Genomic DNA, 56170 nt, shown 5'->3' on the forward strand with positions numbered 1-56170 from the left:
GATGAAGACCTTCTTCTGCGACCCCCACGCGCCGTGGCAAAAGGGCGGCATCGAGAACGCCATCGGCCGCTTGCGCCGCTTCATCCCCCGAAAGACCGACCTCGAAAAGCTCCCAACCAAGCGCTTCCGCCAGTCCGTTGCCACCTACAACAACACCCCGCGCAAATGCCTTGACTTCAGAACCCCGGCAGAGGCCTTCTCCTCTCAACTGTTGCACTTCGAGTGTGAATCCACCTCCTGGCTTTCGCCAGGACGACATGGGGAAACATTGCGCCCAACACCGTCATGACGGCGGCGCATCACCTCAACCCCTCATCACCTCGTCGCTCATCACTTCGAACTTCTTCAATTCCATCCGGCCAAAGCTCGTCGAGAGCGCGACATCGGCGGCGTCGCGGCCTGTCGCCATCAGGATGCGGCCGATGCGGGGGACGTTGTGGCGGGCGTCGAAGGTGAACCATTTGCCGGAGAGCCAGACCTGAAACCAGCCGGAAAAATCCATCGGGGACGGATCCGGCGGAATGCCGATGTCGCCCATATAGCCGGTGCAGTAGCGGGCCGGGATGCCCATGCAGCGGCAGAGCGCGACGGCCAGATGGGCGAAGTCGCGGCAGACGCCGGCCTTCTGCTCGTAGACGTCGTGCGCCGACTTCATGTGATGGGCGTGTTCGTAGCCGAAGGTGACGTGCTTGTGCACGAATTCGGTGATGGCAGCGACGCGATCCCAACCAGGTTTCGTCTTGGCGAACAGCGACCAGGCGATGTCGGTGAGCTTGTCGGTCTCGCAATAGCGGCTCGGCATCAGGTAGAGCATCAGCTCGTTCGGCAGTTGCTCGATCGGGATCTGCTGCGCGTCCGGCATCACCTCGTCGGGCAGGCCGGTGTCGCGCACCAGCGCACGGCCCTTCAGCGTCACGCCGCCGGCGGGCGCGACGAGGCGGCCGCACACATTGCCAAAACTGTCGTGATAGAAGCGGATCGGAACATCGGGCTCCGCGACCACCGCCTCCGTGCCGATGATGTCGGCCTGCCGCGAGGGGTGGATGTTGAGCATGACCACCATCGGTGTCGGCTGTGCTGCCGCGTAGGCGATGTCGAAGCCGACCCTGATGTCCATCTATTAAGACCTCCGCTATAAGACCTCTGCCTCCAGCTCCTGATCGTTGTCCTGGTCGTCCGAGACCACCTTGATGTTCACGTCCATGGCGTCGAAGGCGTCCCCGGAGCCGATATAGACGCCGTGCAGCGGGATCGCCTGGCGCGGATCGCGGGCAACCGCGACCCGGATCAGGTCACGGGTGCCGACGATGCCGTTGGTCGGATCGAACTCGATCCAGCCCGCGCTCGGCAAATAGACCTGCACCCAGGCGTGGGTCGAGCCGCCGCCGACGTGCCGCTGCTCGATATCCTCCGGCACGAAGATGTAGCCGGAGACGAACCGCGCGGCGATGCCGAGCTGGCGCAGCGCCTCGATCATGAACAGCGCATAGTCCCGACAAGTTCCCGAGCCCGACTGCAAAGTGTCGAGCGGATGCTGCGTACCCAACTCGTGGCGCTTGCGGTATTTGAACTGCTTGCGGATGCCGTGCGTCATGCCGCTCAGGATCTTGAAGGTCGGCGTCGGCGCGTCCTCGTCGAGGAAGCCGCGCGCCCACTCCGCGATCTCGCCGTCGGGATCGGTGTATTGCGGCGTGATGTACTGGACGAGATCGGGGAACTCCTCGTCGTCGTAGACGAAGGGATAGAAATAGGCCGGATCGTCCGGCGTCAGCGCGAACTCCTCCACCGGATTGTGCTCGACGGTGACATGCCAATCGAAGATCAGTGTGTCCGCGCGCTCGTCGAAATTGGCGATCGCGACCGAATTGCCGAACACGTCGTGGATCCAGTGCAGCGACATCGGCTCCGGCGAGATTTCGAGCCTGGAATCGAGCACGCGCAGATCGTGCCCGTCGCGCGGACGGAGCATGATCCGGTGTTCGCCGAACGCCACGGGGCGGTTATAGCGATATTCGGTCTTGTGATGAATCGTGAGCAGCGGCATCGTGAGGCGATCATGGTGACTTTGGGCGGATCAATCTATAGCGATTGTGCCCGATTCTTGGGGTGACTGCATTTTCCATAGGCAATCAGGATGGCTTTAGACACAGCCGACGCGGCCGATCAACTGCTCGGCGAGGGTGACATTCCGCCAGTGCATGAGGTGAATGCGGCAGGGGCATCGCCCTTCCTGCTCACCGCGGATCATTACGGGCGGGTGCTGCCGCGCGCGCTCGGCGATCTCGGCGTCGCCGAGAACGAGCTGACGCGGCACATCGCCTGGGACATTGGCATTGCCGGCGTCGCCGAGCGGCTGGCAGAAATGCTCGACGCCCACCTGATCGCGCAGCGTTATTCGCGGCTCGTGATCGACTGCAACCGCCCGCCGGGCGCCGTGAGCTCGATTCCCGTGATGTCCGAGGCAACGGCGATCCCGGGCAATGAGGCAATCTCCACGGGCGAGCACGCGGCAAGGCGGCGCGAGATTTTCGAGCCCTACCATCATCGCATCGATGCCACGATCGGCCGCCGCCTGCACGACAAGCGGCCGACGGTGCTGGTGTCGCTGCACAGCTTCACGCCGGTCTATGCCGGTGTCGAGCGGCCCTGGCATATCGGCGCACTCTACAACCGCGACACCGTGCTGCCGCAGCTCCTGCTGAAGCATCTCCACGCCGAGAGCGATCTCGTCGTCGGCGACAACGAGCCCTATGCGGTCAACGACCTCACCGACTACACCATCCCCGTGCATGGCGAAGCCCGCGGCCTCGTCAGCACCGGCATCGAGATCCGCCAGGATCTGATCGCGGACCAGTCCGGCCAGCGGCAATGGGCCGAGCGGTTGGCAAGGATCTTTGCGGAGATCGAGCTGGAGCTGCGGGCGGAGAGGTTGGTCGATTAGCCGCCACGCGTTGCCACGAACACCGCGAGCGCGGCAAAGATCGCGGCGATGCTCCACAGCACGTAGGCGATGCGGCCGTCGCCGCGCGCGTCGAGCGTCGCCTCGGCCGGGTTGTCGGGGTTGACGCGAACCTCGACGGTCGCGCCGTCCTGATAGCGCGACATCAGCTTTCGCAGCATCTCGTCGGAAGCCGACGGCGTTCCTGCCGCGACGCGCGCGCATTCATTGGTGTAGCTGACGTTCTGGTAGAGGTAGGTGTAGGTCACGCGCTTGCCGAACATCTCGGTGCCGCGGCGCTCGCCCGGCTCGCTGGCCTGGTGATATTCCTCGATTCCCGACAGCTTGATCGTGCCCGGCACGGTCGGCCACCGCGTCGCCATCGAGGCCTGCCGCTGCACGGCCCACGCCATCAGCGCGATGACGAGGCCGAACGCGCCGAAGGCAACGACCAGGCCCGCGAGATTGGGCCGCGCGACGTGATGGGCGAGATATTGGTAACTCTGGTTGAGACCGAACGCCGAGCCGAACACGATGGCGAGCACGATCACCGTGCCGATGCCGAGACAGCCCCACAGGCCCTTGGGCAGATCGCGCTCCAGCACGGCCTGATCGGGATGACGCGGATTGTAGTAGACGGTCACGATGCTGCCGGCGGGATATTTCGCGAGCTTCTCGGCGACCTGGAAATTGCCGAGGTCTTCGCCGATCGAGATGCGGTTGTTGCGCAGCTTGCGGCCGCCGACCGAATATTCGTAGGTCACGTTCGCGAAGTTGCGGTTCTCCGTCCGATAGCCGTCCTCGCGCTCGTCGTCGGACACCCTGACCTCGCGCACCTCGGCAACCGATGTGACCACCTTGCCGGCGGCCTGCGGCCAGCTCCGCGCCTCGCGCGCCTGCCAGGTCTTCACGACGGCGGCAATCAGGATCAGCGCGAGCGGCGCAAGCAGCATCGCGTAAACGAGCGGGGGCAGATCAGGCACGGCAAAATCCTTCGTCAGCGGCAATGCCCGATTGGACGCATTGCCGCCGCGAAGGGTTCAAACCAAACCCCGTCAGGAGGTTATTTCGCCCGCGTCAGCGCCAGCCAGATACCGCCGCCGATCATGAAGCCGCCGGAGATACGCGACATCATTCGCGTGCGGCGGGCCGAGAAGAATTTTCGGGCGCGCCCGGCTGCAATCGCATAGAGCGCGTCTGTCATCGCCGCGGTGACCATGAAAGTTGCGCCCAGCAGCGCGACTTGCGGGAAGTGGTCGCGGTTCATGTCCATGAACTGCGGGATGAAGGCGCCGAAGAACACCAGCACCTTCGGGTTCGACAGCAGCACCAGGAAACCTTGCAGGAAGAAGCCGCCGCGCGGCGGCGGAGGCGGCTGGTCGACATTGACGCCTTCGACCGGTGCCCAGATCAGCCTGATGCCGAGCCAGACCAGATAGGCGGCGCCGGCAAAGCGCACCCAGTCGAACCAGTAGCCCATGGTCGCCATCAGCGAGGTCAGGCCGACCGCGACGATGCCGATGACGATGGCAAGGCCGGCCTGCGCGCCAAGGACATTGGTGAGCGCCGCACGCGTGCCGTGGCGCAGGCCGTTGGCGATGACGAGGGTGACGATCGGACCCGGCAGCAGCGCCAGCGCAATGCAGGCGGCGACGAAGGCGAGATAGGCTTGCATGGACATCATGGGAGGAACTCGCTGAGGGCGGCGGTTGGGACATTAATGCATGGCGGAGGCGGGAACGGAAGACAGATGAGCGCGGTGTGCCCGCCCAACCACCGGTGTCATACCCCGCGGATGCGGGGTATCCAGTACGCCGCGGCTTCTCCGTATCCCACGAGCGCCTCGGAATACTGGATCACCCGCTTTCGCGGGTGATGACAGCGGAGAACGTGGCGCGGTTCACGCCCCCCTCACCGCCCATCCAGCGCGGCGGCGATCCATTCCTTCATCTCCTGTGTTTCCAGAAACACGAGCGCCGCGCGCTGCACGGCGTTCGCCTCGCCCGCGCCTTGCGCCACCGCGACGAGCAGGTCGCAGCGGCGCGACAACGCGAGGCCGGCGGCGGCATGGCGCGCACCGTCGGGCATGTCGAGATCGTAATGCCTGATGCGGCCCCGCATGGCGGCGATGCTCACGGCCTCGCCCGCCGCGACGGGCGTGAAGCGCGGACTGATCAGGTCGATATCGGCGACGCGGTCGACCTCGTCGTCATCGGCAACGCCGGTGTCGCAATTGCAGAAGCCGCGCTTGGCGCGGACATAGAGCTCGGCACCGTCGCAGCCGCCCGCGGTACAACGGAACGCGCGGCCGGCCGGCCAGCCGTCGCGGGGAAACGGCCAGCTCATCTCCTGCCAATGCCCGGTACGTTCCGTCGCATGGGTAAGCACGCCGGACAGCGCGCCGAGAGCGATCATGGCCATCAGCATCCTCGCCCCGCGCCGCATCGTCAGCTCTTCGGCAAGCCGGCGACGGCGCGCGCGGGACCGGTCAGCTCGAGGATATGCAGGCCGGTATTGGCGCGGTCGACGATGTAGATGTAGCCGCGATCGTCCGTCTCCACATTGTTGGTCTGGATCGCGACCTTGCAGCGCTCGCCGCCCTCGATCGGGATACAGCGCTTGTCGGTCGCGCTCGTGATCGACGGAATGAAATAGCCGACCTCCTTCGGGTGATAGGGGTCGCGGATGTCGAGCGCGCGCACGCCGGCATTGAAGAAGGCGATGAAGGCCAGCTTCTTGTAGTAGACCGGCGCCATGCTCTCGTTCGAGGAGTGCGAGCCGAAGCGGCCGCCGCGCTGGCAGAACTGTCCGCTCGCCTCCGGCACGGTGTAGCTCGAGATCATCATCGGCCGCGTCTCGGTGGTGACGTCGGCGAACCACACCATCTGCCGCGCCTCGCCGCATTCGTTGAGGATCGCCTCATCCACGATCATCACGATGTCGCGGGTCCTGCCGTCCTTGTCCTCGGCAAATTCCGCAACGGGCATGTCGAGCATCGGGAACGTCGTGTGCGCGCCGTTGAAGGCGGACATCGGCATCCGCGCAATCTCGGGATAGCGCAGATTGTCCGGCGTCGGCTCCTTCGGCCCGTTCAACAGCTTGTCGCGATCGACGATCTGGAGGATGCCGCCCTTGTTGGTGCCGTACCCGAAATAGACGCGATTGCCTTCGGGCCCGGTCGAGATCGGCCCGTGCAGTTCGGTCGGCACCGTGCCGGTGGCGCCGGGCTCCTGGCCCGGCAGGCCGAAGTCACGGATCTTCTGCGGATGCGCGGGATCGGAGAGATCATAGACCTGCGTCATGCGCCGCGTGCGCCAGTCCGGCGCGCCCGAGACGAGAAAGGCGATACCGGTGTCGCATTCCCACCAGCTCTTGTGCGTGTCCTTCAAGCCGCCAATGCGCGCGATCAGGACGGGGCTGGCGGGATCGGTGACGTTCCATATCTCATGCGCCTCGCTGCCGAAGGTGCGCAGCATGTAGACCGCATTCGGATCGCCCTTCGGCAACGACTTGCCGTCGCAGACCCGCACCATCTGCGCACCGCCGGATTCGTATTTGCCTTCCTGCCCCGGCAGGTGACGCAGATATTTGGGATGCGCGGGATCGGTGACGTCGACGATCGAGGTTCCGTTCGGCTCCGCCTTCCCCGTCATCGGATTGACGGGAGCGGGCACGTCATCGGTGCCGCCATGATGGCCGATATAGGCGATCCAGCGATCGCCCTGATGATGGATGGTCGGCTGATACGCGCTGCGCGCCTGGAGGTCGTTGGTCCCGACCAGCTTCATGTTGGAGGCTTCCGGCGGCGCGCCGACAGTCTGCTTCTGCGCATGTACCGTGGTGCCGCAAGCGAAAAGGACGAGGCTTGCAGCAGTCAAGACGCAACGGAACATGAATGTCCTCCCGGAACCAATCTGCGTTGGCTGAACGTCGAGGCTAGCACAGCCGTTTGCGGGCGACCAAAACACGATTTCGCGGCTGGTCATTCCGGGGCGCACAAAGTGCGAACCCGGAATCTCGAGATTCCGGATAACCGCTGCGCGGTTTCCGAATGACGGCGGGCTTGACATGCAACCATTTGGTTGCCTATTATCCTAACCATGGATGAGGTCTTCAAAGCGCTCGCCGACGCGTCACGACGATCGCTGCTCGACAGGCTCCACGCCAGGAACGGCCAGACGCTGAACGAACTCTGCGAAGGCCTTTCGATGACGCGGCAGGCTGTGACCAAGCACCTTGTGATTCTGGAAGAGGCCAACCTGGTCACGGCCATCAGGCATGGCCGCGAGAAGCTGCATTACCTCAATCCGGTGCCGATCCATCAGATCGGCGAACGCTGGATCAGGAAATTCGAGCGCGGCAAACTCGCCGCGCTCGGCGAGTTGAAACGCCAGTTGGAGAAGCGCGATGAGTAAGCCGCAATTCGTCTATGTGAGCTATATCGAGACCTCGCCGGAAAAGCTGTGGGAGGCGCTGACGTCGAGCGAGTTCACCAGGCAATACTGGTTCGGCGCAGAGATCCGTTCCGACTGGAAGGCCGGCTCGCCCTTCGCGCTCCTGCTGGACGGCGAAATCACCGATTCCGGCGAGATCCTCGAGGCCGATCCGCCGCGGCGCCTGTCCTACAGCTTCAAGCACCAGAAATACGAAGAGCTCCGCGGCGAGCCGATCTCGCGCGTCGTCTTCACCATCGAACCGTTCGGCTCGCTCGTGCGTTTGACCGTGCTGCATGACGGCTTCGTCGAGGGCGGCAAATATCTCGGCGCCGTCTCCAATGGCTGGCCGGCGATCCTGTCCGGGCTCAAGAGCCTGTTGGAGCGAGGCAAGGTGCTCGCCATCCCCCGCGCAGCCCTCAACAAGGGATTCGACGCGAAATGAACCTCGATCAATTCAAGCCGCTCACCGTCTACACCATCTACATCGCCTCCACACCGGAGAAGGTGTGGGAGGCGCTGACCTCGGCGGAGTTCAGCCGGCAGTATTTCTTCGGCAATGCCGTGGAGGTCGAGCCGCGGCTCGGCGGTGCGTTCGTCGTGCGCACGCCCGACGGCGCCCTGCACATCAGCGGCGAGGTCCTCGCTTACGATCCGCCGCGAAAGCTCGCGGTCACCTTCAACGTCAACTGGCCCGATCTGATCGAGAAGCTCGGCCCGACCCTCGTCACCTACGAGATCGAAGAGGTCGGCGACGCAGTCCGTCTCACCATGAGCGAAGGCCATGACCGGCCGCTCAGCGACGACATCCTCTCCGGCGGACGGCAGGGCTGGCCCGCGATTCTCTCCGGCCTCAAGAGCGTGCTCGAGACCGGCAAGCCGCTGGTGGTGAAGATGGGCCCGCCGCAGCGGATGCTGGATGCCCTGAAGGCGATGGGGATCAAGACGCCGTAGCGGTCGGAATCTGCGCCCTCATCGCTTCTTCTTCACCGGCGGCGGATGAATCTCGTCGATCTTGCGACGGCATTCCCCTTCCGAATCGTGCGGGCCCGAGACAAAGGTCCCACTGACCTTGATCGCGTACCAGCCCGACTCCACGCCGAGCCGGAGTGCTTCGTCTGTCTTGACGTGTCGTGGGGAGAGAATTTGCATCAGGTGCTTTCGGTTGGCGTTCGATCTCATATCGAACCGCGATCGCCTTTACGACGGCGTGATGAGTCGGCTCCGCCGGTGCGAGGAATGCGCCGTTTCACGTCGCGCGCATAGTCACGGCGCCGCGTGTGCGCAGGACGACCGGACTTTCCGACATTGGCGCGCACCGTGCGCGCAATCCCTGCAATTAGCTATCGTTTTCTCGCCCGCGCCGCGCCTTTGAAGCGCCAAATGCCGTTCTCGACCGAATAAGGCCGCCGAAGCCTCGTTTTCGACCGCTTGGAGTGCGTCGGGCTCCCCTCTCACGGCACCGGCGCCACCAGACGCCGATACAGATGCCATGTCGCATGACCGAGCACCGGCAGCGTCACGATCAGCCCGAGAAAGTAAGGCAGCGCCGAGACGATCAGCAGCATCACGATCACGGCCGCCCAGCCGATCATCGGCAGCGGGCTGGTCACGACCGCACGTACGCTCGTCACCATGGCCGTGACGAAATCGACCTCGCGATCGAGCAGCAGCGGAAACGACACCACGGTGAGCGAGAACAGGATCAGCGACAGCACGGCACCGACCGCGTTGCCGATGGCGAGGAACAGCAGGCCCTCATTGGTCGTCAGCACCACCGTCATGAACTCCTGAAGGCTCGAGAACGAGGCGTGCAGGCCGAGCAGCAGCGCGATCAGGAGCCGAACCTGGTACATCCAGATCACGAACATGAACAGCGTGACGAACGCCATCCAGCCGATCTCGCTGCGCGAGCGTATCGTCGACCAGATCGCGCCGAAGGAGACGGGCTCGCCGCGCTCGCGGCGGCGGCTGACCTCGTAGAGACCGATCGCGACGAACGGGCCGATCAGCGCGAAACCGGCGGCCAGGGGATAGACCAGATAGACCATGCCGAAGGCGGTGAGGCAGAGCATGATGGCGATGCCGCCGGCGGCATAGAGCGCGCCGAAGCAAAGCCCGTAGAGCGGCAGCGCCTGGAAATCGCGGAGCCCCTCGACCAGCGCCTCGGCAATGTCGGTCGCCATAATGGGACGCACCACCGGATCGACCTTGCCCGAGATGGACATCGGCTTCCTCCTCATCTGCCGGTGCGATCTTCGTCGCACGGATCAACCGCGATATTAGCGCCGTCGGGCGCCGCGCGCACGCGCAGTTTGGTTCCGGATGACGGTATCCTGGGAGCCCGGCAGCGCTGCGTCGGCGCCCCCTGTCGGGGGCTCACCCGTGCTGCGCGCGACTTCAGAATCTTTCCCCCATCGAGGGCTTTTGGGCACGATGCCTATGGACGGAACGGACGGTGGTGCCGCAAATTGCACCTTCGAACCAGCACACGCGATGACCAGAGCGGACCACTTGAACCGATGAGCTTGCGTACCCGGCTACTGATACTCGTCATCGCGGCCATGCTGGTGCCGGCGAGCCTCGTCGGGCTGCGTTTCATGCAGAATCGAAGCAGCGACATCAACGCGGCGCTGGCCAATCTGGCTGCGACGGCCGGCGAGATTGCCAGCGATCTGGACGAGAAGATTCAGGGCACCGCCCAGCTTCACTATGGTCTTGCCCGTGCGCGCGATCTCGACACGCGCGACAAGGCGGCGTGCTCGGCGTTTCTGTCGGAAGTGCGCGAGGAATACCCACAGTTCACCGGGATATTGACCATCGATCCGGACGGCAGCCTGTTCTGCGACTCGCTGCGGACCAACCGCACCCTCGACCTCCGGGATCGCGCCTATTTCAAGCAGGCCCTGGTCTCGCGCGGCGTCGTGATCGAGCCCGTCTTCGGCCGGTTGACCGGACTGTCGGTGCTCCAGATCGCATATCCGGTGCGATCGGAAGCGGGCGCGCTGAAGCTGATCCTGCTCGCTTCGTTCAACCTACGCAAATTCGCGGAGTTTCACCACAAGCGGTTGCTCGCCGAGAAGGATATCCTGCTCGTCGACGCCAAGGGCACGGTTCTGGTCGCTCCCTCCGGCGGAGGCTGGACCGAGCCCGTCGGCGGATCGATCGCGGGATCCGAACTGTTCCGCTTCGCGGCAACGGCCGACCGGGAGTCCTTTCACGAGGTCACCGATCGGGAGGGCCGCGCCCATGTCTGGAGTGTCGCCGCCCGCTCGCCGTCGACCCGCGATGCCGGTCTCTACATCCTGGTCGGACGGTCCAAGGACGGGCTGGTCGCGGCAGCGAACCGCCGGCTCTACGAGGACATAGCGATCCTGGCCGTGGCCTCGCTGCTGCTGCTGGCGGCGGTCTTGATCCTCGCGACCGTGAGCGTCGGGCGCCAGGTCGGACGGCTCGCCGCGATGGCGAAGAAGCTCGGGCGCGGCGACCTCGGCGCGCGCATTCCACCGCCCCATCCGGGCGGCGAGCTCGGCGGACTGATGAGCCTGCTCAACGACACCGCCGAGTCGCTCCAGCAGCAACGCGCCGCCATCGCGGACCTCAACCAGAAGCTCAGCCAGTCCCAGAAGATGGAGGCCATGGGCCAGCTCACCGGCGGCGTGGCGCACGATTTCAACAATCTGCTGACCGTCATTCTCGGCAATGCGGAGCATCTTGCCGACAGTCTGGTGGGAAACAAGGAATTGCACCGGATCGCCGGCGACATCGCGACCGCCGCCGAGCGCGGCTCCGACCTGACGCAGAGCCTGCTCGCCTTCGCGCGCAAGCAGCCCTTGAGGCCGCGAGAGATCGACATCGCTGGCAAGGTTCGCGACATGGAGCCGTTGCTGCGCCGGACCCTGGGCGGGCACATCGAGTGCGCTTTCGCACTCGAGGCGAACGCGTGGTTGACCAGCGTCGATCCCGGCCAACTGACGACTGCGCTGCTCAACCTCGTGCTCAACGCGCGCGATGCCTTGCCTGACGGCGGCAAGCTGACGGTCGAGGTGCGCAACGCTTCGCTCGGAGAAACCGACATCGATGTCAACGGCGAGCCGCGCCCCGGCGACTACGTCATGGTCGCGGTGACGGACACCGGCAGCGGCATGACCGCCGAGGTGGCGAGCCGCGCGTTCGAGCCGTTCTTCACCACCAAGGAGGTCGGCAAGGGAACCGGGCTTGGCCTCAGCATGGTCTACGGATTTGTGCGGCAGTCCGGCGGCCTGGTGCAGATGCAGTCCGAACCGGGACACGGCAGTGTCGTCAGGCTGTTCTTTCCCCGCCTCGCAACGCCGCCGACCGAGGATCCATCACCGCGGGAGCGGATCGCCGCACCCGACGGCAGCGAGACCATTCTCTTCGTCGAGGACGACGACATGGTGCGGGCCTATGTCGTGAACGAGTTGAAGACGCTCGGCTACCGCGTCATCGAGGCGCCGAACGGTCCCGCGGCGCTCGACCTGTTGCGCCAGCCGGGGGACATCCACCTGCTGTTCACCGACGTCGTGATGCCCGGCGGCATGTTCGGGCCGGAACTTGCCAGACAGGCTACCCAGCTGCGGCCCGGGCTCAAGGTGCTCTTCACCTCCGGCTTCACCCAAAATCCCGTCAAGGCGCCCGACGGGCTCGGCGATGCCCGCATTCTGACAAAACCGTTCCGGCGGCACGACCTCGCCGCGATGCTGCGGTCCGCGCTGTCGGCGCCGCCACGATGACGTCAGGACGACGACGCGAGCAGAACCGCGACACCAAGATTGGCCGCGAACAGGGCCGCGTCGATGACGAAGATCCTGAGCATCGGGCCCTTCAACACCGGCCAGTAGGCGACCCCGACGCGCCCGCCGCGCATCAGGACCGGCAGGTTATAGGCGAACTGGCTGAAGTGGCAGCCGGCAAAGAACAGGAACAGCGCAAGCTGCGCTTCGATCGGCTGGAAGAAGAACGGACGCGCCACCAGAAGATAGAACGACAGCAGCCCGATCGGCAGATTGATCCCGCCCAGGAACGCCACGCTGGCCGCCAGGGTCGGCGCGATCGGATTGCCGCGCTCTTCCCGCGGCAGCAATATCTTCAGCGTGTTGCGCTGGGCGACGCTGAACTGGATGAATGCGCCGACGAACCAGAGCGCATTGAGAAGCAGAACAAAATCCGAAAGGCGCATGTCTATTTTCCGTAAAAGGCTTCGCTGCGCACCACGCGGCCGGCAGCGTCGAAATCCATGAACTCGCTGGCGCGCGTGTCGCCGAGCTGCCACCACACCGTCAGCCGCGCGATCGTGTCGTCCCAGCTCCAGTTCAGGATCTTCAGGTCGGCGCTTTCGATGTGGCCATAGGCTTTCCGCCAGTAGGCGCGGATGTTCTCGGCCCCGGTGACGACGGGGGAACCGGTCAGCGTCAATGCCAGAGGACTGCGCATCTGCGCATTGTCGGCAAAATGCGCGACGACCGCGTCGATATCGACCCTGCACCAGTTCGCGCACCATGCCGCGACGAAGCGTTCGGCGGCTGCGCGATCCATCCTTGCACTCGTGTCATGAGCGCTCATCTCTTGAGCGCTCATCGCTTCCGTCCGCTCATGACGCGGCCCTCCCCTGGCTCGTTGCCGGGAAAGTGGCAAAGCTCGCCTCTCATGTCAACTACGTTGACTTGAGGCGCCGTCAATTGTTGTCGGCGATCGCCCCCATGACGGCCATCCACGCCGCCGCCCCCGGCGCCCCGGCGCGATCGAACGCCGCGCGCAGGACCTTGCGCTCGTGGTCCGATGCCCTTTGCTCGATACGTTTCCCGGAATCCGTCAGGCGCAGCAGCTTGGAGCGATGCTGCTCGGGCGAACGCTTCGACGTCAGGAGCTTGCGCTCCAGCAGCAGGTTGAGCGGCCGGTTCAACGCCTGCTTGGAAATGCCGAGGATCTCGATCAGCGCGCCGATCGCGATGTCGGGCCGGCGCGCCACCACGTAGAGGATGCGATGGTGGGGGCGCGACAGGCCCTGCTTTGCAAGATAGTCGTCGGCCTCCAGCGTCATCCCGCGCCAGCCGTAATACATGAGCTCCAGCGCCGCATCCAGATCGTGCAGCTTCGCAAGTGAGGCGCGGTGAAGCCCCGCGGCTTGAGACGTCTTTGGCATTGTAAGAATCTAACCCCTCGCCCGCAGCTCGCGCCGCAGCACCTTGCCGGTCACCGTCATCGGCAGCGTCTCAGCGAACTCCACAAAGCGCGGATATTCGTGCGCGGCGAGCTGCACCTTCACGAACTCCTGGATCTCGCGCGCGAGCGCGTCGCTGCCGGCAAAACCCGGACGCAGCACGATCCAGGCCTTGATCGACTCGGTGCGGATCGGATCGGGAATGCCGACCACCGCCGCCATCGCCACCGACGGATGCTTCATCAGCGTGTGCTCGATCTCGGACGGGCCGACGCGATAGCCGGCGGTGGTGATGACGTCGTCCTCGCGGCTGACATACCAGAAATAGCCGTCCTCGTCCTGCACGCCGAGATCGCCGGTGAGCAGGAACGCGCCGGCATATTTCTTCGCGGTTGCCTCCGGATTGCGCCAGTATTCGAGCATGGTGACGGGGCACGGCTGGCGCACGCCGATGATGCCGCGCTGCCCCGTGGGCAGCTCCTCGCCCTTGTCGTTGACGATGCGGACGTCGAAGCCCGGCGTCGCCTTGCCCATCGCCCCGGGCCGGATCGGAAACAGGTTGGAGTTGCTGCCGATCACGAGATTGCACTCGGTCTGGCCGAACACTTCATGCGCATCGATGCCAAAGGTCTCGCGCACCCAGCCCAGCAGCTCGCCGCCGAGCGATTCACCGCCGGTGAAAATGCTGCGCAGCTTGACGCCGGAATGTTTCACGCCGGCCTGCCGCATCAGCTTCAGCGCGGTCGGCGGCAGGAAGACGTTGCGAACGGAAAGATCGGCCATCATCTGCATCGCCGCCTGCGGCTCGAATTTTCGGGCGCGATGGCCGACCAGCGGGATGCCGTGGTACCAGAACGCGAGCAGGCCGTTGACGAGGCCGCCGATCCAGGCCCAGTCCGCCGGCGTCCACATCAGATCGCCGGGGCGCGGCAGGAAGTTGTGGCACATCTCGACGTTCGGCAGATGGCCGAGCACGACGCGATGGGCATGCAGCGCGCCCTTGGGATTTCCCGTCGTGCCCGAGGTGTAGATGATCAGCGCAGGATCGTCGGCCGAGGTGTCGACGGTCGCAAAGTCCTCGGACGCGGTTTCGATCGCCGACCAGAACGGTTTTGCGCCGGCGTGGACGGCGCTGCTCGTGACATAGATGTCCTGCAAATAGGGCAGCCGATCGCGGACCTTCGTGAGCTTCTCCCAGCCCGCCTCATCAGTGATGATGGCTCTTGCTTGCGAATTCGACAGGCGGAATTCCAGCGCGTCCTCGCCGAACAGCGCGAACAGCGGGATCGAGATCAGCCCGGAGCGGAACGCCGCCATATGCGCGATCGGCAGCTCCAGCGACTGCGACAGGAACACCGCGACGCGGTCGCCGCGCACGAGCCCGTCGGCCTTCAGCACATTGGCGAAGCGGCGCGACATGTCCGCGACCTCGTCGAAGGAGGTGCGCGTGGTGGCGCCGTTCTCGTCGACATAGATCAGCGCGAGGCGGCCAGTGCCGTCGGCATGGCGGTCGCAGCACGCCTCCGCCATGTTGAAGCGCGCCGGAACGTCCCAGCGGAAGTTGCGATAGAGCTCGTCGTAGGTCTTGGCTTCGGTGAGCATGGCTCGCGTTTCCACGGTCTTGGCGTCATGGCCGGGCGAAAGCGCGAAGCGCGTCTTCGCGATCAAAGTCCCGGCCATCCACGCACTTGCTTCTTGAGCCTAGTCTAAGCTCGCGGATGCCCGGGACAAGCCCGGGCATGACGTCTCCATGCGATGTCATTCCGGGTTCGATGCTTCGCATCGCCCCGGAATGACGACACACTATGACCGCACCGTTCGGAAGAACTTCCTGACGTCGCGCACGAACAGCTCCGGCTGCTCGAAGGCGGCGAAATGGCCGCCCTTCTCCATCTCGCTCCAATGCGTGATGTTGTGAAAATTGGGCTCCATCCAGCGCCGCACCGGCGTGATGATCTCCTTCGGGAACACGGCGACACCGGTCGGCACGCCGACCTCAGGCGTCGTGCGTCGCTTGCCAAAGCTTTCCCAGTAGAGCCGCGCCGACGATGTCGCCGTCTCCGTCGCCCAATACAGCATGACGTTGTCGAGCAGTTCGTCCCTGGTGAAGATGTTCTCGGGATGACCGTTGCAATCGGTCCAGGCCCAGAACTTTTCCAGGATCCAGGCCGCCTGCCCGCTCGGCGAATCCGTCAAGCCGTAGCCGAGCGTCTGCGGCCGCGTCGATTGCTGCCTGGAATAACCGGAATCGAGATCGACATAATGCTTGAGGCCGACGAGCGCGCGCTTCTCCTCCGGCGTCGGCTCGCCCTCGACCTTCGGCGCCGCGTTGAAGGCGAGCGTGATGTGGATGCCGGCGCAATGCTCGGCGTCCTGCGCGCCGAGCGAGGTCGTCACCGCCGAGCCCCAGTCGCCGCCTTGCGCGCCGTAGCGCGCGTAGCCGAGCCGGTCCATCAGCTTGGCCCAGGTCGCGGCGATGCGGTCGACGCCCCAGCCGGTGGTCTTCGGCTTGGCGGAGAAGCCGAAGCCCGGCAGCGAGGGGCAGATCACGTGAAACGCATCCGCGGGATTGCCGCCATGTGCGGCGGGATCGACCAGCGGCGCGATCACCTTCTGGAACTCCACGATCGAGCCGGGCCAGCCATGGGTGATGATCAGCGGCAGCGCGGCCGGCTCCTGCGAACGCGCATGCAGGAAGTGGATATCGAGCCCGTCGATCTCGGTCGTGTATTGATCGAAGCGGTTGAGCTTGGCTTCGCGGGCGCGCCAGTCGTAGCCATCAGCCCAATAGGTGCAGATCTCCCGGATCCATTTCAGCGGCGCGCCCTGGCTCCAGTCGTCGACGAGTTCAGCCTCCGGCCAGCGCGTGCGGGCAAGGCGCGATTTGAGATCGGTGAGGATGTCGTCGCTGATGGCGATGCGGAACGGTTTGATGGCGCTCATCGGCGGCCTCCCCATCTTTTCTCGTCATTCCGGGGCGTGCGAAGCACGAGCCCGGAATCCATTTCGCAACAGAGCTGGCGGCCCGAATGGATTCCGGGCTCGACGCTGACGCGTCGCCCCGGAATGACGGCTAGCCCGACAGCGCCGCCTTCACCAGGCCGGACGCCTTGCCGAAATCCATCTGTCCGGCGTACTTCGCGCGCAGCACGGCGATTACCTTGCCCATGTCCTTCATGCCGGCGGCGCCGGTTTCGGCGATCGCATCCGCGATCGCCTTCTTGACCTCGTCATCGGACATCTGCTTCGGCAGATACGCCGAGATCACCGCGATCTCCTCGCGCTCCTGCTGCGCGAGCTCGGCGCGGCCGCCCTTGTCGTAGAGCTCGACCGACTCCTGGCGCTGCTTGATCATCTTCTGCAGCACGCCGAGCAAATCCGCGTCCGTCAGCGGCGGCTTGCCCTGCCCGCGCGCGTCGATGTCGGCGTTCTTGATGGTCGAGTTGACCATGCGCAGCGTGGACAGCTTGCGCTCGTCCTTGGCCTTCATGGCCTCCTTGACCGCATTGTTGATGTCGTCGCGCAGCATGATCGTGATCCCTTCGAATATCCGACGCCTGATCTAGGCCGTTCGCGCCCCTGAGACAACCTGGCTTTGCAGCCATCCGGTCAGTGCCTGCGCCGTAGCTTCTGGCTGTTCCGGCTGCGGCAGATGCCCGCAATTCGCCAACACGACGAGCTTCGCGCCGGCAATGCCGTCCGCCATCTCCTTCGAGAAGGCGTTGGGAATCGTGGCGTCCTGATCGCCGGTCAGCACCAGCGTCGGGCATTTGATCGTCGCCAGCGTCGGCCGCGAGTCGATCCGCGCAATGATCGCGGTCTGCTGCCGCAGATAGCCTTCGACGCCAACGTCATCGCCCTGCTCGTGCACGAGCCGGCGAATGCCGGAATCGTCGCGGCGCGAGGGATGCACCAGCTCCGGAAACATCTCCTCGCGCGCGGCACGCAACTCCCCGCGCTTTGCCCGCTCCATCAGGACGCGGCGGCGCTGGATCGCCTCCGGCGTATCGGGGCGCGCCTGGGTGTTGATCAGCGCGAGCCTCAAGACCCGCTCGGGCGCCTGGCGCATGATCTCCAGCGCGATGTAGCCACCCATGGAATGGCCGGCGAGTGCAAAGCGCGGCGGGGCCTCGCTCAGCACCCGCCGGGCGATCGCCGCCATGCTGTCATCGCGGATATGGTTGGCGACCATCACCGGGCCGAACCGCCACAGCGCCGGGATCACCGGGGCATAGATCCGGGCCGAGGAGGCCAGCCCCGGAACCAGCAGAAGCGGGGTGGTCTGGTCCATTATTGCCTCGAAAGCCCCTGGATTTGCCGGAAATTGTGCGGCCAAGCTTAAGTCCCCGGGACGGGCTGTCAAATATGCAAAAACGCATGTGAATCGGGCCTCTCCCGCTTTGACGGAGGCGCGCGGGCAGACTATGAAACGCGCTCATGACACAACATGACAACGATCCCGCCTGGCCGGACCATAAACCGACCGCGCTCCTCGTGCTCGCCGATGGCACGGTGCTCGAAGGCTTTGGTCTCGGCGCCGAAGGCCACGCCGTCGGTGAAGTCTGCTTCAACACCGCGATGACCGGCTATGAGGAGATCCTCACCGATCCCTCCTATGCCGGCCAGCTCATCACCTTCACCTTCCCGCATATCGGCAATGTCGGTACCAACGAGGAAGATATCGAGACGGTGAACATGGCCGCGACGCCGGGCGCGCGCGGCGTGATCCTGCGCACCGCCATCACCGATCCCTCGAACTACCGCGCCACCAAGCATCTCGACGCCTGGCTCAAGGCGCGCGGCATCATCGGCCTCTCCGGCATCGACACCCGCGCGCTGACCGCGCTGATCCGCAGCAAGGGCATGCCCAATGCCGTGATCGCGCACGCCCGGAACGGCGAGTTCGACCTGCATGGCCTGAAGGAAGAAGCGCGCGAATGGCCGGGGCTCGAGGGCATGGACCTCGTGCCCATGGTCACGTCCGGCCAGCGCTTCACCTGGGGCGAGACGCCGTGGCTCTGGGACAAGGGCTTTGGCCAGCAGGACAAGTCCGAGTTCAACGTCGTCGCCATCGACTACGGCATCAAGCGCAACATTCTGCGCCTGCTCGCCGGCGTCGGCTGCAAGGTGACGGTGGTGCCGGCAACGACGTCGTCCGAAGACATCCTGGCGATGAAGCCGGACGGCGTGTTCCTGTCGAACGGCCCGGGCGATCCGGCCGCGACCGGCAAATATGCCGTGCCTGTCATCCGGGACGTCATCAAGTCGGGCACGCCGACCTTCGGGATTTGTCTTGGCCACCAGATGCTGGGCCTCGCCGTCGGCGCCAAGACCAAGAAGATGCATCAGGGCCATCACGGCGCCAATCATCCCGTGAAGGACGAGACCACCGGCAAGGTCGAGATCACCTCGATGAACCACGGCTTCGCGGTGGACGAGACGACGCTGCCGAAGGGCGCGACGCAGACCCACATTTCTTTGTTTGATGGGTCCAACTGCGGCATCCAGCTCGACGGCAAGCCGGTGTTCTCGGTGCAGTACCATCCCGAGGCTTCACCCGGCCCGCGCGACTCGCACTACCTGTTCCAGCGCTTTGCCGATCTGATGCGGCAGAAGAAGACCGCGTAGGGCGCGCTCTTTTGAAAACTGTCTTGACGACATCGAGCCCGGGCCCAGTCCCGGGCTTTTGTCATTCCGGGGCGCGCATAGCGCGAACCCGGAATCCATCGGGCAACGGATTCTGCGGCGCGATGGATTCTCAGATGCGCAATTGCGCATCATAGCTCGACGCTGCGCGTCGCCCCGGAATGACAGTGGAGCGAGGAACGCCGCCTGACGCCCCTCGTTGATCCCTGCTACGCTCACGCAGGAGCCCAGCCATGTCCGTCGTCCGCGACAATGCCGAGCCGCTCGCCATCGTGTTTGAGGATGACGGGCTCGTGCCGAACAACGTCCTCCCCTTCCTGGTCTACCAGGGGGCGGTGAAGCTAGACCCGGAGCATCCGGAGGAGACGATCGAAAACCTGTTCGAGGAGAACGGCTGGGGCGGCACGTGGCGCAACGGCGTCTACGACTATCTGCACTATCACGCGACGGTGCATGAGGTGCTTGGCGTTGCGCGTGGGAGCGCACGCGTTCGCTTCGGCGGCGATCATGGCCAGGAGCTGGACATCAAGACCGGCGATGTCGCGATCCTGCCCGCCGGCACCGGGCATCAATGCATCAACGCCAGCCGCGACTTCTGCGTGATCGGCGCCTATCCGCCGGGCGCGACGATGGAAATCACGCGGGCGACGCGGGAGAACCATGCCAAGTCGCTGAAGACGATCCCGAAGGTCGCGCTGCCGCCGACCGATCCGGTGACGGGCAAGGATGGGGCGCTGATGCGGTTGTGGCGGTCGTAGCGGTGGTCGCGCGACAATCTCCGCCGTCGTCCCGGCGCAGGCCGGGACCCATAACCACAAAAGCTAGTTTGGCGAAGATCGGCGAACGCACATCTCGTGCCGCAACTTCTCCCTGGGGTATGGGTCCCGGCCTGCGCCGGGACGACATCGTGGATAGATCGCGGCAGTTATGCCCCTAAGCCTCGTTCGCGCCCTCCTGGCGGGTCGCCTCGAACAGGAACCAGGTACGGCGCTCGGTCTCGTCGATGAAGACCTCGAGGATGCTGGCGCTGGCGACATCGCCGGCGTCATCGCAGACTTCGTGGGCCTTCCGCATCGCACCCGCGACATGCTTGTTGTCCTGCATCAGCTCGCGCAGCATCTCGCGCGGCGGGACGTAATCCTCGTTGTTGTCCTTGATGGTCTGGAGCTTTGCGACCTGGCCGATCGACTTCAGCGTCGCGCCGCCGATCTTGCGGACGCGCTCGGCGAGCTGGTCGGTGGTGGCGAAGATCTGGTCCGAGTGCTCGTCGAGCAGCAGATGGTAGTCGCGGAAATGCCGGCCGCTGATGTGCCAGTGGAAATTCTTGGTCTTCAGATACAGCGCGAACGCGTCGGCCAGAAGCACGTTGAGCGCCTCCGAAACCTTGTTGACCGCCTGGGGCGACAGATCGGTGGGGGTGTCGAGGTCGGGCGAGACCTTGTTGGGGGCTTTGCTCACGGGAAACCTTCCTGTTAGGACGCGGACATTGACGGCGCGCCGTCGCCCCCCTAACGCAAGGTGGGCAGCGCCGGTTCCTGTGCAGGAGCTGTTTGGCCGGGACGTCGGGTACCATGGACGATTGGATCGATTATTACGACTCCACGCACACGATCTATGTCAGCAAGCTGCATCGCGATTTGCACTTCCAGATCATCGCGCGGGACATCATCGGCTACATCTCCTCGCCCGAGGCGACGGTGCTGGACTATGCCTGCGGCGAGGCGCTGTCGGCGAGCCAGGTGGCAGCCGCCTGCGGCAAGCTGATCCTGGCCGAGCCGGCGCCGGGCGTGCGCGGCCGGCTGATCGCGCGGTTTGCCCCGAACACAAAAATCCGCGTCCGCTCGCTCGACGACGTCCGCAAGATGCAGGACCAGTCCATCGACCTCGTGGTGATGAACTCGGTCGCGCAGTACATGACGCCGGAGGAGCTCGATGCCGCGCTGCTCAATATCCGGCGTTTATTGACCCCGTCCGGCAAGCTGGTGCTCGGCGACATCCTCCAGCCCAATGTGGGCATGTTCAGGGACGTATTGGCGCTGCTCAGCTTCGGCCTGCGTCACGGCTTCCTGAAGGACGCGCTGATCGGGCTGATCAGCACCGCGCTGTCCGATTACCGTCAGCTGCGATCGCGCATCGGGCTGCAGCGCTACCGCGAGGACGAGATCACGGCGAGGCTGAAGGCCGCCGGGTTCGCGGTCCAGCGCGCCCACACCAATATCGGCCACAATCGCTGGCGCATGACCTTCGTCGCGCGACCGCCAATGGTCCGTTAAGCATAACAATTGGCTGAGGTGGCTTGTCGCACCCCGCTCGGACATGATCGATCCGGCCCGGTGGCGGAAGTGTCTACGCGAGAGCGGTGCATCGCTCTTTATCCTGGTTCAAATCCAGGCCGGGTCTCCACGCGTCGTCCCTGCGGGGCTACGCGCGGCGCAGCCACGCTCAGCCAGCAGCGGCGAAGTGTGTCCGGCGTAGCTTGAGCGAGGCGAAAGCGCAGACGGACTGCATCACTGTGTCCGCAGCTCAATCTGCCTTGACGACCTCACACTCCGACAGCAGCTGAAGCCGGTCCGCATCCTTGGCTGCGGAGCTGAGCACGGCATCGAGCAGGCCAGGGAAGCGCGCCTCCAGATCCTCGCGGCGCAGCCGCATGAAGCGGTTGGTGCCCGCCACGCGCGTCTGCATCAGGCCGCACTCGCGCAGCTTGGCGAAGTGATAGGCGAGGTTGGATTTGCCGGCGAGACCATTGAAGTCGCCGCAGCAGAGCTCACTGCTGACACGTTCCTGCTGGGCGAGCTGGTAGACGATCGCCAACCGGATCGGATCGCTCAGGCAATCCAGAACCATCGGCAGCTCGATCTGTTCGCGGGTGGGATGGAGGGGCGTGCGGCTCATGGTCCGAATCATAGCGATGCGGCCGCAATGTTCAATAGTTCTTGAACCAATTGACACCGAAACTGTCGCGTTCGATAGTTCAATAAACATTGAACATAGGGATCTTTCCAATGAGCGTATTCTGGCTGGCCCTGGCGGCCTTCGCGATCGGCACCGAAGGCTTTGTTATCGCAGGGCTTTTGCCGGCGATCGCCAGCGACCTGTCGATTTCGGTGTCGGCCGCCGGCCAATTGGTCACCGCCTATGCCCTCACCTATGCCGTGGGCTCGCCGATCCTGGCGGTGGCGCTGAACAATATCGACCGCCGTACCGTGCTGGCTCTGGCGCTAACGACCTTCATCGCCGGAAATCTCGTAGCGATGGTGGCTTCCAGCTACGTCCTGCTTCTGGCTTCCCGGATGCTGATGGCCCTGGGCTCCGGGCTGTGCATGCCGACGGCGCTCGGGGTGTCGGTCGCCGTCGCCTCGCCGGAGCGGCGTGGCCGCGCGGTGGCGCTGGTCACCTCGGGACTGACGGTTGCGACCGTGATCGGCGTCCCGCTCGGCAATCTCGTCGGGAGCCTGCTCGGCTGGCGCGCGACCTTTGCCATGGTCGCCCTGATCGGTGCCGTTGCCCTCGCCGGCCTCTTGCTGGGCCTGCCCCGCGGCCTGCCGCGCAACACCGCTTCGCTCGGCGAACGGCTGGCGGTGGCGCGTCACAGCAGTGTTCTGGTTGCGCTTCTGATCACGATTCTATGGGGGCTCGGCGGCTTCACCGTGTTCACCTATTTCGCGGTGCCGTTGCGCGGCCTCGGCTTCGATGCCTCGCAGATCAGCCTTGCGCTGCTGGTGTTCGGTGGCGCGGCCGCGATCGGGAACATGCTCGGCGGCGTCCTGGCCGACCGGCTCGGCACGCTCGCCACCGCAGCGCTCGGGCTCGCCGGCATGGCGACCGCCCTGATCCTGCATTCGCTGGTCCTCAAATTGATGCCCGGACAGGCGCACTATGCCGTGCTGGGCACGATCTTCCTGTGGGGCATTTCGGGCTGGGCGTTCTATCCGGCCCAGATCGCCAGCATCATCCGGATCGAGCCGCAGGCCTCGATGATCGCACTCTCGCTCAACGCCTCTTCGATGTATCTGGGCTTTGCCATCGGCGGCGCCTTGGGAGGCGCGGTGCTGGCCACCCTCTCGCCAAACGACCTCGGCTGGATCGGCGGAGCGAGCGTTGCGGCCTCGCTTCTGGTGCACCTCGCCCGTGGCTGGCAGGCACGGCCAAAACCGGTCAAAATTGCCGGTTGATGGGTGTTTTTCGGGGTTTCGCCGCCCCGAAAACTGGTCTAAGACCCACCCGCGCGCGAGGGAGACCACCGCGCTCTCGGCCACAGGGACGCGCAGCCGCGCGCCCTTTTTTTGTGCCCAAATCCGACTTCGGCGAGAGTTGATGCCCAAACGTACAGACATCACCACCATCCTGATCATCGGCGCCGGTCCCATCGTGATCGGCCAGGCCTGCGAGTTCGACTATTCGGGCACGCAGGCGGTGAAGACGCTGAAGGAAGAGGGCTATCGCATCGTCCTCGTCAATTCCAACCCGGCCACGATCATGACCGATCCGGAATTGGCCGATGCGACCTATATCGAGCCGATCACGCCCGAGATCGTCGCCAAGATCATCGAGAAGGAACGTCACGTCATTCCCGGCGGCTTCGCGCTCTTGCCGACCATGGGCGGCCAGACCGCGCTGAACTGCGCGCTGTCGCTGCGCCGGCAGGGCACGCTGGAAAAGTTCGACGTCGAGATGATCGGCGCCACCGCCGACGCGATCGACAAGGCGGAGGATCGCCAGCTCTTCCGCGAGGCCATGACCAAGATCGGGCTCGAGACGCCGAAGTCCCGGCTTGCCAATGCGTCGGCGCTGAAGAAGTCGTTCCGCGACAAATACCTCGCCGAACGCGAAAAGCTCTCCGGCGCCGCGCTCGAAGAGCTCGAGCGGCAGTGGACGCTGGGCGAAAGCGACCGCCGCAAGCGCTACCAGGAATACGCATTCGGCCAGGCCATGATGGCGCTGTCCGAGATCGGCCTGCCAGCGATCATCCGCCCCTCCTTCACCATGGGCGGCACCGGCGGCGGCATTGCCTACAACAAGGAAGAGTTCCTCGACATCATCGAGCGCGGCCTGGACGCGTCTCCCACCAACGAAGTGCTGATCGAAGAATCCGTGCTCGGCTGGAAGGAGTACGAGATGGAGGTGGTGCGCGACAAGAAGGACAATTGCATCATCGTCTGCTCGATCGAGAACCTCGATCCGATGGGCGTTCACACCGGCGACTCCATCACGGTGGCGCCGGCGCTGACGCTGACCGACAAGGAATACCAGATCATGCGCGACGCCTCGCTGGCGGTGCTGCGCGAGATCGGGGTGGAGACCGGCGGCTCCAACGTGCAGTTCGGCGTCAATCCCGACGACGGCCGCATGGTCGTCATCGAGATGAATCCGCGCGTGTCGCGTTCCTCCGCGCTGGCGTCCAAGGCCACCGGCTTTCCGATCGCAAAGGTCGCCGCCAAGCTCGCGGTCGGCTATACCCTGGACGAGATCGCCAACGACATCACCGGCGGCGCCACGCCGGCCTCGTTCGAGCCGACCATCGACTACGTGGTCACGAAAGTGCCGCGCTTCGCCTTCGAGAAATTCCCCGGCGCTTCGACGACGCTGACGACATCGATGAAGTCGGTCGGCGAAGTCATGGCGATCGGCCGCACCTTCCAGGAAAGTCTTCAGAAGGCATTGCGCGGCCTCGAGACCGGATTGACCGGCCTCGACGAGATCGAGATCGAAGGTCTCGGCCGCGACGACGACAAGAATGCGATCCGTGCCGCGCTCGGCACGCCGACGCCGAACCGCCTGCTCCAGGTCGCGCAAGCGATGCGGCTGGGCTGGACCAATGAGGAGATATTCAACTCCTGCAAGATCGATCCGTGGTTCCTCGGCGAGATGCGCGGCATCGTCGACATGGAGGAGAAGGTTCGCAAGCACGGCCTGCCTACCAACGCCTTCGGCATGCGCACGCTCAAGAGCATGGGTTTTTCGGACGCCCGGCTTGCAGTGCTGGCGCAGACTACGGAAGCCGAGGTGACGGCGAAGCGCCACGCGCTCGGCGTTCGCCCGGTCTACAAGCGCATCGATACCTGCGCGGCCGAATTCGCCTCGCCAACCGCCTACATGTACTCGACCTATGAGGCGCCGTTTGCGGGCGCCCCGGCGGACGAAAGCACGCCGTCGGACAAGAAGAAGGTCATCATTCTCGGCGGCGGGCCCAACCGCATTGGCCAGGGCATCGAGTTCGACTATTGCTGCTGTCATGCCTGCTTCGCGCTGCATGACGCCGGCTACGAATCCATCATGGTCAACTGCAACCCGGAAACGGTGTCGACCGACTACGACACCGCCGACCGGCTCTATTTCGAGCCGCTCACCGCCGAGGACGTGCTGGAGATCATCGCGAAGGAGCGCACCAACGGCACGCTGCACGGCGTGATCGTGCAGTTCGGCGGCCAGACGCCGCTGAAGCTGGCACGCGCGCTGGAGGCGGCCGAAGTGCCGATCCTGGGCACCTCGCCCGACGCCATCGACCTTGCCGAGGACCGCGACCGCTTCAAGCGCGTGCTCGACAAGCTGCGGCTGAAGCAGCCGAAGAACGGTATCGCCTATTCGGTCGAGCAGGCGAGGCTCGTCTCCGCCGATCTCGGCCTGCCCCTGGTGGTGCGCCCGTCCTACGTGCTCGGCGGCCGCGCCATGCAGATCATCCGCGAGGAGAACCAGCTCAACGACTACCTGCTCGGCACGCTGCCCGAGCTGGTGCCGGCCGACGTCAAGGCGCGCTATCCGAACGACAAGACCGGGCAGATCAACACCGTGCTCGGCAAGAACCCGCTGCTGTTCGACCGTTACCTGTCGGACGCGACCGAAATCGACGTCGACTGCCTCTGCGACGGCAAGGACACTTTCATCGTCGGCATCATGGAGCACATCGAGGAAGCCGGCATCCATTCCGGCGATAGCGCCTGCTCGCTGCCGCCGCACTCGCTCGATGCGAAGATGATCGAGGAGCTGGAGCGGCAGACGCGCGAGCTCGCGCTCGGCCTCGACGTCGTCGGCCTGATGAACGTGCAATATGCCATCAAGGACGGCGAGATCTACGTGCTCGAAGTCAATCCGCGCGCCTCGCGCACGGTGCCCTTCGTCGCCAAGGTGGTCGGCACGCCGGTCGCCAAGATCGCCGCGCGCATCATGGCCGGCGAGAAGCTCGCCGATTTCAAGCTGACGAAGGCGCAGCTCAAGCATGTCGGCGTCAAGGAATCGGTATTCCCGTTCGCGCGCTTCCCCGGCGTCGACACGGTGCTCGGCCCCGAGATGCGCTCGACCGGCGAGGTCATGGGCATCGACAGCTCGTTTGCGGTGGCCTTCGCCAAGAGCCAGCTCGGCGGCGGCACGCGGGTGCCGCGCAAGGGCACGGTGTTCGTCTCGGTGCGCGAGAGCGACAAGACGCGCATCGCGGAGGCCGTTCGCGAATTGCATTCGCTCGGCTTCAAGGTTCTGGCGACGTCGGGCACGCAGCGCTTCCTGACCGACCAGGGCATCCCGACCGAGAAGGTGAACAAGGTGCTGGAAGGGCGGCCGCATATCGTCGACGCCATCACCAATGGCGACGTCCAGCTCGTCTTCAACACCACCGAAGGCCCGCAGGCGCTCGCCGACAGCCGTTCACTGCGGCGCGCGGCCCTCTTGCATAAAGTGCCGTATTACACCACTCTTTCCGGGGCCGTGGCGGCCGCGCAGGGCATCCGCGCCTATCTGGATGGGGACCTTGAGGTTCGTACCCTGCAGAGCTACTTTTCGGAAACCTGATCGCGAGTGGAAGGCAAGGCCTTGAGAGGTTAAGCCTTCCGCTAAGTGATTGGCAGTCAAGCCACAATGGCCGCAGGAACTGTCCGGCCATATGGTTGTTCTGTTCCGGCGCCAAGCCCATATCTGTCGACGTCCGGCGGCTCATGTACCGAGCCCCGGAAATACCGACGAATCAAGGTTGGGCGCCCATTTGCGTTCTGGGCGCACGATCGAAGGACGAGAGAGAAGATGGAAAAGGTTCCGATGACTTCGGCCGGGTTTGCCGCGCTCGGGGAAGAATTGAAGAAGCGCCAGTCCGAGGACCGTCCGCGCATCATCGAGCATATTGCGGAGGCGCGCTCGCACGGAGACCTGTCTGAAAACGCGGAATATCACGCCGCGAAGGAAGAGCAGTCCCACAATGAGGGCCGCATCGCCGAGCTCGAGGACAAGCTCGCGCGTGCCGACATCATCGACATCTCGAAACTGTCCGGCGACACCATCAAGTTCGGCGCCACCGTGACCCTGGTCGACGAGGACACCGAGAAGAAGACGGTGTGGCAGATCGTCGGCGAGGTCGAGGCCGACGCCAAGAAGGGCCGCATCTCCATCACCTCGCCGCTCGCACGCGCGCTGATCGGCAAGAAGAAGGGTTCGACCGTCGAGGTCAACGCACCCGGCGGCGCCAAGGCGTACGAGATCACCAAGGTGGAGTGGCGGTAAGGATTTGCCGCTGCGCGTCATGATGTTTTGAAAAGGCCGCGCTTGGCGCGGCCTTTTTGTTTCCGCGTATTGCTGTGGGGTGGGCACGCCTTCACCCCTCGTCATTGCGAGCGCAGCGAAGCAATCCAGAATCTTTCCGCGGAGACAGTCTGGATTGCCTCGCTGCGCTCGCAATGACGGTGTGGAGTCCGCGAAGCGCAACTCTATCACCGTCACCCTGAGGTGGCCGCTTCTTCAGCGGCCCTCGAAGGGCGACGGCCCGACTGCTGCTGCACCCGGGCCGTTCATCCTTCGAGGCTCCCCATGGGACGCGTCGCGTCCCATGCCTCGCACCTCAGGATGACGGAATTGATGCGCCGTCCTGGAAGGCTACCGCCGCCCCTTCACGTCCAGCGGCACGGCCGCCTCGTATTTCGAATTGTGCAGCACCAGCGACGTGCGCACGTTGCGGACATGGGGCGCGGCGGTCAGGTGCGTGACGAAATCCTGGAAGGTTGCCATGTCAGGCGCGACGCATTTCAGGATGAAATCGACCTCGCCGGACAGCATCCAGCATTCCCGCACCAGCGGCTCGGCGCGGACGAACTCCTCGAAGGCGCGCAAATCCGCCTCGGCCTGGCTGGACAGGTGCACGGCGGCAAACACCGTGACGTCGAAACCGAGCTTTCGCGCGTCCAGCAGCCCGCGATAGCCGTGGATATAGCCCTCCTCCTCCAGCGCCCGGACCCGGCGCAGGCAGGGCGGTGGCGAAATTCCCACCCGCTTGGCGAGCTCAACATTCGTGATTCGACCGTCGGCCTGAATCTCGGTGAGAATTTTCAGGTCGATCTCGTCTAGGTTCCGCGACACGTGATTGGAACTCCTGGCCTTTGCGGCGGTATCGGGTGGGTCTGTCGCAATCCTCATAGCCCAGTCCGCACCCATTGCGCAATTTTATTGCGCGTGCAGCGCAATCGACTTTTGTTCCTTGTTGGAAAAATCCGCCGACAGGGAATGCAATTCTTGCATAGCTCACCAGAACGCTTAGATTAGCTCTGATATTTCAGCGCTTCCGCGAGGCCTCCTGGCTCCTTCCGCGCCCGCGCTGCAAATCCCCCGTGAAAGGCGTCCATCGAAATGTCCGCTCCTGTTCATGCAAAGGTCGTGATTGTTGGCTCTGGCCCCGCGGGCTACACGGCGGCGATCTACGCCGCGCGCGCGATGCTCGAGCCGATCCTGATCCAGGGCATCCAGCCGGGCGGCCAGCTCACCATCACCACCGACGTCGAGAACTATCCGGGCTTCGCCGACGTGATCCAGGGCCCTTGGCTGATGGAGCAGATGGAGAAGCAGGCGGTCCATGTCGGCACCAAGATCGTCACCGACCTCGTGACCAAGCTGGAGACCGGGCGACGGCCGTTCCGCCTCACCTGCGACAGCGGCGACGTCTATCTCGCCGAAACCGTGATCCTCGCCACGGGCGCGCAAGCGCGCTGGCTCGGGCTTCCATCCGAAGGGAAATTCCAGGGCGGCGGCGTCTCGGCCTGCGCCACCTGCGACGGCTTCTTCTACCGCGGCAAGGAAGTGATCGTGGTCGGCGGCGGCAATACCGCGGTCGAGGAAGCGCTGTTCCTCACCAACCATGCCTCGCAGGTCACCATCGTGCATCGTCGCGACCACTTCCGCGCCGAGCGCATCCTGCAGGAGCGTCTGTTCAAGCACCCGAAGATCAAAGTGGTCTGGGACTCAGCCGTCGACGAGATCTGCGGCACCGAGAACCCGAACAAGGTCACCCATGTCCGCCTCAAGAACGTCAGGACCGGCACGCTCACCGAGCTGAAGGCCGACGGCATCTTCATCGCCATCGGCCACGCCCCGGCGACCGAGCTCGTAAAGGACCAGGTCAAGCTCAAACCGTCGGGCTATGTCGAGGTCGCCCCGAACTCGACCGCCACCTCGGTGCCCGGACTGTTCGCCGCCGGCGACGTCGCCGACGAGACTTATCGCCAGGCCGTGACGGCCGCAGGCCTCGGCTGCATGGCAGCGCTCGAGGCCGAACGTTTCTTGGCCCTGCGCGCCAGCGAGCGCGCTGCAGCGGAATAAAGATCATGGCTCGATCACGCGACGGATTTACGGATATGGACTGGGACAAGCTGAAGGTGTTTCACGCGGCGGCTGAAGCGGGCAGCTTCACGCATGCGGGCGAGCAGCTCGGCCTGTCGCAATCGGCGGTCTCGCGCCAGGTCTCGGCGCTGGAGCAGGAGCTCTCGGTCTCGCTGTTCCACCGCCACGCCCGCGGCCTGATCCTCACCGAGCAGGGCGACCTCCTGTTCCGCACAGCGCATGACGTGTTCATGCAGCTCCAGGCGGCGCGCGCCAAACTGACCGACAGCCGCGAGCGGCCGAGCGGCGATCTCAAGATCACCACCACGCCCGGCGTCGGCATCAACTGGCTGATCCCGCGGCTCGGCGAATTCACCGCGCTCTATCCGGAGATCCGGATCTCGCTGATCGTCACCGACGAGGAGCTCGACCTGTCGATGCGCGAGGCGGACGTCGCGATCCGGACCCGCAAGCCGACGCAGCCGGATCTCATCCAGCGCAAGCTGTTCGCGATGGGCTTCCACGCCTATTGCTCGCCGGATTACATCAAGCGCTTCGGCACGCCGCGTACGCTGGAGGAGCTCGACTCCCACCGCATCATCACGCTCTCGGACGGCAACTTCGCGCCGCATCTTCAGAACCGCAACTGGCTGGTCGAAGCCGGCCGCAACGGCTCGGGTCCGCGCGAGGCCTATTTCAGGGTGAACAACATCCTCGGCCTGGTGCGCGCCTGTCAGCAGGGCCTCGGCATCGCCGCGCTGCCGGACTATCTGATCGAAGAGCAGAGCCGTCTCGTGCAACTGTTCGGCGAATCGGATTCGATCCAGCTTGATACGTATTTCGTCTATCCCGAGGAGTTGAAGACGGTCGCGCGCGTGCAGGTGTTCCGCGACTTCGTGGTGAGCAAGGCGCAGCGCTGGCCGTCCTGATTTCCGCATGTCTGACATGCGGCCTCGGCTGTTGCTGCATGGCGTTGGGCAAGCTCATAATGTTTGCACGCTGAGCCTTCGCGTTGCGCATTTGTCCCCCTCCTCCAGTGGCGCGGGAGTTCAGTAATCCCTCTTGGAAGGTGATTGTGTCGGCCTCACGTGGCCAATACCTTAAGCCGGGCTCGTTCGAGCCCGGCTTTTTTTCTGTCCAATTCGGTATTCGCCTTCCGCGTGTATTGACAGTTCCACGTATCGCCCGCATCATTTGCAAATGATCACGAAGTCGTGCGCAATCGTCTCGAAAAAAGGCCCCCGCCCGGGGACCTCGGATTTTTGCGCGCGCTAACTACGCTTCGTCATTGCAGCAAATCCCGAAAACCCCGCCACCTGGACGGGGTTTTTTCATGTGCCCTCCGTCTCAGGTTTGTTCCCGAGAAGGAGAACTGGACATGACCGACCTGCGAACGCATCTGCACGGACTCTGGCTGCCGCTGGTGACGCCGTTTCGCGACGGCAACCTCGACGAGACGTCGCTGCGGCGGCTGACGCGGCATTACAGCGGACAGGCCGTCGACGGCTTCATCCTGGGGGCGACCTCCGGCGAAGGCATGACGCTGCGGGACGCCGAGCTCGAACGCCTCGTCGCCATCGTGCGCGACGAGATGACGGCCGGGCGCCGCACCATTCCCATCTGTCTGGGCTTATCGGGCGCGGACACCTCGCGGCTGAAGGAGCGCCTCGATGAAACCGCGGACTGGCCGATCGAGGGGTACCTGATCGCGAGCCCCTATTATGTGCGGCCGTCGCAACGCGGGCTCCTGGCGCATTTCGAAGCACTCGCCGACCACGCCGCCTGGCCGCTCGCGCTCTACAACATCCCCTATCGCTGCGCGGTCAACATCACCAACCAGACCATGCTGCGGCTCGCCGAGCATCCCAACATCGTCGGCCTGAAGGATTGCGGCGCCAGCCGCGAGCAATCGATCGCGCTGCTGCGCGACAGACCCGAGGGATTTCGCGTGCTCACCGGCGAGGATGCGAACTATCACGAGGCGCTCGTCGACGGCGCCGACGGCGGCATTGTGCTCTCAGCCCATGTCGAGACCGCGACGTTCGCGGCCGTGTATGCCGAGCTGAAGCGCGGCAACCATGACGCGGCGCAGACGCGCTGGCAGGAGGTCGCCGAGCTAACGCGCCTGTTGTTCACCGAGCCGAGCCCCGCGCCGGCCAAGCACTGGCTGTGGCGCAGCGGCCTGATCGACAGCCCCGAAGTGCGCCTGCCGATGGTGGAAGTGAGCAGCGAGCTCGCCGCAACGATCGACCGCGAGATCGAGCGACGGACGAAAGTCGCGGCGTAGCTCCACCCTCTTCACCTCACCCACATGTGGCCTTGCGAACGAACCGGTTGGCTCCGGTTCGAACGGCCGCGTGCTGCCCGACGAAAGCCTCCTCCGGACATCAACCGATGCGAATTCACCGATCGCTGTGCGCCCTCAAGGCCCTGTGGCAACACCTGACATCCGTGAAGGGTTACCGATGGGCCGGCAAATATCCGGCGTCGCCCTGGCTGCGCCGCGACATCGGCCTGTGCGAGGAGGTCGTGATGCGGGAGTGGAATTGGAGCGACGAGATCAGGCGCAAATATAGCGGGTGGGTTTAGCGAGGCTCGCCTCCCGTCCCTTGAGGGCGGGGCGATCGCATTTGATTGCTTGGCGGGGGCCTGAGCGCGCGCCTCGTCCTTCGAGACGACCGCTTCCAGCGGTCTCCTCAGGATGAGGCTAAGCGGCATCTTCGAAATTGCTGCCGCACACTCCGTCCTCATCCTGAGGGCCCGCCGAAGGCGGGCGTCTCGAAGGATGGGCCGCAGAGCAGCGGCCTTAAATGCGATTGCCCTGCCCTGGAGGGGGAGGGGAAGAACCACCGTGGTTAACCGCGCCCCAATCGCCTTCGCATCCGCCGCATGGTGCATCCACGTCGCGTTTACGCTCTGGCGCCTATCGTCGTCCTCCAAAGCCTTAAAAAGGGGGAATGACCATGGGACATCGCAGCCGGCCGACGGCCGCACAGCAATTCGCGCCCGCCGATCTTTTGCGGGGAATCCTGGTGGTTTCGTCGTTCGGGTTCTGGGCGGTGATGCTCGGCCTGATGCCGGTGCTGCTGTTTCGGGTCTGGCTCGTCGACTGACGAGGGCCGGCGCGGATGGTTAAACGGAGGTCACAAATGCGCTCAAAATGCGAGCGGCGCTGCAAGCCGGAATCTTAAAACATCTCGCTTAGCGTGACGCCCATAAGCGAAGAAATCGCGGGGGCGTTTGTGAATAGTCAGAATGAAATGGTGTCGCATTACGGCGCCGGACAGCAGAGCTTTACCACCGAGCAGAACTTTACCACCGGGGACATTCTCTGGGCCGTCGGCATCTGGTCGGTGATCCTGACGCTGTCGCCGGTCATCGTGTTCTACATGCTGATGGTGGCGTAGAGCGCAGCGCATCGTCATCCCCAAAACGCAAAACGCGCGGAGATCCACGCGTTTTCCGTCCGGGGAATGATTTATGAAAAATTACGCCGCCTGCTTATGCATTGCGCCGGACGCCGACGCCGTGCCGCGAATGGCCTTGACCGAACGCTCGATCGCCGCCCACAGCCTTGCAATCTCCTGAGCCGCACGGCTCTCGGCCTGATACTCCCGCGCGCCTTCGCCGTGGCTGAGCGCCATCAACAAATCCGAACGATTGGTGATCTGGCCGCCCCACACCGGCGCGCGGAATTTCGCCAGGGCTTCGCGGGCGATAGTGACGATCGGGCTTTCGGCTTCGTCGCGCTTGGCCGGCGCACCGTTGAGCACGACCGCATAGGGCTTGCGCGCGGCGCGGCACATCTGGATGGTCTCCTGCACCGCGTTGACGTCGAACACGCCGGGACGGGCGGGAATCACCACCATGGTGGCGTTCTTGATCGCGTCGTCGACGACGGCCGAGAGGTTCGGCGGCGTGTCGATCAACACCCATTCATAACCGTCGCGCTTGGCAGCGGAGACGATGCCGCTGACGGAGTTCACGGCGGACTTGATCGGCGGTTCGTTGGTGCCCCGCAGCTTGTGCCACAGCGTGAGCGACCCTTGCGGATCCGCGTCCACGAGCATGACCTGTTTGCTCGCCTTGATCTGCGCGGCGAGATGCGCGGCCAGGGTACTCTTGCCCGAGCCGCCTTTACGCGATGCAAAAACAATAACGTTCATACCTTCGGCCTCCAGATTGACCCCAGGCTCCGAAAATGAATCAGCGCGCTGATTCGGGAAAGAAAAATTTACCGGGAGTTGCTCTGCCGCCACGAAATAACAAGGCGTGTTGGCTTTTGAGTCACACTGCCGCGCGCGACAACGATACGAGCGGCAATGAAGCGCCTTTCGATGCGCGCAATCGTTGGTTTCTTGAGCAGCGAGAAGGGGAAAGCCGGAATGCAACCTTGCCGCGCAAACCGTGACGCGACTCTTTTCGACCGCCTGTGGCGGTAATTGCCGCAAGCAGGCGCGCAAGGCGCGCGAACAAAAGGAGTCCGGTAGCTGTCGCGGAGCCGATGCCATCGCGCGCGAAGCCGCGCGCTTCGCACGGTTGCCTGGGCCCGAGTTTCAGGGAAGGAACGCGCTTGCCGCGCTCAGCCTTCGGATTTCTTCTTCTTGGTCGCCTTCGGCGCCGGCTTGGTGCTCTTCTTCGCGGTCTTGGGCGCGATGCGGGTCGGCTTGCCGGCGCGGGCTTCGCCCGGCTCGGGCCCCCGGCGGAAGAACACCTTGCACTGCGGTGAGAGCTGCGCCTTCTTCTGGATCATGCAGGCGGTGATGGCGTCGACGTTCGGAACGAACTCGCCGCACAGCCGCATCGCATCCGGCGTGCAGGCCTGCTGCTCTTCCTGCGAGTAGGCGAAGCCGGCGCCGGGGTGGACCAGCACGGCCAGGGCAAGCCCCGACATGGCAGCAAGAACGGACTTCCTGAAGTGAAACGCCGGCATCGATCCCCCCAATGTCTGGTCGGGGCGGAGTGTGGGTGAACCGCCGTTCGTTGGCAACGAGGGCGGGAGCGAAAGGTCGGAACGTGTGCGCTCTCGGCAACAGGGCGGTCAGTGCGGCGCCTTCTCCGCTGTCGTCGCCCGGCTTGACCGGGCGACCCAGTATTCCAGAGGCACCAAAACGTTCCCCGAGAGGCCGCGGCGTACTGGATCCCCCGCCTGCGCGGGGGATGACGGCTGTGGGTGGGGAAAGGCTCCGCGCTACCCGCTAACCCCCTGCCGGAATTGGCGAGATCGGGGTTGGCCGAGCACGTCAGAGAGACCCTCCAACAAAAACCGCGAAAACAACCCCATGCACAGTAGCCGGGGTCTTGATATGCCCAGTGAAATCGCTCCTTGCGGATTTTACGAAGCGGTTTTGACTCGTCGGGCAAAACAGGGGCATGATGGCATCATCGAGAGTGCGTGGGGTGGTCGGCTGATATCCCCGTGAGGAGAGGGGGCGCATGGCCACCGTGTTGATCGTCGCGCCGGTGTTTGCCCTGATCGCATCAGGCTATGCCGCGGTGCTGTTTCGCTTCGTCTCGGAAACCGCGCACAAGGGCATCTCCGAATTCGCCTTCAGCATCGCGATCCCTGCCCTGCTGTTCCGCACCATCGTCGTCTCGGAATTCCCCGACGTCAGCCCCTACCGGATGTGGGGCGCCTACTACGGCGCGCTCGCCATCACTTGGATCGCGGCACTGACGCTCTCGGCGCTGCTGCGCGCGCGGCGCGAGGACCGCGAAGACGGCGTCGTGTTCGCGATCGGCTCGGTCTACGGCAACATCGTGATGCTCGGCATTCCCCTGACGCTCTCGGCGCTGGGCAATGAGGCCGCAGGACCGATGGCGCTGATCCTGTCGGTGAACACGCCGCTGCTCTGGCTCTGCGGCATCCTGCAGATGGAGCTCGTCAGCCGCAAGCGGACCGGCTCGGCGCTGACGGTGATCTGGCCCGTGCTCGCGGATCTCGCGCGCAACCCGCTGATGCTGGCGATCGGTTTTGGCGTGGTCTGGCGCTTCACCGGCCTCGGCCTCAATCCCGTCGTCGACCGGACCATCGAGCTGCTGGCGCAGGCGGGTTCGCCGGCGGCGCTGATCGCGCTCGGCATCAACCTGTTCCGCTTCGAGGTGAAGGGCGAGATGTTGAGCGTCGTCGTGATGAGCGCGCTAAAACTGCTGGCGATGCCGGCGGCGGCGTTCGTGCTGGCCAAGCTGCTCGGCTTGCCGCCGACCGCGGCCGGCGTCGTCGTGCTGTTCGCGGCGATGCCGACCGGCGCGAACGCGTACATCTTCGCGGTCCAGTATCAGCGGCTGGTGAACCCGGTGTCGGGCGCTGTCGCGCTGGGCACGCTGCTGGCGGCGGTGACGTTGCCGGTGGTGGTGATGGTGGTGGCGGGGGTGAGGTAGGTCAGTGCGCGCCGCCAGCCGGTGAATCATCAGCTCAAGCAGCCCAGTCCATAATCGCGTCAATGAAAGTCTGAGCCTGGCGGATCGCGTCCGCCCTCGTCGCACAGACACCGACCGACACGGTTCGGCCCTTTCCGACCGTCCACTGCCAGCCGGGCAAATAGCGCATTCTAGCAATCGAGAAGCTGACGCCGCGATGTTCCACGGAGGACCTCCGCTGACATGTTGCTGTGCGAAAAGACTACGCGAAATGATGAATGCGGTCCAGCGGGGACGGCCGACAGACGTGGTTCCTGTCAGGCTTTCAGGAACCGTGACGGAAGCTCGACCCGACAGATCGAGGAGCATCGTCATCGTAATTGTATGAGCTTCAGGTTATGAGCCTCACTGCCGAAAGGGCTATTGAACAGGCTGGCCCGCGCGCCAGGCCATCTCCCAGAAGTCTGCCTCGAGTCGGGTGGCTTCCTTGAAGATCGCAATCAGCTCTGCCTCGCGGGCCGGCGTGGCGTAGAGATCGGCGAGATGCTCCATGTGCGCCCGCGCCTTGGCAGCGACCTCCTGGTACGGCGCGCCGGCGTACTCGGCGATCCAGACGCGATAGGCGTTCGTCGCGGCGTCCGCATCGGGTCGCGAGGCGAGCCGTGTGGCGATCTCCGCGTACCCGATCACGCAGGGGGCAAGCGCCACCTTGAGCGCCAGCAGATCGCCGCGCATTCCCGCGTCGAGCACGTAGCGTGTATAGGCCAGCATCTCGGCCGCCGGAGGGGTCTGTTCAAGGTCTGTCGGGGACAGACCCCAATCGGCGCAGAGCTTCACATGCAGGTTCATCTCGACATCAAGGATGGCCGAAAGGCCGGCCGCTGCTTCACGCATGTCGGCAAGTCTGGGCGACTTGTAGACCGCGAGCGCGTAGGCGCGAGCAAACTCGATGAGGAACAGGTAGTCCTGAACGAGGTAGTGACGAAACGCCGCTTCGGGGAGCGAGCCGTCTGCCAATCCGTCCGTGAAGGGATGCTCGGTGTAGGCCCGCCACTCAACGGATGCTTCTGTCTTGAGACGCTCGAAGAAACTCACGATCTTTTTCGCCCGGCTTGCTTGTCCAAGAACGTCCTCGGCTCGCTACCGATAGCGCATTGCGAACCGAGGAGCTACGGTGACCGCGGACAAAACTGGCTTTGAGCAGCGTTGCGGATGGGGCACTCCCCGCGTCGAGAGTTTTGTGCACTGTCACCGTAATGGCATGAAAGGCGCGGCCGATGTCCATACCCAGGTGCAAGAACCTCGGCTGGCCGACCTTCCCTAAGGGCCGTTTTTCTTTGCGCATATCTGGCCACACGCAAAAAACCGCCAAGGTCTCCCTCGACGGCTCGTGCCGTTGCATTTGAGTAGAGGTACTGCGTCGAGCGGTGCTCGAACGCAGCCCGTGCTTGCTCTTATTTGGACGCACACGACCTTCAATGAGGCCGGTGGGTGCGTTGCCACTGTGTCGGGCCAACGATCCCCGATCCTTATCACATGTGACTGGCGGCGATGCTCTTCAAGCCAGCACTGCTGTCCCGTTCGATGAAATGGCAAAAGCAGATTTTCCAATTAAGTCGCTGCGCTCCAGCCCGCTGCGCGGGAGCCAGAGGCGAGAGGTCGGTAGCCAGTTGAGAGGATATTGGTGGCAGTGGAGAGCCCCGTCCTGAGAATCGAGGCGTAGTCAACCTCACTCAGGAAGGAGCTCGGCGCCAAGCTCACTGACCGGTGGCCGCCGGCAGCACTAAACCGAAGTCGCCTGATCTCGTGGAGTTTCGTGCACTGTCACCGTAATTCCGGTTCAGTATCAGCGGCTGGTGAACCCGGTGTCAGGCGCGGTCGTGCTGGGCACGCTGCTGGCGGCGGTGACGTTGCCGGTGATGGTGGTGGTGATGGTGATGGTGATGGTGATGGTGGTGGCGGGGGTGAGGTAGGGCTGGCGGAATAATTGGGCGCGCCAGTCGAATCAGCTCCGCAGACGGCGCTAGATGATGTATTAAGCGCAATGTCAAACACAAAATGATGTATTCCTCAGGTATGTTCCCCTTGCGGAACTATAGGCGCCTGACCACATCACGTGTGCCTTCGGAATTGGCCGATGGGCGCGGTCGTTGAACCTGTCAACTTGTTGCACTAACCAAAGCGCGGCGCTGATGATCAGCACCGGCCAGGTGTCCTGCAGCGACGAGACTGCGAGCATAGCTCGTACCTCCACGACTACATTGTACTGCCTTGTGTTTTCTAGACCCGCGTCGGAATTGGCCGCGTACTGCAGCGGAAATGATCGACGGATTAAGGCGTGCGTTTGGGGGACGTTCGGCTTCGGCCGAGGCTCAGGGTCAGAGCTAGTCCTCCAAACTCTGCACAGGAGCCAACTTGGTCGTCGATTGGTTCAGACCTCGCGGATACCGGCACTTTGATGCTCAGGTGGGGGCCTCCTTCGCCGAACGAATTTCGCAACCGGAAGCCGTGGAGCGACATTCGTGGTTGCCATTGATCCACTATGAAAAGCGAACCAAGAGATACAAGCCGAAGGACGGCAAGACCGTCTTCAAGCTCCGGCCGATCATGTATGCGTCACATCGAGATTCCTGCATCCTATCTAAGTATGCTTGGGATCTGTCGCACCGACTTGATGAACACTATGAGAAGTCGAAGCTCGGACGACATGTCATCGCCTATCGAAAACTAGGGAAATCAAACTATCATTTTTCCGCGGACGCGCTGCAGTTCGCTCGATCAAGGTCGAAATGCATCGTTCTATGTTACGACGTCAGTGGATTTTTCGATCATCTCGATCATCGGATTTTAAAAGACCGGCTAAAACGCATCCTACAGGTCTCCGAACTTCCACCGGATTGGTTTCGTGTACTGCGGCATGTAACCCGGTATCACTGGATCGAAAGGCAGGCGATTGCGGATCACCCTCAGTTTGGGCCTAAACTGTCTCTGAAGTCGCGTGAACCCATTGCCACGATAGCCGAAATCCTCGCAGAACGCATTCCGATAAAATCCAATCCCAATAGGTTCGGAATCCCACAGGGAACACCAATTAGCAGCGTGTTCTCCAACCTCTATATGCTGGACGCCGACGAGAAGATGGTTGACCTCTGCGAGAAGCGCGGAGCTTTGTATCAAAGATACTCTGACGACATTCTCATTATTTGTAACGCCGAAGATGAAACGAAGATCACGTCAACATTCGATCTTCAACTTAGTGAGCACCAACTTGCGCTCAACAAGGACAAATCCGAGCGAGTGGTTTTCGACAACGCCAGTTTGGAGACGTTTCAATACCTCGGCTTCAACATTTCTTCCGAGGGGGCAGTAATCAGACCTGGCTCACTAGCTCGACAGTGGAGAAAAGCCCGACGCAGCATCTCACGCACAAAGAAAATCGGAGCTGCCGCCATAGCATCCGGGCAAGCGTCCAAAATCTTCACCAAGAAACTCCGAAAGCGCTTCTATCCTGTCGGCCTGCGAAATTTTTCGTCCTACGCGCGCAGGTCGGCCAAGGCGTTTGGTAGCAAGAAAATAGTCCGGCAAGTCCTCCGTCTCGAACGTATGATCGACAGAGAATTGCGCGATCTAGATACGACTTGAAAATCCAAACATCTCAACTAACGAAGTACCAGCATCGGGCAACGTTACACAGTGAGAGTCCTATTGTGCTCCGCTTGCGAGACTTGAGGCGGAAGCGCAAATGGTCGTCGCGCTGCACGTGGCCCACCACAATCTCTGCCGTATCCATGAATCCTGCGCACGACGCCAGCGAACGCTGGGCATCGCTGAGCGGTCTTGAAGCATTACGCAGCTTGTGATGCCCGCCTCTATGGCCCTGCACTGACCAGCGAGGCACTGCCGGATCGGCGCTAGAAGTTCGTAGTAAATTCAGTGAGTGAGGGGAAACACGGCCAACGAAAAACCCTTGCGGAATCAATGATTCTGATACTCTGCCGTCTGAGGAGATTCGCATGGCAGATCCGACTTACAATTTGAATGGTGGCTTTAAGCCAACAATGAAAAGGTTCGCTGACCTCAGCGGACCTGATTTTTTCCCTACTCCGCCATGGGCCACGTTCGCTTTGATCGACAACGAAAAATTCAGCGGCGAAATTTGGGAGAGCGCGTGCGGCGACGGGACTATGTCCCGCGTGTTGGAGCAGACTGGACAACTCGTCCGTAGCTCCGACTTGTACGACCGCGGCTACGGCGAAGTCGGCTTTGATTTTCTTGAGCCAAAATGGTCGGCCGACAACATCATTACCAATCCGCCGTACAACTGCGCTGAGGGTTTCGTCGCAAGCGGCGTCAAACATTCAAACCGTAAGTTCGCGCTACTTTTGCGGCTGGCCTTTTTAGAGGGCGCTAATAGAGCAAACACGATCTTCGCCAAGATACCGCCCGCCCGCGTCTGGGTTTTCAGCGAGCGCATTACTTTCTATCCGAGCGGCATCGAGCCGAAGGGCAGCGGAACAACTGCTTATGCTTGGTTTGTTTGGGATAAAGACGCGCCGGGCCAAACCGAATTGAAATGGTTGAAGCCCGGCTACAAAGCTAAGTTCGCTTAGAGTCTTGAAGGACTCGTCGGAAGCGCAAGCCCTCCGGGTATGGCAGCGAGTTTTCCTTCGTAGATGGCATTGCCAGGTGAGTTCTTATGGGACGTGATGTTACGTACTTGTTGCTCCCAGATGGCCTCGTTGGGGCGCGTCTCGGATTGCTTCATGTCTTCCTCTGATAGTCGTAGATGCTTTGGTATTTCGGCCACAAGGTCTTGAATGGTCGCCTGACCACTGGTGCGACTCTTCAAAATTGCCTCAACTGCTCTGGCGACTTCATCCTCGGTAACGCGTGACATTGTTCCCTCCTCCGTTGAGTAGAGTCCAAAGATGGGTTCGCGTTATGGTAGTTGGAGTCGGTAAAACTACGGGAAAGTTGAATGGCCCCTACTCGTATCTGCGAGTGGCTTATTTTCGTCCAGCACCCTCGCATATGCGCGGCTGACAGGATGTCACCACGGAAACAAATGGAGGGCGTTAAATCGCTAGTCAGCTGCCGGCCGAGCAGACTTATACCACCATAGAATTTGGCTAAGGGTCTTCTGAGACGAAGCGCTGGTACAGTTGGGTGGGCTCGAACCACCGACCTCCTGTTCCACAGACAGGCGCTCTAACCAACTGAGCTACAACTGCATCCTTGCGAGCCGCCTTGGGCGCCTGGGAACAGGCCGGTCACCGAGGGGGGCTGGACGGGGCGGAAACTAGGTGCAACGGCCGTTTTTGGCAAGGCCGCAAAGGGGCGGAATCCACCCTCAAACGACGTTATTTCCAAAGGAAAACCCGGGCCTGGGCCCGGGTTTCTTAATCAATCCGGCCCGATCGCTCAGGCGGCGGGCGGGTAGAGCTTCGAGGCGCTGGCCTTGATCGGCTCGGCGGCGGCGGTTGCGGCGCGCTGGGCGATCTCGGCGAGCTCCTTGGCCTGGGCCTGGAAGGTCTCGAGCTGCTTCTTGCCATGGCTGCTCCAGAGCGCGAACGCATCCGACGGCGACGTCACGCCGAGCAGCTCCTGGGTGAAGTCCAGATGGGCGGTGGTGTTGGCCTTCATGAACTCCATCAGCTTGGCGGTGTACTCGTTCGCGCCCTTGCTGGCGGACGAGAACACGGCCTCGATGGTGCCGTTATGGCTTTCGGCCGCGTCCTTGAACTTGGCGTAGCTCTCGCGGGCCTGCGAAACGCCCTTTTCGGCGAACGCACGCATCTGCTCCGGCACCTCGAACGGGATGATGGAGGCGGAGAATGGATCAGTCGCACCTGTCATTTTGGTCCCTCACGGTCATGGAAAAATGGAGTGAGCCTTCTGGCGCGCCCGCCGGCCAACCGGGGCCCTCCTGTTGGCGGGTACGAAGACTGGATACGCGTAACGAAAAAGATGGCTCGTCCAACGCCCAGCAGTATCGCTGCGTATCATGTCAACTTTGTGCAGCGCAATGCGATCCGGGGTGCGCAGGGAAAATTTAATCCCGGAGAGGATGAGGTTCCTGCCTGAGGGAACCCGTGGTTGAGGTCGTCATTCCGGGGCGCGGGCGGAACGAGGGAGCCCGGACTCCATCGGGCCGCGGAGATCGCAGGGACATGGATTCCGGGCTCGCGCCAAATGGCGCGCCCCGGAATGACCGAGGGGCTCGCGTGCTTCGGCCGGGCCGCATCCATCGCCGCGCGGCTGACGATCGGGCTTCCCCGCGAATCCTGCGGATGCAGCGCCTGCGCGGCTTGCGGGTCTGGCCGGATTAAGGTTATCGCGGCTTTGGGGCCTTCCCCGTAGGCTGGGGCCGTGGACCTGCCCGCGCCTGCGCGCGATACTAACCCTTTCTTAAGGCTGTCATTCCCGGCAGCCTTAAGGCCAGACGCGTGTCAGCGAGTACCTAAAGCCGGTTGGATGAGTCATTCGGATTTCCAGTTGCGAGGCGTGGGCGATCCCCGGCTGGCCGTGCATGCGACGTCCCCGCTGCCCGCGTGGCTCTGGTCGGTCGACGGCACGCGCGTGCTGTGGGCCAATCCGGTCGGCGCAAAGTTCTTCGGCGCGGCCCATGCCGCAGCGCTGGCGGACAGGATTTTCGGCCCGGCCGACTGCCATCGCCGCCAGGTCGCCCGGCTCGCCCGCCAGCTGCCGGCGAACGGCACGGTGCGGCTCGAACGGCTGCGCGGCTTCGGCGCCCGGCTCGGCATGCTGATGACCTGCGCCTGCACGCGGCTGAGCTTCGCCGATGGCGGCCAGGCCGTGCTCGTCACCGCGATGGACCCATCGGTGCGCACCATGCCGCTGGTGGAGCGCCTGCATCGCCTCGTCGCGGGCGCCAGGATGCCGATGGCGGCGTTCGCGCCCGACGGAATGTTCGTCGGCGCCAGCGAAGCCGCGCGCGCCCTGCTCGGCTTCCGCGATCTCGGCGAAGCCGGGCTCGAACAGGCGCGCAGCGATGCGCTTCGCAGCGGCCGCGCCGAGACGCCGATCGGCATCGGCCAGATGGTGCTGCAACGGGTTGGCTTGGGTGCCGATATCGGCCTGGTCGCGCTGATCGAGCCGGCCGCCGCGCAGGCGGCAGCGGCGAGCGATGCCGCGCCGGTGGCAGCGGCGAGCGATGCCGCGCCGGTGGCAGCGGCGAGCGATGCCGCGCCGGCCGCATCCGCGCCCGCGAGCACGCCTGATGTCACGCCCGCGGCGCCGGCTCAATCCACGCCGCAAGCCGCGGAGGCTCCGAACGCGCCGCCGCCGTTGAGCGACGCGCCGGCCACTATCGCATTCTTCGACGCCTTCGCCGAGCCGGTCGAAACGCCCGCGCTGCCCGCAAGCGAGGTGGCGCCAGAGATCGCAACAGTCCAGCAAGCGGTCGAAGAGACGGTAGAGTCGGCTGAAGAACCGGCCGACGCCGCGCCCAAAACTCCGGTTGAAAACCACCCCCAAGCCATTGTGTCGCCGCAGGCCGCGCCGATCACTTCAGGCATGGTCGAGCCGCCGTCGGGTCCCGCACAGACGCCCGCGCCGCATCAGCATCCGCTGCGCTTCCTCTGGCAGGTGGATGCAGAGGGCCGTTTTGTGCTCGCAACCAGCGAGTTCACCCGCCTGATGGGCGCGCACACGGCCGCCGGCTTCGGCCGCCCCTGGCGCGAGATCGCCGAGCAATTCTCGCTCGACCCGGAGGGGCGCGTGGCGCAGGCGCTGGCAAGCCATGACACCTGGGCCGGGATCACCGTGAACTGGCCGGCCGATGGCGGCGAGCATCTGCCGGTCGAGCTCGCGGGCCTGCCGGTCTACGACCACGCGCGCAATTTCGCCGGCTTCAAGGGCTTTGGCGTCTGCCGCGATCTCGACGGCCTCAACCGGCTCGATGCGCTCAGGCGCTTCGAGCAGTTCGCCGAACCGCACGCGCCGCACCGCCTGCCCGCCGACATCGTCGAGCCTGAGCCTGAGCCGGAGCCGGAGCCCGTGGCAGAGGCGCCGCCTCCGCCGGCCGAGCCGCCCGCACCTGAGCCTGAGCCCACGCCTGAGCCTGAGCCTGAGCCCGCACCTGAAGCTGAACTGCCCGCACCCGACGCGACTTCACACCCAACCGATCCGGAAACGCCAGTGGAAACGCCCCCCAACGTCGTGCCGTTCCGCCCGCCTGGCGATGCCAGATCACCCGGTGATCAGAGATCGCCGACGCTGACGCCGATCGAGAACAGCGCGTTCAACGAGCTCGCCCGGCAATTGTCCGAGCGCCTCGAACGCGAGCGGGAGACGATCTCAGCCAGCGCGACTGAACCTGCGGCGGAGACCGCACCCGAACCGCCGGTCGAGGCGCCGGAGGCGCCGCACACGCCGGCCGAATGGCTGACCGAGCCGGCACCGCCGGCGCGCGGCCACAGCATGCGCGACCGCGCGCTGCTCGACCTGCTGCCGACGGGTATTTTGATCTATCGCCTCGACCGCCTGCTCTACGCCAACCCGGCGTTCCTCGCGCGCATGGGCCATGCCAGCGTGAGCGCACTGGAGAATGCCGGCGGCCTCGATGCGCTCTATGTCGAGCCGGGCGTGTCGGCCGCCAGCAGCACCTCGCATGGCGGCACGCCGGTGACGATCAGCGCGACGCTTGCCAATGGCGAAGAGCCGCTGCCGACCACCGAGGCGCATCTGCACACCATCGACTGGGACGGCGAGAGCGCGCATGCGCTGATCTGCGCGCTGCCGCAGGCGGTGTCCGTGGTTGCTGAGCCTGTCGTCGCGCCGCCCGTTGTCGCCGAGCCCGTTGCCGCCGCGCCTCTTGTCGCCGAGCCTCTTGTAGCAGAGTCCTTCCCCTACGCGTCCGAGCTCGAGTCCCAGGCCGGCGACGCCGACGCCGAGGATCTCGCCGCGATCCTCGACACCACCGCCGAGGGCATCGTGATGTTCGATGCAGAAGGCAACATCCACGTCTGCAACCGCAGCGCCGAGGCGCTGTTCGGCTATGACGGCGAAGCGCTGCTCGAGCAGAACCTGGTGACGTTGTTCGCGCGGGAGAGCCAGCAGGTCGTCGCCGACTATCTCGAAAGCGTCAAGAGCCAGGACATTTCGAGCCTGCTCGACCACGGCCGCGAGGTGCTGGGGCGCGAGAAGAAGGGCGGCGTCATTCCGCTCGCCATGATCATGGGCCGCACCAGGCCCGACGGCCCGAACTTCTTCGCCGTGTTCCGCGACCTCTCGCAGAGCAAGAAGGGCGAGAGCGAGCTGACGCAGGCCCGCCGTCTCGTCGACGGCGCGGCCAACGCCAAGGCCGACATGCTGGCGCGGATCAGCCACGAGATCCGCACGCCGCTCAACGCCATCATCGGCTTTGCCGAGGTGATGATCTCCGAGCGTTTCGGCACGCTCGGCAACGAGCGCTACGGCGAATACATGAAGGACATCCGCGCCTCCGGCGAGCGCGTCATCGCGATCATCGACGACCTCCTGGAGCTGTCGCGGATCGAGACCGGCAAGCTCGATCTCGACTTCGCCAACCTCAACCTCAACGACCTGGTCGAGGCCTGCGTCGTGGTGATGCAGCCGCAGGCCAACCGCGAGCGCATCATCATCCGCACCTCGCTCGCCCATGCGCTGCCGCAGGTGAGCGTGGACGCGCGCGCGATGCGGCAGATCACCATGAACCTGATCTCGAACTCGATCCGGCTCGCCAGCGCCGGCGGCCAGGTCATCGTCTCGACCGCGCTCACCGACCGCGGCGAGATCGCCCTTCGCATCCGCGACACCGGCCATGGCCTCAGCGAGCGCGAGGTCGCGGCCGCGATGGAGCCGTTCCGCACCCCGCCGCCGGGCGATGCCGAGGACAATTCGGCGCTGAGCCTGTCGCTGACCAAGGCCCTGGTCGAAGCCAACCGCGCCCGCTTCAACATCAAGAACGCAGGCCACGGCACGCTGATCGAAGTGGTGTTCGCGCCCGCGCTGGCGCGGGCTTGAGGCGAGATCAGACCAGATCGATTGCTGCCACGAGGCAGCTTGCGCTCCGCCCCTGATCGTCGAACTCATCGACGATCAGGCCCCTTCGCAGGATTCTCCGTCATCATCTCGTCGAAAGACGAGCCCGAAATTGGGTCAACTCGACGACAAACCAGCCTCGACCTCGGCGTTCAGAAGAATGGACATGATTTTCTGTCCCACTGGCGAGGCGAGGCTGCCGGCGGACAGAACCACGACGCCATTGCCCGACGGAGCGCTTGCGCCGTTCTGAACCCAGCTCTCAAACCCCATCCACGAGCTGAAGCCCGGTACGCCGCCATCTTTCGACAGGACACTTCCCGCCGCGCCGGCGATTTTCGGAAAGAACCACCCAATTCCGACCGTGGGGCCGTTCGTCGGCCCTCCGCAGATGCCCGTCGCTGTACCGCATTTGCCCCGGGTCCAGCCGGTCTGCTGCTGCGTCTGCAGGATGGCGAATTCCGTCGGTGAAGGCTGCAGTTGGCCCATGTTGTAGAGCAGCCATTGAAGCATGTCCGAGGCGCAGCTGACGATCGATCCGCTCCCGAACTCCATCGGTGGGCACGGCAAATAGCTATGACCTATGTCGAAAGGCTGCGTCCCGTCATATCCACACGCCATGCTGGGCACTTGGCCCGTATTGAACAACGCGGTGTTGTTCATGCCCAGACCCGCGCACAGCTCGACGAGTTGCGTGTTGTACTCGTCATAGACGTCGACATAGGTGTTCTGCGGGTTGGCGCCGGCAATAGCCAGGAGGGACCAGGCAAGGTTTGAATACGTGTAGCACTGGCCCGGCGGACAGATCCAAGCCGAGTGCTGTCCGCTGTTGAACCAGGCGACGAGCTCGGTGAAGTTCTGCAAGTTACTCGGCGGGCAGAATGGTCCCCGCGGATCGGGAGGCAAGCCATTATCCTGCGGAAATCCAGAAGCATAAGTGACGATGTCGGCGACCGGAATCCCGCTGATCGCGGCCGGCAGGGAAATCGAGGGCATGCAGGACCCGACCGTATTCCCATCATATGTGCCTTGAAGGCTGTAAAAAATTCTGGATGTGAAGACTTTTGAAATGGATCCGATTTCGAACAGCGTATTTGGCAGGTTCGCAGCGGCCACGACCTTGTGGTTCGAGTCCCAGACTTCAGTCTGGGAGGGAGAGAAGAACTTTGCGGAGGGGGTGCCGGAGCCGTCAAAATCCGTGAAGACGTAGACGGCCATCCCCATGTAATCGCTGACGACAGCGTCTATGACGGTCTGGATCGCCGAGCTCGGGTCCGATAAGGCCATGGCGCCCCTCCCCATTGCAAGCTTGATCGCCAGCAAACTTTAGCATCTTCCGTTGCGGTTGTCTTTATAAGAACGACATCGTGTGGTTGATTCCGCGATTTTGTGTGAAGGGTGGTCCAAGCCACGTCGGCGCGAGGTCTGGCTTTGGCCATCTGCGAAGTCAGGCGATGTCCGCTTCCCTCCGCTGTTGGCAGCCAAAAGGGACATCGAGCGCGCTGCAATTCTTCGGTACGCGTTGGATCGGCGCTCAAATCATCAAATAAAAAGGCACGGCGCTTGCGGCGCCGTGCCTTTCACATTCATGTGGCCTGGATCAGCTGTAGATCTCGAACAGGCCGGCGCCGCCCTGGCCGCCGCCGATGCACATCGTCACCACGCCCCACTTCGCCTTGCGGCGCGCACCTTCCTGGAGCAGGTGGCCGGTGAGACGCGCACCGGTCATGCCGAAGGGATGGCCGATCGCGATCGAGCCGCCGTTGACGTTGTACTTGGCGGGATCGATGCCGAGCTGGTCGCGGCAATACAGGCACTGGCTGGCGAACGCCTCGTTGAGCTCCCACAGATCGATGTCGTCGATCTTGAGGCCGGTGCGCTTGAGCAGCTTCGGAATCGCGAACACCGGTCCGATACCCATCTCGTCGGGCTCGCAGCCGGCGGTCGCCCAGGCGACGAAGCGGCCGAGCGGCTTGAGGCCGCGCTTCTCGGCGTCCTTGGCTTCCATCAGCACCACGGCGGCGGCGCCGTCCGAGAGCTGGCTGGCATTGCCGGCGGTGACGAACTTGCCGGGCCCCTTCACCGGCTCGAGCTTGGCAAGGCCCTCCAACGTGGTCTCGGGCCGGTTGCACTCGTCGCGGTCGACGACGTAGTCGACGATGCTCTCGGCCTTGGTCTGCTTGTCGACGACCTTCATCTTGGTCTTCATCGGGACGATCTCGTCCTTGAACTTGTTCGCCTGCTGGGCCGCGGCCATGCGGCGCTGCGATTCCAGCGAGAACTCGTCCTGGTATTCGCGGCTGAGCTTGTAGCGCTCGGCGACGATGTCGGCGGTGTCGATCATCGCCATGAAGATGTCAGGGGCGACCTTGAGCAGCTCCGGATCGATCGATTCCTTCGGCGTGCCGCCGCCCGGCATCGAGATGCTCTCGACGCCGCCGGCGACGATGCAGTCGGCGCCGTCGGAGCGGATCGAGTTGGCGGCCATCGCGATGGTCTGCAGCCCGGAGGAGCAGAAGCGGTTCACCGAGACGCCGGCGGTGGTCGTCGGCAGGCCGGCGAGCAGCGCGGCCTGGCGACCGATGTTCGGCGCGCCGTGGGCGCAATTGCCGAGGTAGCAGTCCTCGACATAGTCCTTGTCGACGCCGGCGCGATCGACCGCGTGGTGGATGGCGTGGGCCGCGAGCGACATCGGCGGCGTGATGTTGAATCCGCCGCGGCCGGATTTCGCGAGGCCCGTGCGCGCATAGGAAACGATGACGGCTTCACGCATTGTTTTTCTCCCTTGTCGAACGATTTTGAACGGAGCGTCCTGGCCGCCATTGGTACACAAAGTTGGAAGGCCGGGGGAGAAATAAAAACGCCGCCTCCGGTGAGGGAGGCGGCGTTGTTCCGCGGGTCGGAATATCTTCGTGCCGGTCATTCCGGGGCGCACGAAAGTGCGAACCCGGAATCTCGAGATTCCGGGTTCACGCTACGCGTGCCCCGGAATGACGATTGGCTAGAACGTCAGCGCCTTGGCTTGCTTGACCTGCGGCAGGGCCAGCACCTTGGCGAGCACGTCGGCCGGCACCGCGCCGTCGACCTCGACCAGCGCGATGGCGTCGCCGCCCTGCTTGACGCGGCCGAGATGGAAGGTCGCGATGTTGAGCTTGGCGTCGCCGAGCAGGCTCGCGAACGCGCCGATGAAGCCGGGCTTGTCCTCGTTGGTGACGTAGATCATCGACTTGCCGAACTCGGCGTCGACGCGGATGCCCTTGACGTCGACCAATCGCGGCTTGCCATCATGGTACACGGTGCCGGAGACCGAGCGCTCCTGGCGTTCGGTCGCGACCGTGACGGTGATCAGGCTCTCATAGTCGCTCTGCGCTGCGCGCACGATCTCGTCCACCACCATGCCGCGCTCCTTGGCGACCACGGGCGCGGACACCACGTTGACCTCGCCCAGCATCGGCCGCAGCAGGCCCGACAGCACGGCGGAGGTGATCGCCTTGATCTTCATCTCGGCGACATGCCCCTCATAGGTGATCTCGACCTTGAGGATGCCGCTCTCGGTAAGCTGGCCGGCAAACGAGCCGAGCTTCTCGGCGAGCGCGATGAACGGCTTCAGCTTCGGCGCCTCTTCAGCCGTGATCGAGGGGAAATTGACCGCGTTCGAGATCGCGCCGGTGAGCAGATAGTCCGACATCTGCTCGGCGACCTGGAGCGCGACGTTCTCCTGCGCTTCGGTGGTGGAGGCGCCGAGATGCGGCGTGCAGATCACGTTGGGATGGCCGAACAGCACGTTGGCGTTCGCGGGCTCCTCGACGAAGACGTCGAAGGCGGCGCCGGCGATGTGCTTGGAGTTCAGCGCATCGACCACCGCCTGCTCGTCGACGAGGCCGCCGCGGGCGCAGTTGATCAGCCGCACGCCCTTCTTCATCTTGGCGATCGCGGCAGCATCAATGATGTTCTTCGTCTTCTCGGTGAGCGGAGTGTGCAGCGTGATGAAGTCGGCGCGCTTGAGCAGGTCATCGAGATCGACCTTCTCGACGCCGATGTCCTTGGCGCGCTCCGGCGACAGGAACGGATCGAACGCGACCACCTTCATGCGCAGGCCGAGCGCGCGATCGGCGACGATCGAGCCGATGTTGCCGCAGCCGACGACGCCGAGCACCTTGCCGGTGATCTCGACGCCCATGAAGCGGTTCTTCTCCCACTTGCCGGCCTGGGTCGAGGCGTCGGCCTGCGGGATCTCGCGGGCGAGCGCCAGCATCAGGGTGATGGCGTGCTCGGCGGTCGTGATCGAATTGCCGAACGGCGTGTTCATCACGATGATGCCCTTGGCCGTGGCGGCGGGGATCTCGACGTTGTCGACGCCGATGCCGGCGCGGCCGATCACCTTCAGGTTGGTCGCCTTCTCGAGGATCTTGGCGGTCGCCTTGGTCGCGGAGCGGATCGCAAGGCCGTCGTAATTGCCGATGATCTCGGCGAGCTTGTCCTTGTCCTTGCCGAGATTGGGCTGGAAGTCGACCTCGACGCCGCGATCCTTGAAGATCTGCACGGCAGCGGGCGAGAGCGCGTCGGAAATGAGAACTTTGGGCTTGGTCATGGGGATAATCCGTGGTGCGAGCTGCATTTACGGAACGTCATCCGCGGGCCTGACCCGCGGGTCCATCTCTCTTAATCGATGGATGGCCGGGTCAAGCCCGGCCATGACGAGAATGAGTTAGAGCGCGTTAAGCCGCCTTGGCGAGCTGCGCCTTGGTCTCGGCGAAGGCCCAGTCGATCCACTGGGTCAGCAGCTCGACGTCCTTGGCCTCGACGGTGGCGCCGCACCAGATGCGCAGGCCGGCCGGCGCATCGCGGTAATAGGCGAAGTCGTAGCCGGCGCCCTCCTTCTCGACCAGCGCGACCAGCTTCTTGGAAAACTCGGCCTGCGCGTCGTCCGAGAGCGCGGTGAGCGCGGGATCGGTGAACTTCAGGCACACCGAGGTGTTGGAACGGATCGAAGCGTCCTTGGCCAGGAAGTCGATCCAGGGCGTCTTCGCCTTCCAGTCGGCCAGCACCTTGGTGTTGGCGTCGGCGCGCGCGATCAGCGCCTTGAGGCCGCCGATCGACTTGGCCCAGTTCAGCGCGTCGAGATAGTCCTCGACGCAGAGCATCGACGGCGTGTTGATGGTCTCGCCGACGAAGATGCCTTCGTTGATCTTGCCGCCCTTGGTCATGCGGAAGATCTTCGGCAGCGGCCAGGCCGGCTTGTAGGTCTCGAGCCGCTCCACCGCGCGCGGGGAGAGGATCAGCATGCCGTGCGCGGCCTCGCCGCCAAGCGCCTTCTGCCAGGAGAAGGTGACGACGTCGAGCTTGGCCCAGTCGAGGGGTTGCGCGAATGCCGCCGAGGTGGCGTCGCAAATGGTCAGGCCTTCGCGGGTCGCGCTGATCCAGTCGGCGTTCGGCACGCGCACGCCTGAGGTGGTGCCGTTCCAGGTGAAGACGACGTCCGACTTCGGATCGACCTTGGAGAGATCGGGGATTTCACCGTAGGCCGCATTGAGCTTGGTGACGTCCTTGAGCTTCAATTCCTTGACGATGTCGCTGACCCAGCCCTCGCCGAAGGATTCCCAGGCGAGCGTGGTGACGGGCCGTGCACCGAGCAGCGACCACAGCGCCATCTCGACCGCGCCGGTATCGGAGGCCGGCACGATGCCGATGCGATAATCGGCGGGCACTTCAAGCACTTCGCGCGTCAGATCGATCGCGAGCTTGAGCTTGGTCTTGCCGACCTTCGCGCGATGCGAACGGCCGAGCGCTGCGTCCTTGAGATTTTGGGCGTTCCAGCCGGGGCGCTTGGCGCAGGGGCCAGAGGAAAAATGCGGCACGTTGGGCCGCGAAGCGGGCTTCGCTACAGTCATATTCTACCCTTCCAGATAGTAAGCCTCCCGTTGGGGGGAGGTGTCCCGCCGCGGCTGATACGGGAAACGGGAAGAGTCGTCAAGGAAGTTCCGGGACCTCACGCGCGAGTGATGGCGCTTCCGGCGCGATATCGGGGGATTCCACCGTGGCGAGCGCGTTCAGCAAGTCCGTGGCCTCGCTGATCAATTGCGCGGCTTTGCGTCGGCTGCCGACCTTCAAAATGCACTTGTCGTTGGCCTGCACAACGTAGCCGTTGCCGACCTTGATCATCGAATAGCTTGTCATCGAAATCCCCGAACCGACCGAGCTCGGTGTCTGACGCTGCCGTAGCACCGATCGTTCCCACCTCAACGTGAACGACGGCTGGGTAGTTTACCGGCTCTTAACATGAACGAATGCGCGATCCGAATTTGCTGATTGCGCAAGGTGCGCGGCCGGAGCCCCATTCCGATACAATCGGAATGGGACTCTTGATTTTTGTGTTGACGCGTTTTCTTTACGCGAACCGGTATCCACTTCGCTCGAAAACGCTCTTACTGCCTCAAAAGCGGACAGTCATGCCGACATGACTAGCTGTGAATCCGAGCCGCTTGTAGAAGCGCTGCGCGTCCACTCGCGTCTGATGTGTCAACAGTTCGACCAGATTGCAGCCGCGCGCTTTCGCTTCCGCGATGGCCCATTGCACCAATTCCTCGCCGATGCCGCGGCTGCGACAATCAGTGGCAACGCGCACGTCTTCGAGCAGACCACGGGTGCCGCCTTGCGAGCTGATGCCTGACAGCACAGCAAGTTGCAGGCAGCCGACCACCCTGCCCTCGCTCTCGGCAACCACCAGCGCGAGATTTGGATCGCGCTCGACCCGCTCGAACGCTTCGTAATAGGCCGGGGGCAGCGGATCCTCCACCCGCTCACGGGCGCGCCCGAGATGATCGTCGGCGAGCATCGCCACGATCGCAGCGACATCCTCGCGGCGCGCGCGACGAATGGAAACGGTTCCGGCGTTCACGAGGTACTCCGGACTCAACGCGCCGGCGGAAGGCCGAGAAAGGCCTCGGTCTCGCCGATCCAGCGGCGGACGGCCGCATGACGGCCGAGATCGAAGCCGCCTTCATGCGCAACGCGGGTATAGGCGAGCAGCGAGACGTCGGCGAGCGAGACCGCTTCGCCGGCGAAGAAGCGGCTGCCGGAGAGATGCTGCTCCATGCGGTCGAGCGCCGCATAGCCGCGCTTGACCTTTTCGGGGTCGAGCTCGGAGGCGTCCTTGCCGAGATAGACGAGTTGGAAGCGGCACACCGCGATATAGGGCTCGTGGCTGTACTGCTCCCAGAACAACCATTCATCCATCTTGGCAGCAACAAAGGCGTCGCGCGGAATCAGCGCGCTGTCGCGGGCGAGATAGCGGATGATGGCATTGGATTGCGCCAGCGTGCGGCCGTCGTCGAAGGCGACGGTCGGCACCTGGCCGGCGCCGTTCATGGCAAGGAATTGCGGCGTGCGCGTCTCACCCTTGCGGGTGTCGATCTCGATCCAGTCGTAGGGCAATGCGAGCTTGTCGCAGACCCACTTCACCTTGAGACAATTGCCGGAATTGCTGTCGCCGTAGATCTGCATCGCTGCCGCCCCCACTGTCTGGCGACAGAGCATCAGGGCTCGCAGGGCCTGTCAATCGGCGCCATGCGCGGCGCTCAGAACTTGTATCCGAGCCCGGCGCGGACGCTATTGACGTTCGACTCGATGTCCGACGTCACCCGCAAATATTCGTATTCGACACGGACGAACAGGCCGCCGACCAGCATGGCGTCGAAGCCGAGGCCGCCGGAATAACCGTAGACCAGCTTGCTCTTGCTCGCGAAGGTCGTCGCAGGCTGCACCGACGACGGAGACGCCGAGGCGTAGCGATCGACGGTCTGGCTGCCGACCCCGCCGCCGATAAAGGCGTAAGGCAGGAAGCATCCCCAGGCATAGCCGGCTCGCGCGCGCAGCGATCCGAAGTCAGACACGCCGACGACTGCGGATGTCGCGGTGGTGGCAATGACCGCGTTGAGGTTGTTGAACGTCTGCCCGACCGAGTTCGATGTCGACTTGAAACCACCGTGAATGTAGTTGGCCTCGACGCCGAGCACGACGTCGTCCCATTGCCCATTATAGCCGGCAAACGCGCCATAGCCGGCGCTGTTGCTGTGCGCGAACGCGAGCGGTTGCCAATTGTAGGCCGGGCCCGGTGTGACGAAGGTCGACTGGATGTCGCTGTTGATGGTGGAGGAGATCTTCGACGTGATCGCGCCGTACTCGCCCTGACCGCCGACATAGTAGCCTTGCCAGTTGACGTTGGATCTCGACAGACCGTCCGTGAAGCTGCCGCGCAGGAACGGCAGATCCGGCATATCGGCCGCGTGCGCGGCAGACACCGTCCCCAACATCGCCGCCGCCAACAAAAGCCTACGCATCGGAACGCTCCATCGAACTCGAACTTTCGCCATGATCATGGCTCGTTAACCTTAACCAATGGTTGCGTCGGAGCCCTTCGTCGCCATGAGCAATGAAAAATACGCAAAGCAAAACGGCGCGAGAGGGTCCCGCGCCGTTAATCAGTCTTAACCGATCGGCTTGCCGATCAGCCCTTGGTGACGAGCGGCGGCGCGTAGACCGGCGGGCTGCTGAGGTCCCAGCGCACGCCGAACTTCAGGTCATGCGAGGTGATGTCCTTGAACTGCATGGTGCGGCCGCGGTTGAGGCCGGTGAAGTCGGTGAGCGTACCGGTGACTGCGTCTCCGAGGTCCACATAGCGATAGGCCAGTTCGAGCGTGAGGCTCGGATTGACCTTGTAGGCGAGACCGGCATGCGCGGCCCACGCGAAGTTCCATTTCGAGGTGTTCGGTGCAAAAGCAACACCGCCGTTCGGCGTGTTGATGTCCTGGAAGTTTGAAATGGTGTTGCGCGAACCACCCACGCCGGCACCGATGAACGGGGTGATGCACCACCAGGTGCCGAGGTCGACGTAGGCGTTGGCGAGCACCAGCCATTCCGACTTGCTGCCATGATACTCGTCGGTAAAGGCCGGAGCGCCGTTGAAATTGATGATCTGGAGACCATGCAGATTGGCGTTGCCGCGATATTCACCGGTCACGTCGGCGCGGAACCAGCTGTTGAACCTGTAACCGGCGCCGAGGCCGAAGATGCCGGCCGTGTCGAAACCGAGCCCCTGGGTGGACGCAATGCTGATGCCGGGATCGACGAAGCTCGGGTTGAGCTGCTTCACCTTCTGATTGCTGAAGCCGATGTCGCCGCGCAGATACCAGCCGCCGAAGTCGGCCGCAGGGGCCGGCGGCGCGTACATCGGAGGGGGCGCCGCGATCGGCATATCGGCGGCGAACGCCATCGACGAGATCAGGGTTGCCGCACCCGCGGCAAGGAGAGACTTAACGCTACGCATTTGGCTTCGTCCTTATGGCCGGTGAGGCAAAAATGCAGCCGCCTCACGTTCTGGAAACTCACGGGCGGACGATGGCAGCAAATGTTTAAGCGCCACTTAACCCTAATTTTTAAGGTTGATTTTTCGTGACTGCACACGCGGGATGCGGCGGTAGCGTTGCAAAAATGCAGCGCCTCGCGTCCCAATTGCTAACAATGTATGAAGCCGCAATGCAGCGAAACAGGATCCGTTAACGCGCCTGCCGCGGCAGCTTGGGCAGGAACACCGCGAGCAGCCCGATCGCCGGCAGATAGGCGCAGACCTGATAGACGAACTCGATCGAGGTGTGATCGGCGAGCTTGCCGAGCACGGCCGCGCCCAGGCCGCCGATGCCGAAGGCGACGCCGAAGAACACGCCGGAGATCATGCCGAAGCGGTGCGGCACCAGTTCCTGCGCGAACACGATGATCGACGACGTCGTCGAAGAGATGATCAGGCCGATGATGACGCTGAGCACCGCGCTGGCGTAGAGCCCGGCATAGGGCAGCGCCAGCGTGAACGGCAGCGCGCCCAGAATCGAGATCCAGATCACGATCTTGCGCCCGAAGCGATCCCCGAGTGGACCACCGAGAAACGCGCCGACCGCGTTCGCGGCAAGGAAGACGAAGAGATAGATCTGGGCGGCCTGCGTCGACACGCCGAAGCGGTCGATCAGA

At 63.9% G+C, this 56170-nt stretch carries 55 protein-coding genes and 1 tRNA gene (1 of these 56 cut by a window edge); 22 read left to right on the top strand and 34 right to left on the bottom strand.

Annotated features, from left to right (window positions below):
- Window positions 1-289: IS30 family transposase (locus A3M7_RS49970; protein WP_198033839.1), on the top strand; the 289-nt coding region annotated here is incomplete at its 5' end.
- Between the two features lie 15 nt (window positions 290-304).
- On the opposite strand, the gene A3M7_RS0132315 is transcribed toward A3M7_RS49970, so the two are convergent.
- On the bottom strand, window positions 305-1117 hold the full coding sequence (locus A3M7_RS0132315) for a transglutaminase family protein (RefSeq protein ID WP_027547639.1): 813 nt from the start codon (window positions 1115-1117) through the stop codon (window positions 305-307).
- Between the two features lie 15 nt (window positions 1118-1132).
- Window positions 1133-2044 carry a transglutaminase family protein gene (locus A3M7_RS0132320; protein WP_027547640.1) on the bottom strand — a complete coding sequence of 304 codons (912 nt, stop codon included), beginning with the start codon at window positions 2042-2044 and terminating at the stop codon, window positions 1133-1135.
- A gap of 90 nt (window positions 2045-2134) precedes the next feature.
- Here A3M7_RS0132320 and A3M7_RS0132325 point away from each other — a divergent pair, with 90 nt between their 5' ends.
- On the top strand, window positions 2135-2941 hold the full coding sequence (locus A3M7_RS0132325) for an N-formylglutamate amidohydrolase (protein WP_027547641.1): 807 nt from the start codon (window positions 2135-2137) through the stop codon (window positions 2939-2941).
- On the opposite strand, the gene A3M7_RS0132330 is transcribed toward A3M7_RS0132325, so the two are convergent.
- The 4 genes from A3M7_RS0132330 to A3M7_RS0132345 all read right to left on the bottom strand — a co-directional run bounded on the left by A3M7_RS0132330 (window position 2938) and on the right by A3M7_RS0132345 (window position 6831).
- Complete coding sequence (locus tag A3M7_RS0132330) at window positions 2938-3921, bottom strand: DUF3592 domain-containing protein (RefSeq protein ID WP_027547642.1); 984 nt, start codon at window positions 3919-3921, stop codon at window positions 2938-2940. The genes A3M7_RS0132325 and A3M7_RS0132330 overlap by 4 nt on opposite strands.
- Window positions 3922-4001: 80 nt before the next feature.
- Window positions 4002-4622 carry a LysE family translocator gene (locus A3M7_RS0132335; RefSeq protein ID WP_198033840.1) on the bottom strand — a complete coding sequence of 207 codons (621 nt, stop codon included), beginning with the start codon at window positions 4620-4622 and terminating at the stop codon, window positions 4002-4004.
- A 227-nt stretch (window positions 4623-4849) separates the two neighbouring features.
- The gene (locus A3M7_RS0132340; RefSeq protein ID WP_371090225.1) at window positions 4850-5359 is read right to left on the bottom strand and encodes a hypothetical protein; all 510 of its coding nucleotides are present in this window, start codon (window positions 5357-5359) and stop codon (window positions 4850-4852) included.
- A gap of 26 nt (window positions 5360-5385) precedes the next feature.
- Window positions 5386-6831 (bottom strand): LVIVD repeat-containing protein, encoded by a 1446-nt coding sequence (locus A3M7_RS0132345; protein ID WP_027547645.1) that lies wholly within the window; start codon window positions 6829-6831, stop codon window positions 5386-5388.
- Window positions 6832-7038: 207 nt separating this feature from the next.
- On the opposite strand from A3M7_RS0132345, the gene A3M7_RS0132350 reads away from it, so the two are divergent.
- The 3 genes from A3M7_RS0132350 to A3M7_RS0132360 are packed head-to-tail and all read left to right on the top strand — an operon-like array spanning window position 7039 to window position 8325.
- Entirely contained in the window at window positions 7039-7353 is a 315-nt protein-coding gene (locus A3M7_RS0132350) for a helix-turn-helix transcriptional regulator (protein WP_027547646.1), read from the top strand.
- Window positions 7346-7816, top strand: a complete 471-nt coding sequence (locus tag A3M7_RS0132355) for an SRPBCC family protein (RefSeq protein WP_027547647.1) — start codon at window positions 7346-7348, stop codon at window positions 7814-7816. Before A3M7_RS0132350 ends, A3M7_RS0132355 begins: the two co-directional genes overlap by 8 nt.
- Window positions 7813-8325, top strand: a complete 513-nt coding sequence (locus tag A3M7_RS0132360) for an SRPBCC family protein (protein WP_027547648.1) — start codon at window positions 7813-7815, stop codon at window positions 8323-8325. The genes A3M7_RS0132355 and A3M7_RS0132360 overlap by 4 nt, the downstream gene beginning before the upstream one ends.
- An 18-nt stretch (window positions 8326-8343) precedes the next feature.
- On the opposite strand, the gene A3M7_RS0132365 is transcribed toward A3M7_RS0132360, so the two are convergent.
- Both A3M7_RS0132365 and A3M7_RS0132370 read right to left on the bottom strand, forming a co-directional pair.
- Complete coding sequence (locus A3M7_RS0132365; protein WP_027547649.1) at window positions 8344-8523, bottom strand: hypothetical protein; 180 nt, start codon at window positions 8521-8523, stop codon at window positions 8344-8346.
- Between the two features lie 302 nt (window positions 8524-8825).
- Window positions 8826-9599 carry a DUF2189 domain-containing protein gene (locus A3M7_RS0132370; RefSeq protein WP_027547650.1) on the bottom strand — a complete coding sequence of 258 codons (774 nt, stop codon included), beginning with the start codon at window positions 9597-9599 and terminating at the stop codon, window positions 8826-8828.
- A gap of 294 nt (window positions 9600-9893) precedes the next feature.
- On the opposite strand from A3M7_RS0132370, the gene A3M7_RS0132375 reads away from it, so the two are divergent.
- Window positions 9894-12125, top strand: coding sequence for an ATP-binding protein (locus tag A3M7_RS0132375; protein WP_027547651.1), 2232 nt, complete (start codon window positions 9894-9896; stop codon window positions 12123-12125).
- A 2-nt stretch (window positions 12126-12127) separates the two neighbouring features.
- Here the strand turns inward: A3M7_RS0132375 and A3M7_RS0132380 are convergent, their stop codons facing one another.
- From A3M7_RS0132380 to A3M7_RS0132410, 7 genes are all read right to left on the bottom strand, one after another.
- The gene (locus A3M7_RS0132380; RefSeq protein WP_027547652.1) at window positions 12128-12571 is read right to left on the bottom strand and encodes a hypothetical protein; all 444 of its coding nucleotides are present in this window, start codon (window positions 12569-12571) and stop codon (window positions 12128-12130) included.
- Window positions 12572-12573: 2 nt separating this feature from the next.
- On the bottom strand, window positions 12574-12927 hold the full coding sequence (locus A3M7_RS0132385; RefSeq protein ID WP_235885807.1) for a nuclear transport factor 2 family protein: 354 nt from the start codon (window positions 12925-12927) through the stop codon (window positions 12574-12576).
- Between the two features lie 139 nt (window positions 12928-13066).
- Window positions 13067-13534, bottom strand: a complete 468-nt coding sequence (locus A3M7_RS0132390) for a MarR family transcriptional regulator (protein WP_027547654.1) — start codon at window positions 13532-13534, stop codon at window positions 13067-13069.
- 9 nt (window positions 13535-13543) lie between these two features.
- On the bottom strand, window positions 13544-15154 hold the full coding sequence (locus A3M7_RS0132395; RefSeq protein ID WP_027547655.1) for an acyl-CoA synthetase: 1611 nt from the start codon (window positions 15152-15154) through the stop codon (window positions 13544-13546).
- Window positions 15155-15355: 201 nt separating this feature from the next.
- A complete protein-coding gene (locus tag A3M7_RS0132400) occupies window positions 15356-16495 on the bottom strand; it encodes an epoxide hydrolase family protein (protein ID WP_027547656.1) in 1140 nt (379 codons plus the stop codon).
- A 130-nt stretch (window positions 16496-16625) separates the two neighbouring features.
- Window positions 16626-17081, bottom strand: coding sequence for a GatB/YqeY domain-containing protein (locus tag A3M7_RS0132405; RefSeq protein WP_027547657.1), 456 nt, complete (start codon window positions 17079-17081; stop codon window positions 16626-16628).
- A gap of 33 nt (window positions 17082-17114) precedes the next feature.
- On the bottom strand, window positions 17115-17843 hold the full coding sequence (locus tag A3M7_RS0132410; RefSeq protein ID WP_027547658.1) for an alpha/beta fold hydrolase: 729 nt from the start codon (window positions 17841-17843) through the stop codon (window positions 17115-17117).
- 146 nt (window positions 17844-17989) lie between these two features.
- Here A3M7_RS0132410 and carA point away from each other — a divergent pair, with 146 nt between their 5' ends.
- The gene (carA, locus tag A3M7_RS0132415) at window positions 17990-19180 is read left to right on the top strand and encodes a glutamine-hydrolyzing carbamoyl-phosphate synthase small subunit (protein ID WP_027547659.1); all 1191 of its coding nucleotides are present in this window, start codon (window positions 17990-17992) and stop codon (window positions 19178-19180) included.
- Window positions 19181-19431: 251 nt separating this feature from the next.
- Entirely contained in the window at window positions 19432-19956 is a 525-nt protein-coding gene (locus A3M7_RS0132420; RefSeq protein ID WP_027547660.1) for a cupin domain-containing protein, read from the top strand.
- Between the two features lie 175 nt (window positions 19957-20131).
- Here A3M7_RS0132420 and A3M7_RS0132425 read toward each other — a convergent pair whose 3' ends face one another.
- Entirely contained in the window at window positions 20132-20656 is a 525-nt protein-coding gene (locus tag A3M7_RS0132425) for a Dps family protein (RefSeq protein ID WP_027547661.1), read from the bottom strand.
- 113 nt (window positions 20657-20769) lie between these two features.
- Between A3M7_RS0132425 and A3M7_RS0132430 the strand changes: the two genes are divergently transcribed.
- Window positions 20770-21471, top strand: coding sequence for a class I SAM-dependent methyltransferase (locus A3M7_RS0132430; RefSeq protein ID WP_027547662.1), 702 nt, complete (start codon window positions 20770-20772; stop codon window positions 21469-21471).
- 250 nt (window positions 21472-21721) lie between these two features.
- On the opposite strand, the gene A3M7_RS0132435 is transcribed toward A3M7_RS0132430, so the two are convergent.
- Entirely contained in the window at window positions 21722-22093 is a 372-nt protein-coding gene (locus tag A3M7_RS0132435) for a helix-turn-helix transcriptional regulator (protein WP_027547663.1), read from the bottom strand.
- Window positions 22094-22203: 110 nt separating this feature from the next.
- On the opposite strand from A3M7_RS0132435, the gene A3M7_RS0132440 reads away from it, so the two are divergent.
- The 3 genes from A3M7_RS0132440 to greA all read left to right on the top strand — a co-directional run bounded on the left by A3M7_RS0132440 (window position 22204) and on the right by greA (window position 27682).
- On the top strand, window positions 22204-23373 hold the full coding sequence (locus A3M7_RS0132440; RefSeq protein ID WP_027547664.1) for an MFS transporter: 1170 nt from the start codon (window positions 22204-22206) through the stop codon (window positions 23371-23373).
- Between the two features lie 142 nt (window positions 23374-23515).
- Window positions 23516-26980, top strand: a complete 3465-nt coding sequence (gene carB, locus A3M7_RS0132445) for a carbamoyl-phosphate synthase large subunit (protein WP_027547665.1) — start codon at window positions 23516-23518, stop codon at window positions 26978-26980.
- A gap of 228 nt (window positions 26981-27208) precedes the next feature.
- Window positions 27209-27682, top strand: coding sequence for a transcription elongation factor GreA (gene greA, locus A3M7_RS0132450; protein ID WP_027547666.1), 474 nt, complete (start codon window positions 27209-27211; stop codon window positions 27680-27682).
- 369 nt (window positions 27683-28051) lie between these two features.
- On the opposite strand, the gene A3M7_RS0132455 is transcribed toward greA, so the two are convergent.
- Window positions 28052-28531 (bottom strand): Lrp/AsnC family transcriptional regulator, encoded by a 480-nt coding sequence (locus tag A3M7_RS0132455; RefSeq protein WP_027547667.1) that lies wholly within the window; start codon window positions 28529-28531, stop codon window positions 28052-28054.
- Between the two features lie 267 nt (window positions 28532-28798).
- On the opposite strand from A3M7_RS0132455, the gene trxB reads away from it, so the two are divergent.
- From trxB to A3M7_RS47460, 6 genes are all read left to right on the top strand, one after another.
- Window positions 28799-29764 carry a thioredoxin-disulfide reductase gene (gene trxB, locus A3M7_RS0132460; RefSeq protein WP_027547668.1) on the top strand — a complete coding sequence of 322 codons (966 nt, stop codon included), beginning with the start codon at window positions 28799-28801 and terminating at the stop codon, window positions 29762-29764.
- Between the two features lie 5 nt (window positions 29765-29769).
- Window positions 29770-30693, top strand: a complete 924-nt coding sequence (locus A3M7_RS0132465; RefSeq protein ID WP_027547669.1) for a LysR family transcriptional regulator — start codon at window positions 29770-29772, stop codon at window positions 30691-30693.
- Window positions 30694-31142: 449 nt separating this feature from the next.
- Window positions 31143-32051: a 4-hydroxy-tetrahydrodipicolinate synthase gene (locus A3M7_RS0132470; RefSeq protein ID WP_027547670.1), complete on the top strand. Its 909-nt coding sequence runs from the start codon at window positions 31143-31145 to the stop codon at window positions 32049-32051.
- 107 nt (window positions 32052-32158) lie between these two features.
- Entirely contained in the window at window positions 32159-32353 is a 195-nt protein-coding gene (locus A3M7_RS49060) for a hypothetical protein (protein WP_027547671.1), read from the top strand.
- Between the two features lie 374 nt (window positions 32354-32727).
- A complete protein-coding gene (locus A3M7_RS49975) occupies window positions 32728-32877 on the top strand; it encodes a hypothetical protein (protein WP_198033842.1) in 150 nt (49 codons plus the stop codon).
- A gap of 129 nt (window positions 32878-33006) precedes the next feature.
- Complete coding sequence (locus A3M7_RS47460; RefSeq protein ID WP_198033844.1) at window positions 33007-33171, top strand: hypothetical protein; 165 nt, start codon at window positions 33007-33009, stop codon at window positions 33169-33171.
- An 81-nt stretch (window positions 33172-33252) separates the two neighbouring features.
- On the opposite strand, the gene A3M7_RS0132490 is transcribed toward A3M7_RS47460, so the two are convergent.
- A complete protein-coding gene (locus A3M7_RS0132490) occupies window positions 33253-33930 on the bottom strand; it encodes a ParA family protein (RefSeq protein WP_027547672.1) in 678 nt (225 codons plus the stop codon).
- Window positions 33931-34346: 416 nt separating this feature from the next.
- On the bottom strand, window positions 34347-34697 hold the full coding sequence (locus A3M7_RS0132495) for a hypothetical protein (protein ID WP_027547673.1): 351 nt from the start codon (window positions 34695-34697) through the stop codon (window positions 34347-34349).
- Between the two features lie 503 nt (window positions 34698-35200).
- On the opposite strand from A3M7_RS0132495, the gene A3M7_RS0132500 reads away from it, so the two are divergent.
- Window positions 35201-36145, top strand: coding sequence for an AEC family transporter (locus tag A3M7_RS0132500; protein WP_027547674.1), 945 nt, complete (start codon window positions 35201-35203; stop codon window positions 36143-36145).
- A gap of 399 nt (window positions 36146-36544) precedes the next feature.
- Here A3M7_RS0132500 and tenA read toward each other — a convergent pair whose 3' ends face one another.
- Window positions 36545-37219, bottom strand: a complete 675-nt coding sequence (gene tenA / locus A3M7_RS0132510; RefSeq protein WP_027547675.1) for a thiaminase II — start codon at window positions 37217-37219, stop codon at window positions 36545-36547.
- A gap of 1320 nt (window positions 37220-38539) precedes the next feature.
- Between tenA and A3M7_RS45930 the strand changes: the two genes are divergently transcribed.
- Together A3M7_RS45930 and A3M7_RS0132525 are read left to right on the top strand one after the other, a co-directional pair.
- Window positions 38540-39766 carry a reverse transcriptase/maturase family protein gene (locus A3M7_RS45930; RefSeq protein ID WP_027547676.1) on the top strand — a complete coding sequence of 409 codons (1227 nt, stop codon included), beginning with the start codon at window positions 38540-38542 and terminating at the stop codon, window positions 39764-39766.
- Between the two features lie 371 nt (window positions 39767-40137).
- Window positions 40138-40734, top strand: coding sequence for a hypothetical protein (locus A3M7_RS0132525; RefSeq protein WP_049823810.1), 597 nt, complete (start codon window positions 40138-40140; stop codon window positions 40732-40734).
- Here A3M7_RS0132525 and A3M7_RS49065 read toward each other — a convergent pair.
- The 3 genes from A3M7_RS49065 to A3M7_RS0132535 form a co-directional block, all read right to left on the bottom strand.
- Window positions 40731-41021: a hypothetical protein gene (locus A3M7_RS49065; protein WP_156937036.1), complete on the bottom strand. Its 291-nt coding sequence runs from the start codon at window positions 41019-41021 to the stop codon at window positions 40731-40733. The genes A3M7_RS0132525 and A3M7_RS49065 overlap by 4 nt on opposite strands.
- 257 nt (window positions 41022-41278) lie before the next feature.
- Window positions 41279-41355, bottom strand: a tRNA-His gene (locus A3M7_RS0132530).
- 190 nt (window positions 41356-41545) lie between these two features.
- A complete protein-coding gene (locus A3M7_RS0132535; protein ID WP_027547678.1) occupies window positions 41546-41980 on the bottom strand; it encodes a phasin in 435 nt (144 codons plus the stop codon).
- A 618-nt stretch (window positions 41981-42598) separates the two neighbouring features.
- On the opposite strand from A3M7_RS0132535, the gene A3M7_RS0132540 reads away from it, so the two are divergent.
- Window positions 42599-46132: a PAS domain S-box protein gene (locus A3M7_RS0132540; protein ID WP_027547679.1), complete on the top strand. Its 3534-nt coding sequence runs from the start codon at window positions 42599-42601 to the stop codon at window positions 46130-46132.
- 135 nt (window positions 46133-46267) lie between these two features.
- Here the strand turns inward: A3M7_RS0132540 and A3M7_RS0132545 are convergent, their stop codons facing one another.
- From A3M7_RS0132545 to A3M7_RS0132590, 10 genes are all read right to left on the bottom strand, one after another.
- The gene (locus A3M7_RS0132545) at window positions 46268-47437 is read right to left on the bottom strand and encodes a serine hydrolase domain-containing protein (RefSeq protein WP_198033843.1); all 1170 of its coding nucleotides are present in this window, start codon (window positions 47435-47437) and stop codon (window positions 46268-46270) included.
- A gap of 313 nt (window positions 47438-47750) precedes the next feature.
- The gene (locus A3M7_RS0132550; RefSeq protein ID WP_027547681.1) at window positions 47751-48923 is read right to left on the bottom strand and encodes an acetyl-CoA C-acyltransferase; all 1173 of its coding nucleotides are present in this window, start codon (window positions 48921-48923) and stop codon (window positions 47751-47753) included.
- A gap of 228 nt (window positions 48924-49151) precedes the next feature.
- Complete coding sequence (gene serA / locus A3M7_RS0132555; RefSeq protein WP_027547682.1) at window positions 49152-50741, bottom strand: phosphoglycerate dehydrogenase; 1590 nt, start codon at window positions 50739-50741, stop codon at window positions 49152-49154.
- Window positions 50742-50868: 127 nt separating this feature from the next.
- On the bottom strand, window positions 50869-52041 hold the full coding sequence (locus tag A3M7_RS0132560) for a phosphoserine transaminase (protein ID WP_027547683.1): 1173 nt from the start codon (window positions 52039-52041) through the stop codon (window positions 50869-50871).
- Window positions 52042-52120: 79 nt separating this feature from the next.
- Entirely contained in the window at window positions 52121-52312 is a 192-nt protein-coding gene (locus A3M7_RS0132565; protein WP_235885730.1) for a hypothetical protein, read from the bottom strand.
- Window positions 52313-52583: 271 nt separating this feature from the next.
- The gene (locus A3M7_RS0132570) at window positions 52584-53048 is read right to left on the bottom strand and encodes a GNAT family N-acetyltransferase (RefSeq protein WP_027547685.1); all 465 of its coding nucleotides are present in this window, start codon (window positions 53046-53048) and stop codon (window positions 52584-52586) included.
- Between the two features lie 14 nt (window positions 53049-53062).
- Window positions 53063-53653, bottom strand: coding sequence for a glutathione S-transferase family protein (locus tag A3M7_RS0132575; RefSeq protein ID WP_027547686.1), 591 nt, complete (start codon window positions 53651-53653; stop codon window positions 53063-53065).
- A gap of 74 nt (window positions 53654-53727) precedes the next feature.
- Window positions 53728-54489, bottom strand: a complete 762-nt coding sequence (locus tag A3M7_RS0132580) for an outer membrane protein (protein WP_027547687.1) — start codon at window positions 54487-54489, stop codon at window positions 53728-53730.
- 167 nt (window positions 54490-54656) lie between these two features.
- Complete coding sequence (locus A3M7_RS0132585; RefSeq protein WP_027547688.1) at window positions 54657-55475, bottom strand: outer membrane protein; 819 nt, start codon at window positions 55473-55475, stop codon at window positions 54657-54659.
- A 229-nt stretch (window positions 55476-55704) separates the two neighbouring features.
- Window positions 55705-56170, bottom strand: the end of a protein-coding gene (locus A3M7_RS0132590; protein ID WP_027547689.1) for an MFS transporter. Its footprint extends 785 nt past the window's final position; the window shows 466 of its 1251 coding nt (coding positions 786-1251); its start codon lies off the right edge, out of view; its stop codon occupies window positions 55705-55707.

It is taken from the genome of Bradyrhizobium sp. WSM2254 (genome assembly GCF_000472645.1).
GTDB classification, from domain to species: domain Bacteria; phylum Pseudomonadota; class Alphaproteobacteria; order Rhizobiales; family Xanthobacteraceae; genus Bradyrhizobium; species Bradyrhizobium niftali.

Excerpts from the sequence above, each read along its gene's own strand:
- carA (WP_027547659.1), top strand. The coding sequence starts at position 17,990 with ATGACACAACATGACAACGATCCCGCCTGGCCGGACCATAAACCGACC.
- A3M7_RS0132370 (WP_027547650.1), bottom strand. The coding sequence starts at position 9,599 with ATGTCCATCTCGGGCAAGGTCGATCCGGTGGTGCGTCCCATTATGGCG.
- trxB (WP_027547668.1), top strand. The coding sequence starts at position 28,799 with ATGTCCGCTCCTGTTCATGCAAAGGTCGTGATTGTTGGCTCTGGCCCC.
- carB (WP_027547665.1), top strand. The coding sequence starts at position 23,516 with ATGCCCAAACGTACAGACATCACCACCATCCTGATCATCGGCGCCGGT.
- A3M7_RS0132420 (WP_027547660.1), top strand. The coding sequence starts at position 19,432 with ATGTCCGTCGTCCGCGACAATGCCGAGCCGCTCGCCATCGTGTTTGAG.
- A3M7_RS0132390 (WP_027547654.1), bottom strand. The coding sequence starts at position 13,534 with ATGCCAAAGACGTCTCAAGCCGCGGGGCTTCACCGCGCCTCACTTGCG.
- A3M7_RS0132375 (WP_027547651.1), top strand. The coding sequence starts at position 9,894 with ATGAGCTTGCGTACCCGGCTACTGATACTCGTCATCGCGGCCATGCTG.
- A3M7_RS0132345 (WP_027547645.1), bottom strand. The coding sequence starts at position 6,831 with ATGTTCCGTTGCGTCTTGACTGCTGCAAGCCTCGTCCTTTTCGCTTGC.
- A3M7_RS0132395 (WP_027547655.1), bottom strand. The coding sequence starts at position 15,154 with ATGCTCACCGAAGCCAAGACCTACGACGAGCTCTATCGCAACTTCCGC.
- A3M7_RS0132465 (WP_027547669.1), top strand. The coding sequence starts at position 29,770 with ATGGCTCGATCACGCGACGGATTTACGGATATGGACTGGGACAAGCTG.
- A3M7_RS0132325 (WP_027547641.1), top strand. The coding sequence starts at position 2,135 with ATGGCTTTAGACACAGCCGACGCGGCCGATCAACTGCTCGGCGAGGGT.
- A3M7_RS0132355 (WP_027547647.1), top strand. The coding sequence starts at position 7,346 with ATGAGTAAGCCGCAATTCGTCTATGTGAGCTATATCGAGACCTCGCCG.
- A3M7_RS49975 (WP_198033842.1), top strand. The coding sequence starts at position 32,728 with ATGGGACATCGCAGCCGGCCGACGGCCGCACAGCAATTCGCGCCCGCC.
- A3M7_RS0132400 (WP_027547656.1), bottom strand. The coding sequence starts at position 16,495 with ATGAGCGCCATCAAACCGTTCCGCATCGCCATCAGCGACGACATCCTC.
- A3M7_RS0132585 (WP_027547688.1), bottom strand. The coding sequence starts at position 55,475 with ATGCGTAGCGTTAAGTCTCTCCTTGCCGCGGGTGCGGCAACCCTGATC.
- A3M7_RS49065 (WP_156937036.1), bottom strand. The coding sequence starts at position 41,021 with ATGTCACGCGTTACCGAGGATGAAGTCGCCAGAGCAGTTGAGGCAATT.
- A3M7_RS0132320 (WP_027547640.1), bottom strand. The coding sequence starts at position 2,044 with ATGCCGCTGCTCACGATTCATCACAAGACCGAATATCGCTATAACCGC.
- A3M7_RS0132575 (WP_027547686.1), bottom strand. The coding sequence starts at position 53,653 with ATGCAGATCTACGGCGACAGCAATTCCGGCAATTGTCTCAAGGTGAAG.
- A3M7_RS0132440 (WP_027547664.1), top strand. The coding sequence starts at position 22,204 with ATGAGCGTATTCTGGCTGGCCCTGGCGGCCTTCGCGATCGGCACCGAA.
- serA (WP_027547682.1), bottom strand. The coding sequence starts at position 50,741 with ATGACCAAGCCCAAAGTTCTCATTTCCGACGCGCTCTCGCCCGCTGCC.
- A3M7_RS0132500 (WP_027547674.1), top strand. The coding sequence starts at position 35,201 with ATGGCCACCGTGTTGATCGTCGCGCCGGTGTTTGCCCTGATCGCATCA.
- A3M7_RS0132470 (WP_027547670.1), top strand. The coding sequence starts at position 31,143 with ATGACCGACCTGCGAACGCATCTGCACGGACTCTGGCTGCCGCTGGTG.
- A3M7_RS0132350 (WP_027547646.1), top strand. The coding sequence starts at position 7,039 with ATGGATGAGGTCTTCAAAGCGCTCGCCGACGCGTCACGACGATCGCTG.
- A3M7_RS0132360 (WP_027547648.1), top strand. The coding sequence starts at position 7,813 with ATGAACCTCGATCAATTCAAGCCGCTCACCGTCTACACCATCTACATC.
- A3M7_RS0132380 (WP_027547652.1), bottom strand. The coding sequence starts at position 12,571 with ATGCGCCTTTCGGATTTTGTTCTGCTTCTCAATGCGCTCTGGTTCGTC.
- A3M7_RS0132495 (WP_027547673.1), bottom strand. The coding sequence starts at position 34,697 with ATGCCGGCGTTTCACTTCAGGAAGTCCGTTCTTGCTGCCATGTCGGGG.
- A3M7_RS0132540 (WP_027547679.1), top strand. The coding sequence starts at position 42,599 with ATGAGTCATTCGGATTTCCAGTTGCGAGGCGTGGGCGATCCCCGGCTG.
- A3M7_RS0132580 (WP_027547687.1), bottom strand. The coding sequence starts at position 54,489 with ATGCGTAGGCTTTTGTTGGCGGCGGCGATGTTGGGGACGGTGTCTGCC.
- A3M7_RS0132365 (WP_027547649.1), bottom strand. The coding sequence starts at position 8,523 with ATGCAAATTCTCTCCCCACGACACGTCAAGACAGACGAAGCACTCCGG.
- greA (WP_027547666.1), top strand. The coding sequence starts at position 27,209 with ATGGAAAAGGTTCCGATGACTTCGGCCGGGTTTGCCGCGCTCGGGGAA.
- A3M7_RS0132335 (WP_198033840.1), bottom strand. The coding sequence starts at position 4,622 with ATGATGTCCATGCAAGCCTATCTCGCCTTCGTCGCCGCCTGCATTGCG.
- A3M7_RS0132410 (WP_027547658.1), bottom strand. The coding sequence starts at position 17,843 with ATGGACCAGACCACCCCGCTTCTGCTGGTTCCGGGGCTGGCCTCCTCG.
- A3M7_RS49060 (WP_027547671.1), top strand. The coding sequence starts at position 32,159 with ATGCGAATTCACCGATCGCTGTGCGCCCTCAAGGCCCTGTGGCAACAC.
- A3M7_RS0132435 (WP_027547663.1), bottom strand. The coding sequence starts at position 22,093 with ATGAGCCGCACGCCCCTCCATCCCACCCGCGAACAGATCGAGCTGCCG.
- A3M7_RS0132550 (WP_027547681.1), bottom strand. The coding sequence starts at position 48,923 with ATGCGTGAAGCCGTCATCGTTTCCTATGCGCGCACGGGCCTCGCGAAA.
- A3M7_RS0132405 (WP_027547657.1), bottom strand. The coding sequence starts at position 17,081 with ATGCTGCGCGACGACATCAACAATGCGGTCAAGGAGGCCATGAAGGCC.
- A3M7_RS0132560 (WP_027547683.1), bottom strand. The coding sequence starts at position 52,041 with ATGACTGTAGCGAAGCCCGCTTCGCGGCCCAACGTGCCGCATTTTTCC.
- A3M7_RS0132545 (WP_198033843.1), bottom strand. The coding sequence starts at position 47,437 with ATGGCCTTATCGGACCCGAGCTCGGCGATCCAGACCGTCATAGACGCT.
- A3M7_RS0132385 (WP_235885807.1), bottom strand. The coding sequence starts at position 12,927 with ATGGATCGCGCAGCCGCCGAACGCTTCGTCGCGGCATGGTGCGCGAAC.
- A3M7_RS0132525 (WP_049823810.1), top strand. The coding sequence starts at position 40,138 with ATGGCAGATCCGACTTACAATTTGAATGGTGGCTTTAAGCCAACAATG.
- A3M7_RS0132315 (WP_027547639.1), bottom strand. The coding sequence starts at position 1,117 with ATGGACATCAGGGTCGGCTTCGACATCGCCTACGCGGCAGCACAGCCG.
- A3M7_RS0132490 (WP_027547672.1), bottom strand. The coding sequence starts at position 33,930 with ATGAACGTTATTGTTTTTGCATCGCGTAAAGGCGGCTCGGGCAAGAGT.
- A3M7_RS0132565 (WP_235885730.1), bottom strand. The coding sequence starts at position 52,312 with ATGATCAAGGTCGGCAACGGCTACGTTGTGCAGGCCAACGACAAGTGC.
- A3M7_RS0132340 (WP_371090225.1), bottom strand. The coding sequence starts at position 5,359 with ATGGCCATGATCGCTCTCGGCGCGCTGTCCGGCGTGCTTACCCATGCG.
- A3M7_RS0132430 (WP_027547662.1), top strand. The coding sequence starts at position 20,770 with ATGGACGATTGGATCGATTATTACGACTCCACGCACACGATCTATGTC.
- A3M7_RS0132535 (WP_027547678.1), bottom strand. The coding sequence starts at position 41,980 with ATGACAGGTGCGACTGATCCATTCTCCGCCTCCATCATCCCGTTCGAG.